Here is a 57092-nt window from a genome sequence, read left to right on the forward strand (position 1 = left end):
CACGACGAGAAATATGGCAGCCCGGGTCAACCTTGCCACGACTGGCTGTGACAGGACGGCGGGTACGCTTGAGTCCATCATCGATCCGTTCAAGGCCATTTATTCAAACCCCAGCGGATCACAGAATCCGCGGAAAAGAGAGTTGAACCGTCACCAGCTTCTTCAGATTGATGTAGAGATCGTATCCTTGCGTCGATCAACTCTCCCAGGTTGAAAACCGTCGCCGCAGCCGCCGTGGTTCGCGGCGCTTCTGGCAACGCGATGGCCGTGTTTCACCAAGGCGACAGGCGCCTCCACCGCGCTATGTCGCCATTTCAACAATGGTCGAGGCAGCCGATGCGACTGCCTCGAGAGGCATCAGAGATCCACCGGCCGCCTGGAGTTTTCCTCCTCCAGGGTCACAGCGATATCCGCATTCGCGGAGAGGCGAACCTTGTTCCCCTCGACGCCAGCCACGAAGCCGGCCTCGATGTAATGATGATGGCCCTCATGCTTCCCGTAGCTGTCGCTCATCTTGAGCTTGATGCGGCCACCCTCGATGCGATCGACCGTCCCGACATGCACACCGTCGGCCCCGATGACCTCCATGTTCTCCTTGACGCTGTCTTTCATCGCGAGCTTCTCCTTGCTGAGTTTTGGTCGATCATGAAGCCGCACCGGACATGCGTAGCCGCGGGGGGAAACGCGTCGATCGGCGCGAGCAAGACTGTAACCCCCAGCCGGTCAGGCCAGTTCCAACTCATCTTTGTCGGCGATCTCGGGCTTCTTTCCGTTGAAGGTCAAACCGTGCGTGCCAGCCGAGATCTTCACGGTCGAACCGTCGCGCACATCGCCTGCAAGGACCATCCCGGCCAATGCTCTTCGGCTGGGCGCGATGAGGCGCACCATCGGGCGCGAGCTATTGGCGCCTCTAGGAAACCACCCGACCCGATGTGGGATGTCTATCGCTGTCGTTTCAGGCATGGCTTGGAAAGGGGGCTCCGATCCGTCAGGTCGGGACCCGCTCAGCGACTGCATGCGGCCAGCCTGGGATGGCGTTGTTTCACGCGATCTTGCTGGGCGAGCCGGAACGAAAACGGCCCCGCATCACTGCGGAGCCGCCTTCCATCGGGAACTATGGGTGGACAGCGAGGCCGGAACGCGTCTGGGCAAGAACACTATCAGTTCGGTCGCATCAGGCATCCAAGTGGGAAGGCGACCTCTCCCGCCCGTCGCTCATAGTCCCGGCAAGAAGGCACAAGGCCATCCAGCCCGGGGCCGGGAGATGCGCGTCGCCGACGTCATGCCCCTTCCCATCCGTTGCTGTGTTGGCGCTCGGCGCTGATTGGATCGCGCGCGGCTGCCCAGGCCAGCTGGAGACACTGGGCGCCTCGCCGAACGCCGAATGTTGTGCCTGGTCAGCTGGTTGCGCCTTGCTGGTCGCGTGTCGGGCCATCGACATCGATTTGGCTTTCATGAGTCCAGGCGCCTGAGTGCGGAGATGTTCTTCAGGATGATCGAGCGACGATGCGCGGGCAGTTCGATGTAGCGAGCCCGTTCCAATTGCGTCAGCGAGCGTGAGACCGTCTCAATCGTCAGGCCGAGATGGTCTGCAATATCGATGCGCGACATCGGTAAGTCGACACACCCAAGTCCCGAGAGCCGATCCGAAATGCCGAGGAGGAAGGTCGCCAGTTTTTCAACGGCGCTCTTGCGCCCCAGGAGCATGATATGAGCCTGCGCGCGCTCCAGTGACTGCAGCATCGCCCCCATAACCTGTTGGACGAATTCAGGATCATCAGTTGCGAGTTCGGCCAGCTGCTGATTGCGATACTGCAACAATGTGACGGGCTCGACGGCATCGGCGCTCATGCTCCGCACCCCACCCGTTTCAATTCCGAAGATGTCGCCAGGCACGTGGAAGGCGTCGATCTGGCGGCGACCATCGCTGAGGACGCGGTAAGTTCGGACCGTCCCCGCCATGACGCGATAGTAGGACTGCGCTTGGTCACCCTGGGCAAAGATGCCCGCTTCCTTCGCGAAGCTGCGCCGAGCCTCGTTCGGCGTCGATGCAGGGCGGGTGTCGGATTGCCGCGTAGCGCCTCGAGCCATCCACGCCGGAAATTGTATGACATGGGGTGCGGAAATTGTTTGCATGGCGCCCTCTGCAGATGGTTGTGTCTTGCAGAAGAGCTACCGTTTCGCGCTTTCCGGCGAAATTCAGATGCTGTCCTAAGGGATATTCCTGAGGGCCTGCTGCTTGGAGGCAAGGACAGTGCGGATGGTCTCGACGAGAGAATCATCCTGCAGAGGCTTTTCAATCACTTGATTGAAGCCAGCCTTACCCGCCTTTCGGCGAATGTGATCCGAAATACGGCCTGTCATCAGGATTGCAGGCAGGTCGACATGGCGAGTGCGTAGGTGCTCGACGAGCTCAATGCCATTCATCCCGGGCATGTTGTAGTCGACAATCAGGCAGCCCCGGGTTGGCATGTTCGGCTCGGCGAGAAGCTGGGCGCCGTCGCAATAGGCGCGCACCTGCAAGCCCTCGATCTCGAGAACGAATATCAGTGACTGCCGAACCGCATCGTCGTCGTCGACGACGATGATCGGCCCTGTGTCGGTTGACATCGTTTGGCCCCACCCAATGCCATCGGACACAGCACGTGCCAGATAGTCATGCCGGATTGGACCAGAAGCACCGGGATTTCCAATTCAGGGAAACCCCTTATGGTCTCGTGGTTGTATCGCCCCCGCTTTCGACCAATAGGGCGAACCGCACCAATTCGGACAAGCTGCCCGCGCGCATCTTCGTCATGACATTGGCACGATAGATCTCGACCGTGCGTGGGCTGATGTCGAGTTCGAAGGCGATGACCTTGTTGGCCTTGCCGGCAACAAGTCGATCGAGAACCTGCTTCTCCCGTTCGGATAGGGCTTTGAGCCGCCCCGCAATCTCGGCCGATTGAGCTTGATGTTGCGTTTCGCGCTGGTGCCTATCAAGGCCGATGCGCACCGCCGCCAGCAACAGATCGTCATCGAAGGGCTTCTCGATGAAGTCGATAGCACCTTGTTTCATTGCCTCGACAGCAAGTGGCACATCTGCGTGCCCCGTCATGACGATCACGGGCATTGTGAAGCCACGGGCTTTCAGCCGGCGCAGGAACTCGATCCCATCGATGCCCGGCATCCGAACGTCGGTCAGGATACAACCGGTCAATCCATCTTCGACCGTGTCGAGAAACGCGGAGGCCGATTGATGAAGTCTGACGGGCAATCCATCCGATGCGAGAAGGAACGACAGGGACTGCCGTACGGCCAGATCGTCATCGACGACATGGATGATCGCCTCATTTCCCATCGGCCATTTCCTCGGGATCTACAGATCGCAGGGTGAAACTGAACGTCGTGCCCGTTCCCGGATTGGATGTGACCCAGATGCGGCCGCCATGCGACTCGACAATGGTCCGGCAGATCGAGAGGCCAACTCCCATACCCTGCTTCTTTGTCGTTACGAAGGGCTGAAACAGCTGGTCGGCGATATCGGGAGAAATGCCGGCTCCAGTATCAGATACGGAAACCTCGACGAGTTTCTCTGAAAGATCGGCTCGTGTTGCCACAGCGAGTTCCCGGCGCGATCTGTCCTGCATCGATTCAATGGCGTTGCGGATCAAATTCAGGAGAACCTGCTGGATCTGGATTCGGTCGACGAGCACGAAGGGCGCGTTCTCGTCGAAGCGATATATGATCCGAACGCCCTTCTCCTTGGCCCCGACCAGGGCGAGCGCGCTGGCTTCCTCGATCAGCTTGGGAAGTGCCTCGACATGCCTTTCGCTTTCGCCCCGCGCCACGAATTCCCGCAAGTGCCGGATGATTTGACCAGCCCGAAGAGCCTGATCGGCGGCCTGGTTGACGCCATCGCGCAGGAGCGCAACCTGGTCTCCTTCCATGCGCTGCAGGATGCGGTGGCACCCCTTCAGGTAGTTTGCGATCGCGGTGAGCGGCTGGTTGATTTCGTGGGCAAGCGTCGATGCCATCTCACCCAGCGCCGTGAAGCGGGACACATGAACGAGTTCGGCCTGAAGCTCCTGGAGGCGCGTCTCGGTCTGCTGTCGTTCCGTCAGATCCCGAATGAAACCGGTGAAGTAGCGGCTGCCGCCTGAGTGCATTTCGCCGACCGACAACTCCATCGGAAAGGTCGAACCGTCCTTGCGCTGGCCGACGACGACGCGGCCTGTACCGATGATCCTGCGCTCACCTGTGGTCAGATAGCGATGCAGGTATCCATCATGCTGCTCACGATAAGGTCCCGGCATCAAAATCTTGATGTTCTTCCCCACGACGTCTGCCGGCTCGTAACTGAACTGACGAACCGCTGCCGTGCTGAAGGACTGGATGATGCCCTGTTCGTCGATGACGATCATGGCGTCAGGGATAGTCTCCAGAATGGAACGCAGGTGGGCTTCGCGCGCTTTGAGCCGGCCCTCGGCAGCCATCTGCTCGGTGATGTCGCGCATCACCTTGGCGAAGCCGTAAATGGCGCCGGAACGGTCGCGCAATGGCGTGATGGTCACATGCGCGGGAAAGTGCGATCCGTCTTTGCGGACACGCAGGCCATATTCCTCGGTCCGCCCGGATTGCCTCGCCTTTCCGAGCTCGGCCTCAGGCTTGCCTGCCGAGATATCATCGGGCGTAAAAAAGGCCGAGAAATGCTGGCCAAGCATTTCATTTTCGCGCCATCCGCTGATCCGTTCCGCGCCCGCGTTCCAGCTTGCAACCAGGCCGTCCGCATCGATCATGAGCAAACCGATATCGGAGACCGCCTCTACCAGAAGCTCTGCGGGAGACGTGAGCGTCTGAGCTTCGGATCCCGCCTCGGTATCGCTGGCCAAACAAATCTCCAATGCCCGGAGTAAAACTGTGTCCGACTGAACACGGATGCCCTAGTGGAATCCGTCAGCCGACATCCGTCAAGCATTGGCCTGTTCCCCGGCAAGATCCAAGCTCGGTACGCTGACAAAGTGCATTCCGATGCCCGGGGCAGCTTTGAGCCCGCCGATGCGGATGGCGACGCCGCATCGGCGCCAGAGGTCGTTATGGACCATGGGGCGGATGTGATGAGGTCAAAATGGCGGAGATGGGAGGAGCATTGTGCAGGCGATACCCTCGGTATCGGCAAGCGATGCGACGCTGCAGCCCCGTCGTTTTCACCTCACCCGCAGGGCGCGGCGCTTTTGCGCGACTGCGGCGTCGTTCTTCCTGGCAAACCGAAAGGTTTGCGTCCTTGAACTCTTTGCGTCCTCGAACTCATTGCGTTCTCGAACTCCTGGCATTCGCGCAAAAGCGCCAGCGTCAAATCGACCTCGTGGCTCATAACAGCCTCTAGAGTGCTTTCGAGCGAAGTGGACACCGGTTCGCGTGAAGAAAACGCGTTAAAACAAGGATCTAGAGCATTTTCGCGCTTCGGAGAAACGCGGAAATGCTCTAGACTGCTGACGAGTGCCGGGACACCTGAGAGGTGAAGCGCTGATCGAACGCCGTACTGATCACCCTGACGAGATTTCGGGATGCGGGCGCGACATGAATCCTGGCGCCGTCACGTATCGCAAGGCCATCCCGGATCATCGGCTGTAGTCGCCCCAGATCGTCATCAAGCTCGCCGACCTCAAAGCCATGCTGCTGGCAAAGCGCCGCAAGATCGACGCTGAAGTCGCATGTCAACCGCTCGATGATGCTAGCGCGCAAATTGTCCTGCGGCGTCAGCGGGACACCGCGCACTGTTGCAAGACCGTCGCTCGACAGAGCCGAACGGTAAGGCGCAACGGTCGCGGCATTCTGCGCATAGCCTTGAGGCAACCGAGAAATCGCAGAGCTGCCGAGGCCGATGAGAACCTTTGCGTCATCTGTCGTGTAGCCCTGGAAATTGCGCCTGAGCTCGCCTGCTCTCGCGCTCCGGCACAGGGCATCGTCCGGCTTGGCGAAGTGGTCAAGCCCAAGCCGGACATAGCCCGCCGCAAGGATGCGAGCCGTGGCAGCCTCGAACTGAGCCGAGCGTTCCTCGCTATCGGGCAATGCGGCTTCCGGCAGCAGGGCCTGGTGCCGCTTCATCCACGGCACATGGGCGTAGCCGAACAGCGCGATCCGGTCGGGATCGAGCGACAGGGCTTGATGCACCGTGCTCAGCACATTCGCGACGTTCTGGTGTGGAAGACCATACATCAGGTCGAGATTGAGCCCCTCGACACCGGCGAAGCGGAACCACTCCGCAACGCGCAACGTCTGCTCAAAGGATTGCAGTCGCCGGATCGTCTTCTGGACAAGCGGATCGAAACTCTGCACGCCGAGGCTGACGCGGTTGATCCCTGTCTCAACCAGCGTGGCCGCATGGGCTGGCGATATCGTGCGCGGATCGACCTCGATCGCGAGCTCGGCGTCGATGTCGATATCGAATCCCGTACGGATCGCCGCCATCAACCGCCGAAAGTCGGACGGGGCAAGGATCGTTGGCGTGCCACCGCCGAAATGAAGATGGTTGAGCCGCATTCGTCCTGGCAGGGCTTGGCCGACCAGTCCCAGCTCGCGCAACAGCAAATCGAGATAAGCCAGGACCGGCGCGGGGCTGCGTGCCACCGTGGTCTGGCAGCCGCAATAGAGGCAGAGCTCGGCACAGAACGGCACATGGACATAGACCGAGACCGGCTCGTCGCCGTCGAGTTCGGAGAGCCAGCTCCGGTAGAGCGCGGCATCGACCTCACCGGTGAAATGCGGCGCGGTTGGGTAGCTGGTGTAGCGCGGCACCTGGCGCGCGGCATAGGAAGAGGCTTGGCTGGTCATTGCGGCACTCTGCGCATGCCAGCCGGAGCACGCCTTGATGTGACGCAAATCTCAAAGCTTGCTCGGCACCCCTCTGGGCGCCCGCGCCTTGCCGCGCATCTGAACGCGGTCGACCGCGAAGCCGCGCTGCTCCAGGGCATGCCGGTCCTGGCTCCAGATGTCGGAAGGCTGCATGTCGATCGAGATCGACGGCAGCCCCAGCTCCGCAGCCAGATCACGGGCGAAGCTGATGAGAGATTTGACCAGCACCGTGCCAGGCAGGCGCAGCAAAGCGAGTTCCGTCACCTGCAGCGTAGCGTCCCGCCCCAGCGCCTGGACAACGCGAAAGGCGAAGAGGGCGTGGATGCAGCCCTTGCGATCACGCAAACCGACTATGCCGTCATCCTTGCGCCCGGCTCGTATCGCCCCACGCAGGAACCGCCTCCAATCGTCGAAACTCACTTTGGGATGCGACATCGCAACGAGGCTATAGGCGCTGCGCGCCTGGGCCGGAGTGACCCGGACCGCCTCGAAGATGTCGTGATCAACCACCGCACTGCTCCCGAGCAATCCGGTACAGACTGGCTGCCCGGCAGCGCGCCCCGCATTGATCTGGATCAAAACCGCGCGCCCGCGGATCACTTAGGCTTCTGCCGATAGTTGAACCGTAGTAATACTCATGCGTGGTCTCGGGGGTACGCGATCGTGGATTGTCAGCCATCTGCCTGCAGTACCGCGCCTCTCGTCGAGAACGGTTGCATGGCGTGCACGGTTCGCCTTGTCAGCGTGTGCGCATCACTGTCGGTCGATGAACTGCAGTTGCTCGACGCGCTGGCTCATGAAACCGTCTTTCCCGCCAAGGAAACGCTGTTCACGCAGGGTCAGCCGGCACATTCCGTCTACAACATCACGGCGGGCGTGGCGCGGCTCTACAAGCTGCTGCCGGATGGGCGTCGTCAGATCGTCGGCTTCGCTTTGCCCGGGGATTTCCTCGGGCTTGCCATGCGCGACGCCTTTGGTTTTTCGGCCGACGCGATCGACACCGTCACCGCCTGTGCCTTCTCGCGTTCAGCCTATTCGGCGCTGGTCGAGGAGAAACCCCATCTGCTGCGGCGCCTACATCAATTCGCGACGCATGAGCTGACCCTCGCGCAGGAGCAGATGATGCTGCTCGGCCGCCGCACCGCCGAGGAGAAGCTGACCTGCTTCCTGCTCGCCATGCAGGAACGCTGGGCCAAGCTCGGCAAACCCTCCGTGACCGTGCCCCTGCCGATGAGCCGCCAGGACATCGCCGATTTTCTGGGCCTGACGATCGAAACCGTGAGCCGGACCTTCACCAAGCTCGCCAAGGACAAGACGATCCTGATCGTGCCCGATGGCGTGCGGCTGATGAACCTCGATCACATGGCGCACGTCGCCGCCTGAACGTCGCCGACCGCACGCGGCCCGCTCTCCTGCTCGCTTGACTTGAATCAACGTTCGCTCGCCGCAACCCGGCTAAGCCTCTCATCGAACGGCGCAGTGATGCGCTGACCATGACATGGGGGCAACGTATGTCAGCGACAGAATACTCAATCAGGCGCGCGACGACCGGTGAAATCGCCGGCATGCTGATTGCCGCAGCCGCCGTCATGCCCTTCCTGATGGTCGCGGCGCTAACCGACCATAGCGGTTATGCCTTCCATGCCACGCTGGCGACGCTGGCGTCGTTCGCCTCGGTCTTCCTGATCGGCAATCGCTGCTTCCGACCGGGCCAGGTGCCGGCGCCACAGGAGATCAACGGCAAGCCGAACTACAATATGGGTCCGGTGAAGTTCGCCACCGTGGCCTCGATGTTCTGGGGCATCGCCGGCTTCACGGTCGGCCTGATCATCGCTCTGCAACTCGCCTTCCCCGCGCTGAACCTCGACTTGCCATGGACGAGTTTCGGCCGTCTGCGCCCGCTGCACACCTCGGCCGTGGTCTTCGCCTTCGGCGGCAATGTCCTGATCGCGACCTCGTTCTATGTGGTGCAGCGCACTTCGCGCGCTCGGCTCGCCGGCGATCTCTCGCCCTGGTTCGTGGTGCTCGGCTACAACTTCTTCATCGTCATCGCAGGCACCGGCTACCTGCTCGGCATCACCCAGGGCAAGGAATACGCCGAGCCGGAATGGTATGCCGATCTCTGGCTGACCATTGTCTGGGTTACCTATCTGCTGGTCTTCCTGATGACGCTCGCCAAGCGCAAGGAGCCGCACATCTATGTCGCCAACTGGTTCTATCTCGCCTTCATCCTGACCATCGCCGTCCTGCATCTCGGCAACAATCTGGCGATCCCGGTCTCGGTGCTCTCGCCGAAATCCTATATCGTCTGGTCGGGCGTGCAGGATGCGATGTTCCAGTGGTGGTACGGCCACAACGCGGTCGGCTTCTTCCTCACCGCCGGCTTCCTCGCGATCATGTATTACTTCGTGCCCAAGCGCGCGAACCGACCGGTCTACAGCTACCGGCTCTCGATCATCCATTTTTGGGCGCTGATTTTTCTCTATATCTGGGCCGGCCCCCACCATCTGCACTACACCGCCCTGCCCGACTGGGCCCAGACGCTCGGCATGACCTTCTCGATCATGCTCTGGATGCCCTCCTGGGGCGGCATGATCAACGGGCTGATGACGCTGTCTGGCGCCTGGGACAAGCTGCGCACCGACCCCGTGCTGCGCATGATGGTGGTCTCGCTCGCCTTCTACGGCATGTCGACCTTCGAGGGTCCGCTGATGTCGATCAAGGCGGTGAACTCGCTTTCGCACTACACGGACTGGACTATCGGGCATGTCCATTCCGGCGCACTCGGCTGGGTCGCCTACATCTCCTTCGGCGCGATCTACTGCCTCGTGCCCTGGCTGTGGAACCGCAAGGAGCTCTATTCGCTCAGGCTGGTGAGCTGGCACTTCTGGATCTCGACGCTCGGCATCGTCTTCTACATCTCGGCGATGTGGGTCTCGGGCATCCTCCAGGGCCTGATGTGGCGCGCCTACACCTCGCTCGGCTTCCTCGAATACTCCTTCATCGAGACGGTCGATGCGATGCACCCCTTCTACGTCATCCGCGCGCTCGGCGGCGCACTCTTCCTCATCGGGGCGCTGATCATGGTCTTCAACCTCTGGATGACGGTGAAGAGCGGGACGGTTGACGTGCCGCAGGCCGATTACGACCACGGCCTCGTCCCCCAACTCGCCCCCGCCCAGTGAGGACATCAGCCATGTCGAGCATTGACGCCCGCGCGCCCCTGCCGCGCCAGTCCCGCTGGTCGAAGCACAAGATCTTCGAGACGAACTCGATCATCCTGATCATCGGCGTGCTGCTGGTGATCTCGATCGGTGGTCTCGTCGAGATCGCACCGCTGTTCTACCTCAAGAACACCATCGAGAAGGTCGAGGGCATGCGGCCCTACACGCCGCTCGAACTTGCCGGCCGCGGCATTTACGTCCGCGAGGGCTGCTACCTCTGCCACAGCCAGATGATCCGGCCGCTGCGTGACGAGATCGAGCGCTACGGGCACTACTCGCTCGCCGCCGAGAGCATGTATGACAAGCCCTTCCAATGGGGCTCCAAGCGCACCGGGCCCGATCTCGCCCGTGTCGGTGGCAAATATTCCGACGAATGGCATTCCGGGCACCTTGCCGATCCCCGTTCGCTGGTGCCGCAATCGATCATGCCGGGCTACCCGTTCCTGGCCAGGACCGAGCTGGCCTATGACGACATCGCTGCCGAGCTGCGCGCCAATCGCGTCGGCGGCGTGCCCTATACCGACGAGATGATCGCCCAGGCGATGACAGACCTGAAGGCGCAGGCAACTCCGGACCACCCCGGGCAGAGCGCGCTCGAAGCGCGTTATCCCAAGGTCCAGGCCCGCGATTTCGACGGCAATCCGGGCCGCATCAGCGAAGCCGATGCCCTGATCGCCTATCTCCAGGTGCTCGGAACGCTCGTCGACTTCAAGCTCTACAACGACAAAGCCAACATTCGCTGAACGAGGCCATCATGGACACGACCTATCAATGGCTCGCGAGCTTCGCCCAATCGGTCGGGCTGCTCTACTTCGTCGGCATCTTCGTCAGTGTCTGCGCCTACGCTTTCTGGCCCAAAAACCGGGCCCGCTTCGAGCAGGCGGCGTTCACCCCGCTGCAGGAGGATTGAGCAATGGATCAGACTCACAAGGGCGACCATGAGGTCGATCATGTCACCGGCACCGCGACGACCGGGCATGAATGGGATGGCATCCGCGAGCTCAACACACCGCTGCCGCGTTGGTGGCTCAACATCTTCTACGCCACCATCATCTGGTCCTTCGGCTACTGGATCGTCTATCCGGCCTGGCCGCTGATCAGCACGACGACCAAGGGCGTCATCGGCTATGCGACGCGACTGGATGTCGAGACCGACCTGTCCGCGCTGCGGGCGTTTCGCGCCACCCAGACGCAAGGGCTCGCCGAGGCGTCCCTGGAGCAGATCAAGGCCGATCCGTCGCTGTTTCGTATCGCCATGGCCCAGGGCAAGGCCGCCTTCGGCGACAATTGCGCTGCCTGCCACGGCGTCGGCGGCGCAGGTTCGAAGGGCTATCCCAACCTGAACGACGATGACTGGCTCTGGGGCGGCTCGCTCGCCGCGATCCAGACGACGTTGCAGCACGGTATCCGCGTCGCGACCGATAGCGAGACGCGCGTCAGTCCGATGCCAGCCTTCGGTCGCGACGGCATCCTCAAGCGCGATGAGATCAACGCGGTCGCCAACCATGTCCGCGTGCTGGCGGGCCTGCCGACGGAGCCGAAGGCCGATCTCGCCAAGGGTCGGGCGCTCTTTGAGCAGAACTGTGCCGCCTGCCATGGCCCCGCCGGCAAGGGTAATCAGGAAGTCGGCGCGCCGAACCTGACCGATGCGATCACGCTCTATGGCATGGACATGGCCTCGCTGACCGAGACCATCACCAACAGCCGCGGCGGCGTGATGCCGGCCTGGGGTGCGCGTCTCGACGCCACGACGATCAAGGCGCTGACGGTCTATGTCCACTCGCTCGGCGGAGGACAGTGAGATGAATGTCGCCGAGGCCGATGGGCTGCCGCTCTTCGCAGCCTCGAAGAAGGTCTATCCGCAAAGCGTGTCGGGCCCATTCCGCCGCGCCAAGTGGACGATCCTCATCCTCTGCCTCGGCATCTACTACCTCCTGCCCTTCCTGCGCTGGGATCGCGGGGCGCACCTGCCCAACCAGGCCGTCCTGGCCGACATCGCTCATAACCGCTTCTATTTCTTCTTCATCGAGATCTGGCCGCAGGAAGTCTATTACTTCACCGGCCTGCTGATCCTGGCAGCCTTCATCCTGTTCCTGATGAACGCCATCGCGGGCCGGCTATGGTGCGGCTATCTCTGCCCTCAGACGGTCTGGACTGACCTTTTCCTCGCTGTCGAACGCGCCTTCGAGGGGGATCGGCGCGAGCGCATGAAGCGCGACGAAGCGCCCTGGACCACCGGGACGCTGCTGCGCAAGACGGGCAAGCATGTCGTCTGGCTCACAATCGCCTGGTGGACGGGCGGCGCATGGGTGCTCTATTTTGCCGACGCACCAACGCTCGTGCACCAGCTCGCTACCTTTACGGCGCCACTCTCGGCCTATGTCTGGATTGCGATCCTGACCTTCACGACCTATGCGCTCGCCGGCGTCATGCGCGAGCAGGTCTGCAAGTTCATGTGTCCCTGGCCGCGCATCCAGGCGGCCCTAACCGACGATGACGCGCTCAACGTCACCTATCGATACGACCGTGGCGAACCACGCGTCTCGGTGAAACAGGCACAGCGGCTGCGGGATCAGGGCGCACCGGCCGGCGACTGCATTGACTGCCACCAATGCGTCGCCGTTTGTCCCACGGGAATCGACATCCGCGACGGTGCCCAGCTCGACTGCATCCAATGCGGCCTGTGCATCGACGCCTGCGACAACGTGATGGCGAAGATCGGCCGACCCGATCGGCTCATTGGCTATGACACCGAGGACAACGTCCAGCGCAGATTGGCCGGCGAGAAGACCATCTATCGCCCGATACGGGCGCGGACGCTGATCTATACCACGCTGATCATGCTGGTCGGCGGCGCGATGCTCTATCAGCTTGCGACCCGGCGCACGGCCGAGATTTCCGTTCTGCACGATCGCGCACCCCTCTTCGTCAAGCTCAGCGATGGCTCGATCCGCAACGCCTACGCCGTGCGCCTGCTCAACAAGCGTCCGGAGGCGCGGCCCTTCGCCCTGACGGTCGCCGGCATTCCCGGCATCCGAATTGAGGCCATCGGCGCGCAGGCGACGGCCGATCTACGCCCGATCGTGACGGTCGAGGCTGATACATCGCGCGAGGTCCGGGTGCTCGTCACGGTGCCGCCCGATGCTCATCTCGACGCCTCGCAGAGCATCACCTTCACAGCCTCGGACCTGTTCGTCGGCGAGATCGTGCGCGCCCAGGATCACTTCATCGCACCTTAGGGGACGCCATGTCCTGTTGCGGAGCTTTCGCCATGCCGATCGATCTTCCAGCCCAGCCGACGCCACAACGCCGCCCCTTCGAGCTCAGCGGCCGCACGGTGCTGGCCAGCCTGCTCGGCTTCTTCGTGGTGGTCGCCTCCGTCAACGCGATCATGATGACGGCGGCGATCCGGACCATGCCCGGGGTTGACGTCAAGAGCGCCTATGAGACCAGCCAGCGCTTCAATGGCGAGATCGCGCGCATGCACGCCCAGGCCGAGCGCGGCTGGCAGGCGCAGGCTCAGATCAGCCGCGACGGCAGCGGCGCGACGGTGACCCTGAATCTGCACGACCATTCCGGCATCGCCCTCACCGGCCTCGTTGTCGAGGCGAAACTGCAGCACCCAGCTTCCCGCCAGGAGGACCACGAGGCGCGCCTCGTCGAGACCGCACCCGGCCTCTACTCGGCAACGATACCGGCAATCCATCGCGGCGGCTGGACGCTCGCGGTGGAGGCGAGCCGTGACAACGAGACGCTCTTCGTCTCGCGCAGCCGCATCCAGCTGGCGGAGTGAGACCATGGCCGCGCAACAGGATCTCTCCGTCTTCGTCCGCCATCACGACGGGATCGACGGCATGGAGCTGGCCATCGACGGTATCCGCTGCGCCGGCTGCATGCATGCGATCGAGAAGGGGCTGAAGCGGGACTCAGGCATCCTCAGCGCGCGCGTCAATCTCGCGCTGAAGCGCGTCACGGTGGAATGGCGCGAGGGTGTGCTGCGGCCCGAAGCGGTGATCGAGCGGCTCGCGCGCCTCGGCTTCAAAGCCTATCCCTTCCTGCCCTCCGAGCAGCAGGACAGCGTCACGCGCGAGGAAGCGCGGCTGCTGCGCTATCTCGGCGTCGCCGGCTTCGCCGCCATGAACATCATGCTGCTCTCTGTCTCGGTCTGGTCCGGCAATGCCAGCGACATCAATCCGGTGACGCGTGATCTCTTTCACTGGCTCTCGGCCCTGATCGCCTTGCCGACCGCGGCCTATGCCGGCCGCCCCTTCTTCGAAAGTGCGTTGCGGGCGCTGAAGGCGGGCGCGGTCAACATGGACGTGCCGATCACGCTCGGAGTCGTGCTCGCGCTCGGCATGTCGGTGGTCGAGACCTGGAATCACGCCGAGCACGCCTATTTCGACGGCGCGGTGATGCTGCTCTTCTTCCTGCTGATCGGACGCTATCTCGATCAGATGATGCGCCGCCGCACTCGCGATCTCGCCGGCAATCTCGCTGCCCTCAAGGCCGAGACGGCAACCCGCCTCGAGCGCGACGGTACGACGATCGTGGTTCCGATCGCGGCGGTCTCGCCCGGCGATCTCGTCCTGGTCCAGCCGGGAGAGCGCGTCGCCATCGATGGCCTCGTCGAGACCGGCCAGTCCGAGATCGACCAGAGCCTGGTCACGGGCGAGACGATGCCGATGCTGGTCGCGCCGGGTGGACGCGTCCATGCTGGCACGACGAATCTCTCAGGCGCCTTGACCGTACGCGTCGAGGCAGCGGGCAGCGGCACATTGCTCGACGAGATCGACCGGCTGATGGCCCAGGCTGTCGAGAGCCGCTCGCGCTATGTTCATCTATCCGACCGCGCGGCCCGGCTCTACGCGCCGCTGGTGCACGCCACCGCTCTTGCCACGCTTCTCGGCTGGATCGCCTTCGGCCTGCCTTGGCAGCAGGCATTGATCATCGCCATCACCGTGCTGATCATCACCTGCCCCTGCGCACTCGGGCTCGCGATTCCCGCTGTCCAGGTCGTCGCGGCCTCGGCGCTATTCCGTCGCAAGGTCATGCTGAAGGAGGGCGACGCGCTTGAGAGGCTGGCCGAAGCCGACATGGTCGTCTTCGACAAGACCGGCACGCTGACCTTGCCCGAACCCGAACTGCTCAACGCAGACAGCCTCGATGTCAGCATCGTGCGACAGGCGGCGGCGCTGGCGGCGGCGAGCCGTCACCCGCTGGCGCAGGCGATCAGCCGCGCCGCAGGCAATCCCGCGCCCGTTCGCAATGTGCATGAACATCAGGGGCTCGGCCTTGTCGCCTTGGTTGACGGCAGCGAGATGCGCCTGGGCAGCGTCTCCTTCTGCGAGGCACAGGCGGAAGCGGACCTTGTCGCCGCGACCTTCCCCACCACCTCGCTGATCGCATGGCGCCATGGCGATGCCTGCGCTGTCTTCGCAATTGGTCAGCGCCTGCGTCCGGACGCTCGCGCCTGCATTGCTGCGCTGCGCCAGCTCGGGCTTGGCGTGATGATCCTGTCGGGCGACCGGGAGGCTGCCGTCGCCTCTGTCGCGCAGGAGCTCGGCATTGCGACATACCGCGCCGCCATGCGCCCAGACGAGAAGCTCCTCGCGCTCGCCGACCTCGCGGCCGGAGGCTGCAAGATCCTGATGGTCGGGGATGGGCTCAATGACGCCCCAGCGCTGGCAAAGGCGCATGTCTCGATCTCACCTGTCAGCGCAGCGCATCTGGCGCAGGCCGCCGCCGACATCGTCTTCCTCGGCGACAGTCTGGCTCCCGTCGCCTCCAGCATCCTCATCGCCCGCAAAGCGCGTCGGCTGATGATACAAAACCTCTGGTTCGCCGTGCTCTACAATGCAGTAGCGGTCCCGATCGCGATCGCGGGCCTCGCGACGCCACTGGTCGCGGCCGCAGCAATGTCGGGTTCTTCGTTGATCGTCACGCTCAACGCCCTGCGCGCCGGACGCACCGCAGCTTCCGCGGCGGAGAGGACACCCTCATGAACATCATCGTCATTCTCTTTCCCCTGGCGCTGGGGCTCGGCCTGGCAGGCCTGGCCGGCTTCTTCTGGTGCATGCGCACGGGTCAGTACAATGACCTGGAAGGATCAGGCTGGCGCGTCCTGCAGGATGACGATCTGGCCGACGATCAGTCGCCGCACGCAAATGCGACGCGACAGCCAGAGCGAGCACTCTGAGAAGGCGCGAGGCGCAGGCCTGACATCATCTCGACCCGCAGCCCTTGATCGGCTCCCCGTCTCACACGCCCGGCGCGACCTGATCCTCGGGCTAGAGCGTTTTCGAGCGAAGCGGACACCGGTTCGCGTAAAGAAAATGCGGTAAAACAAAGAGTTAGAGAATTCTCGCGATTCGGAGAAACGCGAAATTGCTCTAGAAACTGCCCGTCACCTCAGCTCTCGCTTGCCGCATAAGGGGACACCGTTGTCGGTGAAATCCTTGTCTCGGCCGGGCCATGAGTGGAAACATCCGTAGAGGGCGTTCCTGCCTCGATAGAAAGCGTCACTCGCTTGGTGTCGGAATCGGGTCCGCCTGGCTCCGCCACGAAACCCAGTTCTCCAGCCATGCGCAACATCGCGGCATTTTCACTCAGGACATCGCCATAAACGGTCCTGTACCCCGCTTGTCGGGCGTAGCCGACGATCTCGGACAGGAGCTGGAATCCCAACCCCCTGCCCTTCATGTCCGAGCGGACGAGGATCGCGAACTCGGCAGAGCTGCGCTCCGGATCGCCTATGACGCGCACGACGCCATAGATCGGTCCCTCACCGAAGCCCGAGCCCGGCTCGATGGCGACGAAGGCCATCTCCCGGTCGTAATCGATCTGCGAGAGTCGAGCGGCCAGGTCGTGCTCGAAACGCTTCACTGAACCGAAGAAACGCATCCGCAGATCCTTGGCCGAGCATTGCTCGACCATGGCAGTGATTGCGACCTCGTCTTCCGGCCGGATCGGGCGCAACTCGAGAGGCGTGCCGTCTGTAAGGACGACCGCTCGCTCCAGCGTCCGCGGATAGGGCGTGATCGTATGGCCGCCGGCCGATACCGGCTCTGCAGCGATCGCAATCCGCGCATCCAGGGCGATCACGCCGCCCGCGTCGGCCAGCAGCGGATTGATGTCGAGCTCCAGCACATCTGGGAGGTGCACTGTGATCTCCGAGAGGCGCAGCAGCACGTCCTCGATGGCGCCCGAACGGACCGGCGGCACGTTCCGGAAACCGCGGAGCAACCGGGCGACGCGCGTATGCGCCACCATGTCACCGGCGAGGACGGAATTCAGCGGCGGTAGTCCGATGCTGCGATCGGACATGACCTCGGCCGCCGTGCCGCCCTGTCCGAACAGGATGACCGGGCCGAAGGTGACGTCGTGCGCGATACCGACGATCAATTCCTGCGCATGCGGGCGCGAGATCATGGCCTGGACGGTGAAGCGCAACGCCCGCGCCTCGGGGCGGGTCCGGCGCACGCGCCCAAGCATCGCCTCAGCCTCTCGCAACACCTCGGCGCCGGACGCCAGGCCGAGCGCGACGCCACCGACATCGGATTTATGCGTGATGTCCGGAGACAGAATCTTCAGGGCCACAGGACCGCCGATCTCGTCCGCTATGCGCCCAGCCTCGGCCGGCGTCCCGGCGATGCGGGTCTCGACCGTCGGAATGCCCAGCAGAGCAAGCAGACGTTTCGCTTCCTGCTCGTTGAGCAGGAGCCTGCCATCGTGCCGAACCGCGGCGATCAGTTCGCCGGCGGCGGCAACGGCCGCCGGCGCCAGCATCACCCCAGCTGAAGGCGTCTCCAGGAGCAGGGTCTGGTTGCGTCGGAATTCGACGAGATGGCCGAAGGCGCGTACGGCCTGCTCGGGACTGTCGAAGCTCGGCACCCGCCCTTCACGCAGGGCGTGGCGCGACTCCGCTGAGGCTTCGCTGCCGAGCCAGTTGGCCAGAACCGGGACGCTATGCCCGGCCACCGCAGCAGTCGCAACGGCACGCGCCGCTTCCGCGCCATCCGCCAGAGCCGTTGGGCAATTGATCGCCAGAATGGCGTCGCTCGCCGGCTCCCGCATCAGGATCGCCAAGGCCGCGCCGTATCGCTCAGCTGTCGCATCGCCAAGGATGTCGACCGGATTGCCATGCGACCAGCTGTGCGGCAGCACCAGATCGAGTGCCGAGCGGCTTTCGGCACTGAGTTCCGCGACCTGCAAGCCACGCTCCGCCAGTGCATCGACCGCCAGCACGCCGGCGCCACCACCATTGGTCAGGATCATCAGGCGATCACCGGAGACCCGGACGCCGCTCGCCAGGATCGCGGCGGCGGCGAACAGCTCGTCGAGCTCGTGGACCCGCAAGAGACCAGCCCGGCGAAAGGCTGCATCATAGACCGCGTCCGAGCCCGCGAGTGCACCGGTATGCGATAGGGCGGCCTTTGCTCCGGCGCTGCTGCGCCCCGACTTGACGACGAGAACCGGCTTCGTGCGCGCCGCGGCACGCGCCGCCGACATGAACTTGCGCGCATGGGTGATGTTTTCGACATAGAGCAGGATCGCTCGCGTCGCGGCATCCGAGGCGAGATAGTCAAGCACATCGCCGAAATCGACGTCGCTCATGTCGCCAAGCGACATGACATGGGAGAAGCCGATCTGCCGCTGCTGCGCCCAGCCCAGCATAGCGGTGATGATGGCGCCGGACTGGCTGATGAGGGCAATGCCGCCCGGCCGCGGCGTGAGCTGGGCGAAGCTCGCATTGATCGCCCGCGGGGTCGAGATCAGGCCGAGGCAATTGGGACCGACGATGCGCATCAGGTGCGGGCGCGCCGCGTCCAGCAGCCGCTGGCGCAGTTCGCCCTCGGCGCCCTTGCTTTCAAAGCCAGCGCTGACGACCACGGCCGCCCGGCAGCCGCGCTGGCCGAGCTCAGCAACAATGCCGGGAACGCTCGCTGCGGGCGTCGCGATCACCGCCAGATCGGGCACCACGGGCAGCTCTGCGATGGAATGATAGGTGTAGGTCGAGGCCACCGCACGCGCATGGGGATTGACGCACAGGATCGCCCCTTCGAAGCCGGCACCAAGCAGATTGGCAGCGATGACCTGACCGACAGAACCCGGGGTATTGCTGGCCCCGATCAGCGCGATCGACTTTGGGCTGAAAAGCGCGTCGAAATTGCGGATGCTCATGGCAGTGATGCCCCTCCGGGCCCCGTGCCCGCGGCGAGATTGCCGATCCCTGCTCCAGCAACCTTGCTCTGGATCAAATCATCGGCCGCCATTCGGTGAAATGATCAGCAAATGAACGCTTCACTCGGGACTATTGCCATGCTTCAGCGGATTACACTCCATCTTGCGCGGACCCCTTCTCACCCGGAGGGCGACAGCCGGGACGGCTATGAGATTGCCGCTCCGTTGACCGAGGACGGCCGGCTCGACGCCGAGCAATGGCGCCTCGAGCGCGAGCGCTGCCGTGTCCGGCGGTTCCGGCCCGGCGAACCCGATCGCCATGGCTGGCTGCTCCACCGCGCCGGCGGTGACGGCGGCGCGACTTGGCTGATCGACTACGACGATACGACGCGCGACGACGACGAGGGTACCTTCAAGCTCGACCGGCATCGCATCGCGGTCGGCGAATACATCTCGGTACGTGGCGATGACGATGACTTCGTCCCCTTCAGGGTGGCGTCTATCCGCAGGATGGGCACCGTCTCGCTGGCGCTGTCGGGCCGGCCCTAATCCTGACCGCAGGTCCCCGGAGGCTGCAGTGTTCGCGCTCCGCGCAAACACCGCCCCAGACAAGAGAGACATCATGACGGAACGGAAAGGGACGGTCGGCTTTTCCTCCTATGCAAGCCTGATGGTGCCGGTCCATCTCGGCGGAAACGCAGAAGGGCCGATCAAACTGGCCGCCTCGCTCGCCGACCGTTTCGCAAGTCGGCTGATCGGGGTCGCCGCGGCCGAGATCGTGGTGCCCTACTACGGCGACAGTATATCCGCCGCCGACGCCCTGCTGCTCCAAAACGCCGAGCAGACTGCCGGTGAGGAGGTCGCTAGAGCCGAGGCGCTGTTCCGGCGGACAGTCGGCTGCAGCTCCGCCATCGAATGGCGCTCCAGCCTCTCCGAGCCGCGCGGCTTCATCCTGTCCCAATCACGCGCGGCGGATCTGCTGGTGCTCGGCCGGCAAGGAGTCGACGACCAGGGCCGGATGGCGGTCGCAGCGAACGACCTCGTCATGGATCTTGGGCGGCCAATCCTGCTGGTTCCGCCACAGGTCGAGTCTCTTTCGGCCAAGCATGTCGTGGTAGCCTGGAAGGATACACGCGAAGCGAGGCGTGCCGTATGGGACGCATTGCCCTTCCTGGTGCGAGCCGAACTGGTCTATGTCGCTTCGGTCGGCCCAGAGGCGAACGAGCAGGGCATTGCCGATGTCTGCAGCCACTTGTCGCAACACCATGTTGCGGCGCGCCCCATATCGCGCAGCGGCGACATCGCATCCGAAACCCACGAAATCATCGACATCGCACAACAGCAAGGCGCCGATCTGATCGTCGCTGGCGCCTATGGACATAGCCGCATGCGCGAATGGCTGTTCGGCGGAATGAGCCGGGATTTGCTGGACACGGTACCGCTATGCTGCCTGATGTCCCACTGAGCCAGGCAAGCGGGCGGAATGGGGCGACATTGCCCCAGGACAAGCCCGGCGACCGGCAAGCCCTGTACCAAGCAGGAATGTCCTGACCATGGACGACGGCGCTGCAACACTGACGACAGACGCTTCAAGCGACGAGCTATCGCCACCGCCACCGAGCTTCTTCCAAACCCTCGGCCCTGGGCTCGTGACGGGTGCAGCCGATGACGATCCCAGCGGGATCGCGACTTACAGTCAGGTCGGCGCGCAGTTCGGCTATGGACTGGCCTGGACGATGCTGTTCAGCTTTCCGTTGATGGCCGCCATCCAGGCGATCAGCGCAAGGATCGGCTCCGTCACCGGGCGCGGCATCGCCAGCAATCTGCGGCGACACTACTCCCCCTGGCTTCTGCGCGCTGTCCTGCTGCTTCTCATCGTCGCCAACGTCTTCAACCTCGGCGCGGATCTGGGTGCGATGGGCGCCGCGCTTAAACTATTGCTCGGCGGATCGCAGCGTCTGTACACCGTAGCCGTCGGTATCATCTCCGTGCTGATGCAGACCTATATGAGCTATGAGCGCTATGCTGCCGCTCTAAAATGGGCGACGCTGTCATTGTTCTCCTATGTTGCGGTCGTGTTCGCCGCTCAGGTGCCCCTGGGAGCGGCGCTTCACGGCGCATTGGTTCCACAGCTGACCTTGGACAGCGCGCATGCGATGGCGCTGGTCGCGGTCCTGGGAACCACGATCAGCCCCTATCTCTTTTTCTGGCAGGCAGGTCAGGAGGTCGAGGAGCTGCACCGGCGTCATCTCAAGCCGTTGTTTGTGGCGCCAAAGACAGCAAGCGGAGAACTTGCGCGCATCCGCCTCGACACGATCGTCGGCATGGGCTTCTCCAACCTGATCGCGCTCTTCATCATCCTGGCGACAGCCGCGACGCTCAACGCCCATGGCGTCACGGACATCCAGACCTCGAGCCAGGCGGCGGAAGCGCTGCGTCCCATTGCCGGCCCCTACACCTTCGCGCTCTTCACGATCGGCATTGTCGCCACGGGCATGCTCGCCATCCCTGTCCTCGCGGGCTCCGTCGCCTATGCGGTGAGCGAGACCTTCAGGTGGCCTGAGGGACTTGATCACCGCCCTCACGAGGCTAAGGCCTTCTATGCGGCAATCGCAGTGGCGACGCTTGCGGGGCTGGCGCTCAACTTCGTCGGCATCGACGAGATCAAGGCGCTGTATTGGAGCGCTGTGCTCAACGGCGTCCTTGCGGCACCGCTGATGGTGGTGATCATGCTGGTCGCCACGAACCGGCGCGTGATGGGTCGGTTGCGCCTGCCCCGGTCACTGGCGGTTGTGGGGTGGCTCGCAACCGCGGTGATGGCCGCTGCGACAGCAGGCTTCTTTCTGCTGTAAGGACGCCACTCAGCCGAACACGAACGGCCCTGGAGCCGCTCCGAGCGCATGCAACCCGGATCGATCGTCGCGCGCCGGTGGCATGGTCCGGGCACCCGAATGCTGCGCCAGCCACTCGAACCAGTGAGGCCACCAGGAGCCCTCATGATAGGCTGCGCTCTGCAGCCAGCGATCGGGGTCGAGATGGCGTTCCCGTGGCTTTGCGGTGGCGATGCGGACATGACGGTCGGCCCGGCCGGGCGGGGAGACGATGCCTTGGTTGTGGCCGCCATTGGTGAGGGCGAAGGTCACCTCGGATTCCGTCAGGTTGTGGAGCTTGAAGACCGAGCGCCACGGCGCGACGTGATCCCATTCGGTGCCGACAGCGAAGATCGGGCGGCGGATATCGTGCAGCGACACCCGCTGTCCGTCGATCACGAAGCGCCCCTCGGCGAGATCGTTGTTCAGGTAGAGCTTGCGGAGATACTCGCTGTGCATTGCGGCCGGCATGCGGGTCGCATCGGTCGACCAGGCTGCGATATCACCGAGCGGCTCCCGCTGGCCGAGCAGGTAGTTGCGGATCATGCGTGACCAGATCAGGTCGTTCGACCGCAGGAGATGAAACGTCCCCGCCATGCGGGAGGCCTCCAGCACGCCCCGCTCGGCCATCATGTCGTCGAGGATCGCGAGTTCGCTCTCGTCGACGAACAGACCGAGTTCGCCCGCTTCGCGGAAATCCGTCTGCGCCGCCAGGAAGGTCAGGGTCTGAATCCGTTCGTCAAGATCGCGCGCCATGGCAGCCGCCGTCAGCGCCAGCAACGTCCCGCCAATGCAGTAGCCCACCGCATGGGCCTTGCGCGCCCCCGAAGCCTCCAGCGTGGCCGCGAGCGCCGGCAAAACTCCGAGCGTGCGATAGTCGTCCATGCCGAGATCGCGATCGCTCTCGTCCGGATTCTTCCAGGAGATCATGAACACCGTGAAACCCTGGTCGACGAGATGCTTCACTAGCGAGTTTTCGGGCCGCAGGTCGAGAATGTAGTATTTCATGATCCAGGCGGGCACGATGAGTACCGGCTCCGGGTGGACGACAGCGGTGGTCGGCTCGTATTGGATGACCTCGGCGAGCCGGTTGCGATGAACGATCCGCCCCTTCGTCACAGCGACCGTCTCCCCGGGCGTGAAGACGTCGGCGCCGGCAGGCCGCTTTTTCTCCAGGATCCTCTGCCAGTCGTCGAGCGCGAAAGCCGCGCCGGTCAAGAGGTTGTGCCCCCCACTCTTCAAAGTCGCATCGAGGACCTCGGGGTTGGTCAGCGGGCTGTTCGACGGCGCTACGCAGTCAAGCGCCTGGCGGCCGACGAAACGCAGCATGGCGAGATGGTGCGGGGTCGCGCCATGGATCTTGCTTGTAGCCGCGTCGAGCGTCCGCTCCAGCGCAAGCAGCGTCTCCGCATAGAGGGCGAAGGGCCATTGCCGCCAGCTCGGATGGCGAAAGCGCTTGTCCTGAGGCAGTGCGCGCTCGCATGGGATGCATTCACCGCCATGGACCAGCATGCTCAGATTGAGTTCAGCCAAACGGCTCGCCTCTGTCGCGCACGACATTGCGATTTCGGCAGAACGCGCGGGCGAAACGGCCAGATGCGCGGCCCAATCGAACCACGCCTCGGCCAACCCCATTGGCGAAAAACCTGCCGACATCGTGCCGATCGCAGCGTGCAGCAGGCGGTCAATCGGCTCCTCCCCGCTAAAATCGTCCGCCGCATCAGGCTTCGCTGGCGCGATGGGATCCGAGCGGTTGATCGGAGCTTGCAGTGGGGCACGCGGCGCGGTGATCTTGGCTTGGACCGTCATGTGAACACTCTCGCAGCCCGTTCTCGATCGAAACACCTTTACCCACATCGACCAGCACCGCCTTTGATGCGGATCAAGGCGGCATCCTCAGGATCGTCGATGCTGCCTCCTTCGGAGGCCGCGCAGGGTGCGCGGCTAGGCAGGAGGCAAGCCATGACGAACCCACGCAGCCCTCAGGGCCACAACGGGGCGAGCCCAAGCGGCATGCAGCCATTTGGTTCCTTTGAGGACCTATCCAAGTCGATGCAGGGGCAGTTCGCAGCGATTTCGGCTATCCCGCACGCCATGCTCGAAGCCCAACTGGCGATGGGGTCGGAGCTCTTCGGCTTCATGGGGCGGCGGATGAAGGCCCAGGCCGAACTCTGTCACGAACTCAGCCAATGTCGCGAACTCGCGGACGCCGTCCAGGCACAGCGTCGATTCAGCGAACGCGTCTCCAGCGACTATTCCGAGGAATTCGGCCAGATCACGACGATGCTGCGCAACGAGCTCACAAGTGTCGCGGACGCGGCGAGCGAGGCTGTCACCGAGGCCAGCAAAGCGGCCAAGCTCGCAGCCTGAGTTCGGGGTTTCGAACGTGAAACGGACAGCACGATGGCCTTCGTCCGCGTGGTCAAGCGAAGCATCGTCGCCTGCCCGTTGGCTGGCCTGCTGATCGGCTTCGGCCTCCATCAGCTCGGTGAGAATGAACTCGCCCGATCGACCTGGGCATGGGCAACCTTGCCCGTGCTGGTCGTGCTGTGCATCGAGATTGTCATCACACTTCGCCGCGGCGAGTTCGGCCTGGACATTGTCGCAGCCTTGTCGATGTCGGCGGCGCTCGTCTTCGGTGAGCCTCTCGCCGCCGTCGTCGTCGCTTTGATGTATGCCGGGGGCCAGCATCTCGAGGACTTCGCCGAGCGTCGCGCCCGCAGGGACATGACCGCCCTGCTGGGTCGCGCGCCACGCTCGGTGATGCGGTACGAGAACGGCCATCTGCGCAAGGTCGCGACCGAACTCGTCCTTCCCGGCGACGCCCTGCTGATCCGTAGCGGCGATATCATTCCCGTGGATGGTCGCGTCGCGCGCGGCGCGGCGGTTCTGGATATGTCCGCACTGACCGGAGAAGCACTTCCGCAACGAATGGAAGAAGGGACCGTCATCGCCAGCGGCGCGCTCAATCGCGGCGACGCCTTCGATCTGACCGCGCTCAGGCTCGCTCGCGACAGCGTCTACGCCGGCATTGTACGCCTCGTCGACGCTGCCCAGAAGAGCAAGGCGCCGATGGCGCGTCTGGCCGACCAATACGCCCTCGCCTTCCTGGTCGTCACGCTTGTCATGGCCGGCGGCGCCTGGTGGTTATCCGGCGATGCCAGCCGCGCAGTCGCCGTGCTCGTCGTCGCAACGCCCTGCCCCCTGCTGTTGGCTGTTCCGATCGCCCTGGTCGCCGGCATGTCGCGGGCCGCCAAGGCTGGAATCCTGATCAAGAGCGGCGCTGCACTGGAGAAACTGGCGCTCCTGCGTGCGATCGTCTTCGACAAGACCGGCACACTGACATCGGGATCGGCCCAGGTCGTCGAAATCATACCGACGACCGGCCATTCGGTCGATGAGCTCCTTTGCGCTGCCGCATCGCTCGGCCAAATATCAAACCACATCGTTTCACATCAACTCGTCTCTGAAGCCCGGCGGCGCGGGATCGAGCTGGTTATCCCGACAGACGTCTCCGAAGCAGCCGGCGAAGGCGTGATGGGCTTCGTCGCCGGCAAGCGAACGATCATCGGCAAACCCAGCTTCGTGCTGAATCAACTCGACCCGGGACAGCGCGACAGCGGGGTGCCATCGGGAGCGCTCCAGATCGCAATCGCAATCGAGCAAGGCTACGCTGGCCATATCGTCATGTCCGATCGGCTTCGCCAGGGCACGCCAGACCTGCTGCGGGCGCTGCGCGACAGCGGCATCGCCCGCATCGTGCTCGCAACGGGGGACCACCGCGAGGTCGCGGAAGCACTCGCCGCAAACCTCGACCTCGATGCCATCGAAGCCGATCTCACGCCGGCGCAGAAGATCGCTACCGTCAGCGCGGCACGGCGCTATGGCCCTGTCATGATGGTCGGTGACGGGATCAACGACGCGCCCGCACTCGCGGCGGCGGATGTCGGCGTCGCCATGGGTTTAAGCGGCTCGGCGGCCTCGATCGAGACTGCGGACGTGATTTTGCTCGTCGATCAGCTCGATCGTCTTGTCACCGCTCTGCGGATCGCCAAGCGATCGCGCGCTATCGCGATACAGAGCGTGGTGGTTGGCATCGGCCTGTCGACGCTCGGCATGATTGCCGCGGCCTTCGGAGGGCTATCCCCGGTGGAGGGCGCCCTGCTGCAAGAGGCCATTGATGTCGCAGTCATTCTCAATGCGCTACGCGCACTCGGCGACCAGCATTTCCTCGGCCGCCCGCTTCGTCCTCAAACGGATGCCGTAGGCTAGGCGATCGTCTGCGGCGGCGAAGGCCCTACGCAGCGGCTCTGGCCAGTTCCCGCTAATCTCCCCGTCACTGGCTGATGAGACACGGGATCGAAAGCTCGATCATGGCGTCCATTTCGGCGGCCAGGTCGGAATACAGCAGCTGATGATGCGTATAGCCACCGCCGACGATCAAATCCGTCCCTTCATCCGAGGCGAAGACCCGAAGCCGCTCCATCGTCGGCATTCCCATCTGTTTCAAGGCAACCGCTCGTGCAGCAATGCCGTGGCATTGCAGAAACGCGGCGACGTCCAAGGTTCCCGATACAGACTGCGAAGCGCCATTCTCCTGGTCGAATAGCTGAACCACGACCACCTGCTTCATCAACCGCAATACAGGCAAAGCGTCACGGACAACGCGCCTGCTGGCACGATCATCACGCCAGAGCACAATGGCATTCCGACGTAAAAACGGTTGCCCCGCAGAATGAGCCACGAACAGGAGCGGCCGCCCGCTGTTGAGCAGTAATGTGTCGAGATCGGAGCCTCCGCTCCCTCCGTCAAAGACAGAATCCTTCCCAACGACCAGGATATCCGACGCGCGGCCGTGCCGGATCAAGGCGGGCAAGTGCTGCGCGCATTCTGCGATCCACTCGCCTCGACACCGTTGCCGTCCGGCCAGGGCGATGAACCGCCGCCCGGCCTCATCGAGTTGATGCTGTGTCGCGATCCTCTGTTCCCGTATCAGGTCGCGGACCATTCCAATCGTGTCATGCGGCGAAACCTCGGGCATAGCCGCCTCCTGCGCCATCAAACCCACGAGGCGGGCATCCAAATGCTGGGCTAGCCAGATGGCATGGTCGATCCGCCCAGCTCCGGGCTGGTCGTCGGAAACGTCGACCAAAATGCTGGCATAGGACATCGCGCGCTCCTTGAGGCCACCGATGCGGCAATGAAGAGCAACTCGCTTCTGGATCCTTTGATGTCGATCAATGCCCGCGATCCTGGCGTCCCTAACCTCGCAACAGAAATGAGACCGAAGGTTGGGTCATGGGCAATCAGACGGAGGCCATCTCGTTCCTGTCCTCTGCAGATGGGTTGGCAGGCAACAGCCAAGACCACCGGACCGTCACGACCCATATCTCGACGGTGCTCCTACTTGGCGACAAGGCCATCAAACTCAAGAAGGCGGTCCAGTTTCCCTATTTGGACTTTTCGACACCCGAACGTCGCCTGGCCGCGTGCTATGACGAATTGCGACTGAACCGGCGCACCGCCCCGGCCATCTATCGGGCCGTGCATCGCATTACCCGCGAAGACAACGGCCGGCTCGCGCTGAACGGGCCCGGCAAGCTGGTCGACGCCGCGATCGAAATGGCGCGCTTCGATGACGACCAACTCTTCGACAGGCTGGCGCGCGCCGACCGCCTGACGGTCGATCAGATGGACCAGTTGGCGGCCCAGATCGCCCAGCTTCACGAAACTGCCGAGGTCGTCTTGGGCGAAGGCGCAGAGCGGTTCGAGCGCATCATTCGCGGCAACGAGCGCGCCCTGGCGGATTGCCCGATCTTCCTGCCTTCGGAGGTCGCCGATGTGACCGGCGCCTGCCAGCTCCATTTTCAAGAGGAGGCAGCACTCCTCGATCAGCGGGCTCGCGCCGGTCGCGTGAGGCACTGTCATGGCGATCTGCACCTGCGCAACATTTGCATGATCGACGGACAACCAACACTATTCGATTGCCTGGAGTTCAACGAAGAGCTTGCCACGACGGATGTCCTCTACGATCTCGCCTTCGTGCTGATGGATCTCTGGCATCGCAAGCTGCCCCTTCACGCCAACATCCTGTTCAATCGCTACCTCGACCTGACGGGCGACGAGGGGGGCGTGGCGCTGTTGCCGCTGTTTATGGCCGTGCGCGCCGTCATTCGCGCGCATGTCACGGCCATGGAAGTCGCGGAGACCGATCTGGCCTGCGCCTGGAAGGAGGCCGAGGCGAGATCCTATCTCGATCTGGCACGGGATTTCCTTGCCGAGAGTCCGGCCGTTCTGGTGGCTGTGGGAGGCTATTCCGGTTCGGGCAAATCGACCGTTGCGACCCGGATCGCGCCAGAGATCGGACCTGCGCCTGGCGCGCGCATACTCTCCAGCGACCGCATCAGGAAGAGACTGTTCGGCGTCGCGCCGCAAACCCGGCTCGGCCCGACGGGCTATGCTGACGAGATCTCGGAACAGGTCTACGCGACCATCACCGACCGGGCGGGCGTGCTCGTGTCGGCCGGCCACGGCGTGGTGGCCGACGCCGTGTTCGATCTCCCCTCCCGACGCGACCGGCTGGCTGCGGTTGCCGCACGCTGCAATGTGCCGTTTCGCGGACTGTGGCTCGATGCACCGGCGGACATGCTGATGCGCCGCGTCGCTGCTCGCAAGAACGATCCTTCCGATGCGACCCCCGCCGTGGTGATGGATCAGCTTGTCCGTCAGTCGGAGCCGATCGACTGGCTCATGCTAGACGCGGCCGGAGATATTGAGGTCGTCAGCAATGCGGCGCGTCTCGCCGTGCGCCCGCAATCGGCAATCGAACGTCACGCGCCGGCTTGCTCGGGAATACGCGTCGCGTCCGCCTCGCCGGAGCCTCGCCGGTCACTCGACCAGGCAGCTCTCCTCTCGCGCAACCCGCCTGGCCCGATTTGCACCCCTTCGGCTGCCAGCGTCCCACCAGGCCCTCAAACCATCATCGCATGGAGGAAACCATGAACCAGATCGCAATGAGGTCTTCGACCACCGGTATTGCCAAGCCGATTCCGCAGGCCGGCTACAAGGATGTGATGGTCCACCTCGACGGCAGCGTCGAGGACGAGATTCGCATCGCCCATGCCGAAGTGATCGCCGCCCAGTTCGAGGCCCATCTGACTGGCCTCTATACAAATGCGCTCCCCGATGCCGCCCTCTATGCCGGGGAATTCGGAACTGCAGCCATCGTCGACGCCTGCGACACCGCGCGCAGGGCTGGAGATGCAAACCATGCTCGGCTGACGCAACGTTTCGCCCGTCTGGGTGTCGCAAACGAGGTGCGGCGTTTGGAGAGCTTCCCCGGCCTGTTGGAGAAGGACGTAGCCACCGAAACGCGCTGGGCTGACCTCATCGTAGGCTCCTGCCCGCATGGAACATTCGATTGCGAGCGCTGGAGCAATCTGATCGAAACGATCATGTTCAACAGCGGGCACGGGCTCTATCTCGTGCCGCCTGGCTTCAGGCCTCGACAGGCGATCCGCACCGTGCTGGTCGGCTGGGTCGATACGCGCGAGGCCGCCCGCGCCGTCTCCGAGGCTCTGCCCCTGCTCGGACTGGCGACGCAGGTCCATCTCGCGAGCGTCCAGGAGGCCGGCAAAGGTAAGCTCGGCGGCGCCGAGGCACTGGCGGACATCGCGAGCCATCTCGACCGGCATGGCATCGCGACGACGGTAAGCCTGCTGCCGGACAACGATGCGCCAGCTGCCATGCTCCTCGCCGAGGCCCATCGGGTTTCGGCCGACCTGATCGTCGCGGGAGCCTACGGCCATACGCGGCTGCGCGAATGGATCCTCGGCGGGGCGACCTATGATCTGCTCCAGAGTTCCGACCTTCCGATCCTGATGGCGCACTAAGCTCCATCCCTCGCGCTGCAGCAGCACGGAAGGCCTTCAGGCGCTCGTGAGGTCTTCGAGACGGTCGAGTAGCAGTGCTTGCGCAGGCAGTATCTTCTCGCGCGCGATCGGCAAGGCAAACCAGCCGAGACGGTCGATTTCCGGAAAGGACTGCACGCGCCCGCTGTCCGGCGGCCACTCGATTTCGACCACGGCGCAGCGGAGCTGATCGATGTCGAAATCGCCTTCCAGGGCGAAGGCCTCGACGACCTTTCCGCCGCGCTGGCGTATGGTGCCGAGCGGACGCAGAACCCCGCTCGGCGAAAAGCCCGTCTCCTCCGCAAATTCCCGGCGCGCCGCCGCCTCGGCCTGCTCGCCCGCCTCGATCTCACCCTTGGGGATCGACCATGCTCCAACGTCCTTCCTGCGCCAGAATGGACCACCGGGATGGGCGAGAAGAACCAGAAGCTCTCCGTTCGCACGTCGATGCATCAGGATGCCGGCGCTTCTCTTTGGCAGCCCAGCCTTACGTTGAACGCGACCGGCCATTCCTAATCCCAATCTGGCTAATCAGGCCCGCACCCGACTGCCGCCGCCCGTCGCAACGGCCAGCGCAATTGACCGGCGGACTGCGGCTGACCCTGTCGAGCTGGGTTTCCTGGCGGTAATGTTCCCCGTCGGCATTGCAACCGCGCATCTCACATTCGGGCGGCGGGCCAGCAGGCTCATGTCCTGCCGGCTTAGAGGTTCGGTAAGGTCCGTCTCCCGGATCTGACTGGCATTCCCGACCTGGTCTGGCTTATCGGCCTGACCGCAACAGCCATCGCCCGCTTCGTCTTCATCAAGCGCCACGCGGTTCCGTCACATCTGCGGCGGAGCCCGAGATGGCGGCGATGTTCACGGACAAGGACGTGGCCATCTGCATTCGCCGGCTCCGTCACGTTACTGCTCGAGTTGACAACATTGCCAAGCTCTGCGGCCTCGGGGAGCATCATCGACAGGTCGCGACCGTCGCTGAGGCAGGATTGTCTGGTGAAGGCGGGTTTGCAAAGTCGGGCAGTGCAGCCTTCGCCGCCGAGGCCAGGAGAACATCCCTCAAGGCGTGATCGCGACCTTCAGAACACCGTCACGCTGGGCGGCGAAGAGCTCATAGGCCTCGACGATCCGCTCCAGCGGAAACCGGTGAGTTACGAGCCCGCCGAGATCGACCCGTTCCGAGGCAACCACGTCCATCAGGCGCCGCATCCGCTCCTTGCCGCCTGGACACAGGGTCGTGACGATCCGGTGATCGCCGAGGCCGGCCGCAAAAGCTCCGAGAGGAATGGTAAGATCGGTCGAATAGACGCCGAGCGAAGACAGGGTCCCGCCCGGGCGCAGCACGCGCAAGGCGGCCTCGAACGTCTCCTGCCGCCCGAGCGCCTCGATCGCGACATCGACGCCTCGCCCACCGGTCAGGCGCATGATCTCGGCGACGGGATCGCCTTTAGAAAAGTCGACGACCTCGTCGGCGCCGAGGCGGCGCGCCATATCCTGCCGCGCGCGGATACTTTCAACCGCGATGATGCGCGTCGCCCCCATCAGTCGCGCGCCCGCAGTTGCGCAGAGTCCGATCGGCCCCTGCGCGAACACGGCGACGCAGTCGCCGATCCTGACGCCGCCTTTCTCCGCCCCCGAGAAGCCTGTCGACATGATGTCGGGACACATCAGAACCTGTTCGTCGCTCAAGCCCGAAGGTACTGGCGCGAGATTGGTCATCGCATCGGGAACGAGCAGAAAATCGGCCTGCGCGCCGTCGATCGTATTGCCAAAGCGCCAACCGCCCATGGCCTTGAAGCCGTGCCGCTCGCCGGGCCCGTCCTGCGAATGGCAACCGCACAGGCAGGCCGTGCTGTAGCCAGAGGGCGTGATCGCGCCTGCAATGACGCGCTGCCCCTCCTTGAAGCCCCGCACGGCGGAGCCGAGCTTCTCGATGACGCCGACCGGCTCATGGCCGATCGTCAGGCCCCGCGCGACCGGATATTCGCCCTTGAGGATATGAACGTCCGTGCCGCAGATCGTCGTCGTTGTGATACGCAGCAGGGCGTCGAAGGGGCCGATGTCGGGCACCGGCTTGTCTTCGAGGACAATCCTGCCAGGTTCAATGAAGACGGCGGCGCGCATTTTCGCTGGCCGGGGCCGAGATCGTGTTTCAATCGGGAATTGGGTTGTTCGAGGATAGACTGCGATGTGGCTCATATCTACGCCTCGTGTCGGAACGGGAGTATTGCAGCACATCATCTTTGCTCGAAACCGGTTTCATTCCTTGATCTGACGCAATCGGGCGCAACGTTAAGAACGAAATCCGCCTAGTCTTTCTTCTTCGTGGCGAGGCGGCTTTTTCTAGCTTGTCCGCTTTCCGCGAATACGATCTCGCGGAGCAGAGCGAGCCCAGCACGAAACCTGAGCCAGGCGACAATGGGTGGATGCTCGTCCAAATCGTCATGGATCAATGGGCTGCCTTGGCAGGGACCACGGCGCGCTCTGAAAAGACCGCGCACCCGAGCACCCAATCCCAGTACTGATTTGAGGGTCATTGCATCACCGCATGGCCAGTTTCCAGCTGATTTTGCGAATTTTACTGAGAATGAACCAATCGGTATTGACCTGGATCAATCAAGAACATTCCCAAAGCGTCGCTATAGGTTGCCGAGTCGAGTACGTCTCAGTCCGCGCAGGCTATTGCCCAGGAACCAGCGCTCCGCGCGAGCGAGATCATCAAGCACGAGTTGTCGCTCAATGGCTTCACCGCTTCCGATCAGGCTCTGGCGTAACACGCCCGGCAGGACGCCATCGCTCAGCGGCGGCGTCAGCAGGATCCCGCCCCGCTCGACGAAGATGGTGCTGCGCGCCGATTCCGTCACGAAACCGGCTCGGTTCAGGAAGATTGCCTCATCGGCTCCCTGCATGACCGCCGCCGCATAGGCGGTCTCATAGAGCCGGCGGCGGGTCGTCTTGTGCTGAAGGAATGGATCGGCGGCATCCGTCCTGTCCGCTGCGACGATGACGCCGAGACGTCGCTCCGGCTCCTCCGCCAGCATCGGTGCGGCGAGATCGAGCGCCCCATCGCGGCGCAGTTCGAGGCGGATGCGCCGGTCGTCTCGCGTGTCGAAAGTTGCCGCCAGGCTGTCGAGTCTGGCTTCCGCGTCGCGGCGGTCGAAACTGAAGCCAAGCGCGCTCGCCGAGCGGTCGAGGCGGTCGAGATGCAATTGCCGGCGCACGAAGCCCGCTTCCGATGACCACCGCAATGTTTCGATCAGGCCGTAATCTTCGGCGAGATCAGTCAGGACACGGGCCTTGAGCAAGGCTTCGGCGTATTCGCTCGCGGCCTCTGAATCCGCGACGATGCCACCGCCGACACCATAGCGCCCTGCCCCATCGGGAAAGATCGTCGCGGTGCGAATGGCGACGTTGAAACGCAGATCGCCGTTCGGAGCGATTGCGCCGATCGCTCCGGTATAGGCATCCCGCGGCCCGTCCTCGATTTCACGGATAATCTGCATCGCCCGCAGCTTGGGCGCACCGGTGATCGAGCCACACGGGAAGACCGCTCGCATGAGCTCTTCGAGCGAAAGACCGGGCTGCAAATTGGAAGTCACGGTCGATGTCAGCGTGTGGAACGTCGGGTAGGTCTCGACTTTGAACAGGCTCGGCACCTCGACCGAGCCCTGCACGCTGATCCGCCCCAGATCGTTGCGCAACAGGTCGACGATCATGAGATTTTCGGCGCGTTGCTTCGGGTCGGCCTGCAGCGCCGCCATGGCCGCCCGATCGGCTTCGGGATCGCCGAGACGCGGCGCGGTTCCCTTCATCGGGCGCGTCGTCGCCCGACCGGATTCGACTTCGAGGAAGAGCTCCGGCGAGACCGACAGGATCGTGGCGTCTTCGAAGGCGATAATCCCGCCATGCGACACCGGCTGGCTGGCCCGTAATGCGGCATAGAGCGCGAGCCGGTCGCCCTCGTAGCGGAAGTCGACCGGGAAGGTCAGGTTGATCTGATAGGCGTCACCGGCTTGCAGATATTCGAGCACGCGCCCGACATTGGCGGCATGCGCGGAAGCATCGAGCCGCGGCTGAACCAGATCGAGCGGCCGCGGCGGAGCCAGGACCGCAAAGTGCCGGTCGAGTTCAACCGGCGCGGCCTCTAACGGCTCCTGGAACAACCCGAACCACAGCAGGGGTAATGCACGGTTCAAGGGCATCGCCGCCACGAGCCGGGGCTCGAAGACATAGCCCAGCTCGTAACCCAGGAAACCGGCAGCATGCAGCCCCCGCGCGAGGCCGTCCTCGATCTTGCGCAGCGCAGCCGGAACATCGTCGCCATGAACACAGGAGACGATCTCGACCGGATCGCAATAGAGCCGCGCTGGGGCCGATCCAGCAAGGCGATCCTCCAGCAGCACGAATGGCTGCCGCGAGCTCAGCATGGTCTGGATCGAAAGCGGCATCTGCAGTGTAGCTTCTGACTGGATGGGCGGCGCAACGCTCGAATCGGCCCGGCGCGTTCCAGATAGAAGGCCATGCGCGACATGCCGAGGGTCATCTGTGTCTGGGCCATCTCCCTGTCCGACAATCCGATGTCGCGGCCGTGACGTCGGCTTCATACGAGATTGCCCCGATCAGGTCTCACCAGCCTTGCGGAGCAGATAGGTATCCATGATCCAGCCCTTGTCCTCGCGGGCTTGCTGTCGAATCCGTTCGATCTCGCCCTTCACCTCAGAGAGCTTTCCGGCCACCAGGATCTCGTCCTCGGTGCCGAGATAGGCGCCCCAGTAGATATCGAGATCATCTGCATCGATGCGCTTGAAAGCCTGGTCGCCATCGAGCATGACGACGACGCTGTCGAGGTTGTCGGGAAATCCCTCAGCGAGTTTGCGCCCGGTCGTGATCAGCACCGGCTGTCCGATACGATTGAGCGCGACGCGATGCCGGGCCGCCAGTGCCTGCACGCTGCTGACGCCCGGGATGATATCGTATTCCAGCGCACATCCCTTGGCCCGGATCTGGTCGATGATCCGCAATGTGCTGTCATAGAGCGTCGGGTCGCCCCAGACGAGGAAGCCCCCGCATTCACCATCCCCGAGCTCCTCCATGATGAGGCTCTCATAGGCATCCGCCAGCTGCGCGTGCCACTGATCGACACTGCCGCGGTAATCTTGTCCTGCAGCGGCACGCGTAGGAATCGGCACCGGGATCATGCGATAATTCGAGCCCTCGATGAAGCGCTCACAGATGTCCTTGCGCAGTCGCTGCAGCGCCGTCTTGTCCACTCCTTTGTCGGGGATGAAGAAGACATCGACCTGGTTGAGCGCCTTGATCGCCTGGACCGTGACATAGTCGGGATTGCCAGCCCCGATCCCGATGATCAGAATTTCACGCATGCGGCCCTCGTGATCCAAGCTCGCATCTCAAGCCAGGCTCTCAGGCATAGCATGTGAGGGGCCTTCGATCACCGACAAGGACACGATGCCGCGCGGCTTCCTTGGGCTGAACGCCGCTTCCTGCGAGCGGTACATGCACTTCATCGCCAACCACCGCTGCGCCCAGCTTGGCGTCAGCTATCCGCCAAGCTGGCCGATGCGGGCGAGCGCCGCAGCAAAACCGTTGAGCGAGATGTTGAAGGCGACAGGATCGCCGCTGGAGAGGTTCAGCGCGGCGGCGGTCAAGGTCTTGGCGGTCTTCATCGCCTCGGTGGCGACGGTCGGAAACGACACCGGAAGCAGGCAGCCTGCGGGAATGCAGGTCGAGAAGCGCAGACCCTGACCGAGATCCTTGTCGTCGAGCCGCAGGATCGCGCCGTTTTCGAGCTTCAATCCGAACGGCATCAGGATCGTGCCGTCGGCACGGCCGTCCTTCGGCGTACGAAGCTCGATCGCGAAGAGGCGCTGATTATTCTGACTATTGCCCTGTGATTGGGCGAGCACGCAGAGCTTCTGGCCTTCAGTGACGCGGCAATCGACCGTCCAGTCGCCATAGCTCTCATTGATCGCGCTGGCGCCGTTGGGAAGTGTCGCCGGCCCGGACGCGGGCTGGCTTACGGAAGGCGCCTGCGATTGAGCCTGGGCTTGCGTTGCTGCCGGCGCCGGGCGCGCTGGCGGCCTGACCGCAACCGGCTTGGGAGCGGGTTTCGGCGGCGCCGCTCGCCTGGCGGCCTCGGGCCTGACCGCAGGGGCTGCCTCCGTGACGTCGCCGACGGGAACATCCTGTGCGGATGCCCATTGGGGCAGGGAAACGCAGATCGCGATGGCGGCGAGGCCGACAAAAAGGAGAAGCGGAAGGCGGCGGCGTTCGCGGGACATGGTCTGGCTCTTCAAAATGGGCGTTGGGTGGATTCAGCAGAGGAAGGCGATCGGACGAGCTGTCTGGGGATGAGGCATCACGGCCATGCGCACACCGTCGGCTTCTGGCGGGCAAGGATCTTGAGCAATGTCGATTTGCCCTAGCCGTTATGGCCGATCAGCCCCGACCACGCGCCGCGCCGGCAGGTTAAGCCTCAACGGCTCCAACAGCACTCGCCCGGGAATCGAGAAGGAGACTGCATCGAGTGCAAACAGGTCCTCCTCGCCGGCGAGGGCCTGCCATGACCCTGCGCGATCCGACGAGGCGGTCTCGGCAAGGCTGGAGGCGGTCTTGAACAACGGCTTCATCGACTGAACCTGATCGGAACGGTGGGCGAGATCGCGCTGGTCCCGCTACGCTCGCCGAGGCAGCGGGATAACGATCTCGCGCACCTGGCACGAGGAGAGTCCGCATCGCTTAGACAATGCGGAATTCTCTCACAACAACAATGATTTAGATAGATTCTAGAGAAGGCGAGTTCGTGCGGTCGATTCCGGATATTTCAATCTCTAACCACCGCCGGCTTCTCAACCTCAGCCAGCCGCCGCCAATAGGCCATGCAGAGGTCGCTGCCACCGCATATTAGGATTTCCGTGACTATCTGGCTCGCGCGAGACGGCCACCGATGCCCCCAAACGGCTGTATGGGATATCGGCTGGCGGGGCGCTGAGGTTAGGACGATGGCGTAATGGCATACACTGACGAACTCGAGCCGCTCCTGGCCCTCGAGCAGGAGCTCCGGCGAAAGATCGCTCTGCGGATCGCCGAGGAAGCGGGCGAGCAGCCTGGTGGCGATCCATCTGAGAATCAGATCGCGGTTGCCGATGAGGTGATCGCGAACTGGACCGAGGCGGGGGAGGAAGACCAGGACATGCGCGCCTTCCGGCCGATAGGTCCCCTCCAGCAGTTGCTCGCCGATCACTCGCTGATCTGCGAGCGCATCCTCGATATTCGCGATCGGCGGCTGTCGTGACGTCGCCCGCAACCGTCGACCTGCTCCAGACTGATTAGCGCTCTTCGGAGCGCCTGCGGCGGACGCGGTCCGGGCATTTTCGTTGGAAGGACTGCCTGTCGTATAGCTGCCTCCGCCGAATCGCACCGGGAAGACGTCCATGCCAAAGCTCTGCAAGTTCACATCGCCCACCGACGGAAAGCCCGTCTACGTCAACCCTGCGCAGGTCAGCGTCGTCTACACCTTCAAGGGCGAACCGCCTGACACGATCATCGGCTTTCGCAAGGACTTCATGCTGGGCGTGAGGGAAAGCCTGGAGGAAACCGTCAGCATTCTCGATAAGGCGATGGCCGAGGCGGCGGCTCGCGGCTAAAGCCGCGGCGGGCCCGGTATCGCCTTCGTGTTGATAGGGTTGATCGGTCTCACTGCGCTTGCCGCATCAGCCATCGAGCCGGCGGCGTTGCACATCAGCGATGACACACGCTGAAACGCCGGCAGGCTCGGCCTCGCATATGACGAGGCACAGATCGATCATTGTCTCGCCCTGATTTTGAGAAAGACACCGCACTCTTTGAGTATAGTCCCGACCGTAGTTCGTAGATACTTCAATTTAGTATAATTATAATCTACAGACTTAATATTGCACCGCACGCGCACTGCGATTAACACGCAGCTGAACTGGCGCCCGCGCCGGAAATTCTGCTGCGAGTATCACGATGACCGGTCTGCGCCGCCCCTTCCTTGCGATCACCTCGCTTGCCTGCGTCTGGCCTCTGGCTGCAGGCGCACAGACGCAGGCTGCGGCCGACACCGTCGTGCTCGACGAGATCAGGGTCCAGGGCGAGAGCGCCGCGCGCGGCTACCAGCCGCTGCGTTCCTCGATCGCGGGCGGCGCAGAGAAGCCGCTCGTCGATATCCCGCAATCCGTGACGGTGGTGTCGCCACAGGTGCTGCGCGATCAGGCGGCGCGCAGCCTCGACGACGCGCTCGCCAATGTCGCTGGCGTCGTCCAGGCCAATACGCTTGGCGGCACGCAGGACGCCTTCGCCAAGCGCGGCTTCGGCGATAATCGCGACGGCTCGATCATGCGCGACGGTCTGCGCGTCGCCTCCCCGCGCGCTTTCGACGCCACGGCCGAGCGCGTCGAGGTACTGAAAGGCCCCGCGACGCTGCTCTTTGGCATCATCGACCCCGGCGGCATGGTCAACATCATCACCAAGAAGCCTGAGCTGACCGCACGCAACACCATCGAGACGCGGATGAGCAGCTTCGGCGGCGGCAAGAATGGCGGCGGCACGACCATCGACATGACCGGGCCCATCGGCCAGAGCGGCTTCGCCTACCGCCTGATCGGCGATGTCCAGACCAGCGACTATTGGCGCGAATACGGCATGAACCGCACGCGCATGCTGGCGCCCTCGCTGACCTATTTCGGGCCCGACACGACGATCCGCGTCTATGCGCAATATTCGCAGTACAAGGTGCCGTTCGACCGCGGCACGATCTTCGATCCCGCTACGGGGCGGGCGGTGCGCGTTTCGTCCCGACACCGCTTCGACGAGCGCTACAACGTCACCGAGGGCGAGAACCAGCTCGCCGGAATCGAGATCGACCACCGCTTCAACGCGAACTGGTCGCTGAAGGCGCATTACGCCTACAGCCACAACTGGTACAACGACAATCAGGCGCGGGTGATCGCCTATAATTCCGCGACGGGCGCCGTGACCCGCCGCGCCGACGCGACCCAGGACTCCAATTTCGATGTCCACGCCCTGCGCATCGACCTGACCGGGCGCGAGACGCTGTTCGGCTTCACCAATGAATTCCTGATCGGCGCCTCCTACGACTACAGCAAGGTCATTCGTACCGACCTGATCCGCAGCGCCAACGCGACCGGGTTCAACATCTACCGGCCCGTGCACGGGCTGCTACCGTCCAGCCGCACCATCGTCGCCTCGGACAGCGACCAGACCGAGCGCCTGGAGACGGCCTCGGCCTATATTCAGGACACGCTCTGGCTGACCGATCAGCTCAGCCTCGTCGGCGGCGCGCGCATCCAGGCCTTCGACCAATATGCCGGGCGCGGCCGGCCGTTCTCGGTCAATACCGACATCAGCGGCAACAAGATGATCCCGCGCGCCGGCATCCTCTACAAGCTCACCCCGGCTGTCTCGGTCTATGCGAGCTACACCGAATCCTTCAAGCCGAACTCCTCGATCTCGCAGGCGATCGGCGCATTGCCGCCCGAGGAGGGCAAGTCCTATGAAGTCGGCGCCAAGGCGGAGCTACCCTTCGGCCTGACCGCCACGGCCGCAATCTTCGACATCGACAAGCGCAACGTGCTCTACACCGAGACGGTGGGCGGCACGACGATCGCACGGACCGCCGGGCGGGTGCGCTCGCGCGGCGCCGAGTTCGAGCTCGCCGGCAATCTGACCGAGCAGCTCTCGATCGCGGCCAACTACGCCTATACGGACCTCAAGGTCTCGGATGATCCGACGCTGGCGCCGGGCTCCAGCCTGCCGAATGTGGCGCGCAACAGCGGCGCCCTGTTCCTGACCTATGATTTCGGCCAGATCGGACCGGGGCGGCTGCGCGCCGGCGCCGGTGCGCGCTATGTCGGCCGGCGCCCGGGCGACGCGGCAAACTCGTTCTACCTGCCGGAATACACGGTCGCCGATCTCTTTGTGTCCTATGAGACCAAGCTCAACGGCCACCCGCTCGACCTGCAGCTCAACGTCAAGAACCTGTTCGACAAGGTCTACTACCCCTCTGCGGTCAATAATCTCAATGTGGCGGTCGGCGAGCCTTTCCAGGCCGTATTGACGGCAAGGCTCGGCTTCTGATGCGCAGGCTTGTCCTCGGGGCGCTGCTCGCCGGGCTGTCAGCGGGATTGGCCATTGCTCAGCCCGTCGCTTTCGAGGATCTCGCCGGCCGATCGGTCTCGCTGAGCGCCCCGGCTTCGCGCATCATCGCCTTGCCGATCCCGGCCGCGCCGACCCTGATGGCGCTGGACCGTTCGCCCGCGCGGCTGCTCGGCATGCATCCGATCGTGCGCTCGATCGCACGCGAGAGCCTGCTTGCGCGCATCTTCCCCGGCATCGCCCAGGTCGAGACCAACTTCGTCATGCCCGGCGCGACGGCCTTCATGCCGAATGTCGAGGCCATCGCGGCAACCCGGCCGGACCTCGTCCTGCAACGGGGCGAGCGCGGTGCCGACATCATCGGCCCGCTGATCAATGCCGGCCTGACCACCGCATTGGTGATCTATGGCGACGAGGAGATCAGCCGCCGCAACATCGCGATGCTGGGCGCCGCGATCGGAGCCGACGCGCGCGCAGAAGCCATCATCGGCTGGCGCAAGGCCGTGGCGGAGCGGCTCGCGCCCTTGCGGACGCCAGAACTCCGCGCAAAGGCGCCGCGCATCCTCTTTCTCTCCCGCTCGGCCGGGCGCTTCGTCGCCACGGGCGAGGAGAGCATCATGGGGTATGCGATCTCGCTCGCGGGCGGGCGCAATGCTGCCGATGGGCTGACAGGCTCCAAGACGGCTTCAGCCGAGCAGATGATGATCTGGGACCCCGACGTCATCCTGCTCAACAGCGCCATCCCCGATCTGACGCCGCAGACCGTCCTCGACGATCCGATCCTGTCGGGCACGCGGGCGGCAAAAGACCGGCGCGTCTACAAGATCCCGACCGGCGCCTATCGCTGGGAGCCGCCGACGCAGGAGAATCCCTTCCTCTGGCTCTGGCTGGCGGCCCTTTTGCCCGAGACCGCTCCGGCCATCGATCTGCGCCACGAATTGCGCGAGGGGTTTCGCGATCTCTATGGTTTCATCGCCTCGGAAAGCGATCTCGACCAAGTCCTGCGGCTCGATGTGAACGGCTCGTCCCGGGCCTATTCGCGCTTCGCCCGGCCATGACCAGCGCGGCCGATAGATCGGCGTCGTATGACCGTGGTGCGCCCCTCGTCATGGTCGCCCTGGCGGTCGGGCTCGGCCTGGTCATGGTAGCCGCCCTCTGCGCCGGCCGACTCGCGCTGCCGCCCGGCACGGTGCTCGGCATCATCGTCTCCCGCATCGTTCCCGTCGATCCAAGCTGGAGCGAATTGCAGGAGCGCATCGTGCTGCTGGTCAGACTGCCGCGCGTCCTGCTCACCGCCATCTGCGGCGCCGCTCTTGCAGCCGCCGGCGCCGCCATGCAGGGCGTGCTGCGCAACCCCCTGGTCTCGCCGCATATCCTCGGCGTCTCCTCCGGCGCCTCCTTCGGCGGCGCGGTCGCGATCCTGCTCGGCCTGTCCGGCTGGTTCCTGATCGGCTCGGCTTTTCTTGCAGGGTCCGCCGCCTTGCTGCTGGTCGGCGCCATCGCCCGCGTCGATGCTCGCTCGGGCACGGTCACCGTCGTGCTGACCGGCGTCATCGTCGCGGCGCTGTTCAGCGCGCTGGTCAGCCTGACGCAATTCGTCGCCGAGCCAGACAGCTCGCTGCCGGCGATCGTGTTCTGGCTGATGGGCAGCTTCGCCACCGCGAGCTGGCGCCAGCTCGCAGCCGCCACTCCCGCGCTCGCGCTTGCCCTCATGCTCGTGCTCGGCCTGCGCTTCCGCATCAATGTGCTCTCGCTCGGCGAGGATGATGCGCGCGCACTCGGCCTGCCGGTCGAGCGCGACCGTTGGCTCGTCTTCCTGGCTGTGGCGTTGATGGAGGCAACCGTCGTCGCCTTCGCCGGCGTCATCGGCTGGGTCGGGCTCGTGGTGCCGCATGCCGCGCGCATGGTCGCCGGCGAGGATCATCGCCTGCTGATCCCGGCATCGGCCCTGCTCGGCGCATCCTATCTGGTGCTGGTCGACACCATCGCCCGCACGGCGGTGGCCGCCGAGATCCCGCTCGGCGTTCTGACCGCGATCGTTGGTGCCCCGGTTTTTGCGCTGCTGCTGCGCCAGCGTCAGCGCCGGGAACTGGCGGCATGATCGCGTTGAAAGGCGCGGGCATCCGCCGCGGCGAGCGCTGGATCTTCCGCGGGCTCGATCTGTCGCTGGCGCCGGGGCGCTGCGTTGCCGTGCTCGGCCCGAACGGGCGCGGCAAGACCACGCTGATCAAGGCCGTCACGGGGCTCGACAAGCTCGATGAGGGCACGCGCGAGGCGCCGCCGCTCGTCGCCTATGTGCCGCAGGTGATCGCGCCCCTGCCCTATCGTGCGCTCGATGTCGTGGTGATGGCGCGCGCCCGGTCGCTCGGCCTGTTCGGCACGCCGCGCCGCGCCGACTACGACATCGCCCGCGCAGCGCTGGCGCGCATCGGCGCCGAGGCTTTCGCCGAGCAGCGGCTCGACCGGCTCTCGGGCGGCGAGCGCCAGCTCGTGCTGCTGGCGCGCGCCTTGGCGACGCAATCGCCCGTCTTAGTGCTCGACGAACCGGCTTCGGCGCTCGATCTCGCCAATCAGAGCCGCCTCGTCGCCGTGCTGCGCGACCTGCGCACGGCCGGCGAGCACGCGATTCTGTTCAGCACGCATCTGCCGACCCATGCGCTTGAGGTCGCTGACGAAGCCCTGCTGCTGATGGGACCGGAGGATCAGCGCCAGGGGCCTGTCGACACGGTGATGAGCGAGAGCAATCTGAGCGCCCTCTACGGCACGCCACTGCGCCGCCGCCAGGTCGCGATCGAAGGCCATGGCCTGGTCGAGACGATCATCCCGCTGCATTGACGGGACCGGTCCGGCCCAGGGCCTCGACTGTCCATGTCATGGAGCGCCCAAGATCGTGTGAGCCAACCCGCACGGGTGGAGCTTATCAGGTTCATTATAGCATTATTGCTATTATTTTCAACCCGCCTGGCCGTCGAATGATCCCGGACCCTGGGCGATCTGACAGCTAGTCGCCGAATAGCCCGCGGCGCGCTCGGCCGTCATACGAGCGAGCACCGGCACGTCTCGGTCGACTGGAGGCTCCGTCGTCGGTCCTACCGATCAGGCCATTTCTGCGTCATTGTCGCGTCCGATCCTGCTCATGCGCTCGATGAATTTCGGCTTTCTCTGGTGCGCTGTCCGGAGCGAGGCTAGGCGGCGGTTGAATTCGTCCCGCCCTCCCGCCTCCGTGGCCAGCACCTGAAGGTCGGAGAGCAGAGCTGCCGCCCGGTCATACCCAGAGGCGTTGCGGCGCTCGATTTCTTTGTCGATCTCCCGCCAGACATCGGCGCCGCGCTGCCCGAGGGCGTTGAGCCGCGTACGCCGCGTCCTTTCGGCCTCTTCAGCTTGACGTCGCCGCTCCGCCTCGCGACGTTCGGCGTCCGCCCGCTCGCGTGCCTCGGCGATCTCCCGCGCCCGAATTCGCAGCTCGCCAGCGCTGCGGTGTATCGTGGACGCCGGGTCGGCCTCGCGTGCTTTGTTCTTGAGCTCGGCAGCCACGTGGGGATCGCCATCGACGATGCGCAGCAGCAACTTCGTCTTCTCATCATCGGAGATGGCTGCGAGGGTTTCCCGCAGATCATCCTTCGAAGGGATCGCGACCTCGCCATCCTGCTCGGCCGCTGCCAGCATGAGGTCCGGGTCCACACCGAAAAAGGCTGCGAAAGCTTCGAGCGAGCTGGTCACCGGACCAATGCCGGGCAACGGCTCGGCGTCGTCGTCTGCAACCAATTCTTGCTGCACGGCCATCAGCCACAACAGGTAGAACAGCCTGAGATCGCCCGAGAGCACGTCACCGCGCAGCGGCGCAAGATCGGCGAGCCAACCGGACCCGTCGTCCCAGTCGTCCTGCGCCTCGGTCTCGTCTGGGAAAATATCGACTATGAGGCTGTCGCCGGACGCCCACACCTTGACCCAGTCCGCCTCGGACAGAAATGGCGCGAGCCTCGCACGTTTCAGAAGGCGCTTGGGCAACCGCATCATCAGCCGTCGCGAGCCCCAATTCGTGAGATAGAGATGCAGGTCGAACCACTGTTCCACGAATTTGCGCGGATCGCCCTTGAGGTCGCCCCACTCGTAGTGATTGGTGAAGCTCGTCGCAGTGATCCGCGCCCGAGACGAAATCGATCGCAATTCCTTTTGGGCAGCGCGATCGAGGGAGCGATCGATCGCCTGAAATTCGTAATATTGATACTCGCTCATGGAAGGAGGCCTTCGTCGATCGCGGGAAGGTCAAGGGCGGAGCGCAGGCGGCCGGCGTCCCGCCGATACAGCATGGCGTGGGCTGCTGGCGCCAGAAGGTCGGCGCGCGGTTTGAACTCCGCGATGCGCTTGTTGAAGGGTGTTTCGCCGCAGCCAGGGACAAGGCAGTCGCGCTTTCCCTTGGGGCACTGATTGAAGGAGCAAAGCCGCCCGAGATAGCGGTCGCTTGCAGGCTCGATCAGGAACACGTCCAGCTCATGACCGACGACGCTCATGCCGGCGCCGGCCTCATATGCTTGCCGCAGCGCGCGGACGCCAGCCTGTCGCAATTCACCGAGGCGGCGCTGTGACTCGATCCAAACAGCGAGATCGAGATCGCCACATTCATGCCAGACCTCGACGCCCTCGCGGCGGAACTCCCTGAAGCGGGGAACCTCTTTCCATAGCGGCTTGGCCACCGAGCCGATCACCGCGATCGCCCAGACCTCCGGGAAAGCCATCCAGGCGTCGGCAACGATATCGGCCGCCAAGCGGAACTGGCGCTGGCGCTCCAGAAGGTACCGGTTTTGTTTCTCGATCTCGGCGCGCCGCATGTCCTATCCCAGGCGCCTCGTCAGGCTGCGTCTGTGGACGAAACGGGCGCGAAGATCTGCGTTGGTCATAGTGGCAAGAGCCGCTCGTCACTCGCGATCAAGCGCAGGGCCTCGTCGAGTGTGACCAAAGCGTGGAGTCGGAACCATTGGCCGGTATGGCGATACCACATGACATGGAATCGGAGGTCGCTCAGGTGCTCTTCCGCATGGTCGAGCCGACTGAAGCTCAAGTCAAATTCCTCCCCGAGGTTCTCTGGGAAGCCGGAGCGATAGCGCGTGATGAAGCTGTACTTGGATCCGCGCCACTTGCCGACGATGTCGATCGGGTAGTTGAAGGTCGTCGGGCGGACTTCGGGAAGGAACCGGGGCTTCAAGGTTTCGGCGATGAAGCGCTCGCAGGATGCGGCGATAACGGACCGCTCCTGCCTCGTGAGCGCCTTCACCCTCACCCATTTGCGTTCGGATCCCGCCATTGAGCCCCTCTTGGCACCCGCAGTCGACCGGCAGCCAGGCTGCCGCCTTCCCCATCCGCGAATTCACCCAACTTTCGCGGCTCTGTCGAGCGCCTTGTCCCACACTCTGATTGTCACGCTGCGCAGGGGACAGAGGCCCTTCGGCGTCGAACGTGTCCCGGCTGGGCTTGGTGTCGGTTGTTGCTGGGCGGCCACTCCGGCCGATAGCGGCTTTCCGACCTTCCGGCACTCCGTCTTCGGCATGCATGTCTGCCTGACCGTCGGATTGCCCGACGAGGTCGCTCACACCGCTGTCGGGCATTCCTTCGAAGGGCAACATATGGGCGTCAGCGCGGAATGCACCATTGTGCGCCAGGCCGACCATGGCTGGTGGCATGTCGCCGGAGCGCTCGGGCTCATCAAGCCGGAAACGATGGCCGGCCTCGCCGCGAATCTGACCGCCAGGAAGCCCACGCTCTGATGCCGCTAGACGCGCAGCCTCGGCTTTACGCGGTCAGCTCATCCATGTCCTGATCGACATAGCGCGCCATCTGCCCGTCGCAGATCTCCATGAACAGCGCCTCGGCGCTCGTCACGGGCGCGTCGAGCCGGCGCACCATGCCGAGTTCGAGCCTGACCAGCGGCTCGAAGCGACGGGAGATGCCGCCAAGCCGCTCATGATGCGCGGCCGTGATCGCGTCGACGATCGCGACGCCGGCGCCTTCAAGCACAAGCAGCGAAGCAAGCGGCAGCAGCGGCGTTTCGACCGGCATCGCAGGGGAAACGCCATGCCGGTCGAGCAACGCCTGGACCTGTGTGTCCATCAGCGTGCGCCGCGAGGCGCTGACCAGGCTTTCGCCCTCTAGATCACCGGGGCCGAGAACCTCCTTCCCCGCCAGCCGATGACCGGGCGGCAGGATACAGCGGCAGGGCAATGAATAGCGCCGCACTGTCTGCAGATTGGCGAGCGGCACCGAGATGCTGATGAAGCCGATATCGTATTGGCCGGTCATGACCTGCTGGGTCACCGTCTGCGACCCCGCCGAGTCGAGCCGCACCGCGACACCGGGCGCCCGCCGCAGGAATTCCCCGACCATCTTCGGCAACAGCGAGCTCGCCAGGATAGGCAGCGAGGAAATCGACAGCGTGCCGCGCCGTCCTTTGCGGATTTCTCCGACGGCCGAGGCGATCCGATCGAGCCCGACGAAGGAGCGCTGCACTTCGTCGAGCAGCAGTCCAGCCTCGGCGGTTGGCACCAGCCTGCCCTTGGTCCGGTCGAACAGGCGCAGGCCCGTATCGAGCTCCAGCTCCTTGAGAAGGCGGCTGACGGCCGGCTGCGACAGGTTCATCGTCGCCGCCGTCGCGGAGACGCTGCCGGTCAGCATCATCACGCGGAAGGCCTGCAGGCCGCGATGGCTCAACCGGCGAGGCATGGTAGGGCTATCAGCTTTTCGCATACGAGGTGACGGGAATTCTATTTGAGCGCATGTGGTGGGAGATGCAACCGTAGCACCCACGCGCAAACACCTCCCTTAAATGCTTCAGGAGCCGATATCGGAGCCATAAGGAAAGGGAATGCAGACGCCGTTCATCAGCAGGGAACCGACGGTCTCATGTACAGGGTTGGTTTTGACGTTGGCGGCACCTTCACCGACTTCACCATTCACGACGGAGCCAGCGGCGCGATACGCCACTTCAAGGTCGCCTCGACCCCGTCCGACCCGTCCGAGGCGATCGAGAGTGGGCTGTCGGCGCTGATCACCGAGCTCGGCATCGCAGCCCACGACATCGGCTTCGTCGGCCATGGCACCACGGTCGCGACCAATATGGTGATCGAGCGGCGCGGCGTGCGCACCGGGCTGATCACCACCAAGGGCTTCCGCGACGTGCTCGAGATCGGCCGCCAGGTCAGGCCGCATCTGTTCGACTACTCCGTCGGCAAACCCGAGCCGCTGGTGCCGCGCCAGCGTCGCTTCGAGGTCGCTGGCCGGATCGATGTCGAGGGCAACACGCTGACGGCGCTTGACGAGGCCGCAATCCGCAGCGCTGCCGAGACGCTGCTTGCAGCGCGCGTCGAGGCGATCGCGATCTGCTTCCTGCACAGCTATCTCAGAGGCGAGCATGAGCGGCGCGCGGCCGAGATCGTACGTGAGGTCGCACCCGATCTTTATGTCTCGACCTCCTCCGATGTGCTGCCCGAGTTCCGCGAATATGAGCGCTTCTCGACGACGGCGATCAACAGCTATGTCGGCCCGAAGATGGGCCGCTATCTCAACCGGTTCCTCGGCCGGCTGATGAATCTCGGCATCGTGGCGCAGCCTTATACGATCCATTCCAATGGCGGACTGATGTCGGTCGAGACGGTTCGCGCCTATCCGGTGCGTACCTGCCTTTCGGGACCGGCGGCAGGCGTCGTCGGTGCAGCCGAGGTCGGCAAGGAAGCAGGCTTTCCCGATCTCATCACCTTCGATGTCGGCGGCACTTCGACCGACGTCTCGCTTGTGGAGGCGGGCGCCCCAGCCTTCGCCGCCAGCCGCATGGTCGCCGACCACCCGGTGCGCACGCCGATGGTCGACATCCATGTCATCGGCGCGGGCGGCGGCTCGATCGCCTGGATCGACGACGCCGGCGCACTCAAGGTCGGCCCCCACAGCGCCGGCGCCGATCCAGGCCCCGTCGCCTATGGCCGCGGCGGCACCGAACCGACCCTGACCGACGCCAACATCATCCTGCACCGGCTCAATCCGGTGACGCTGCTCGGCGGCCGGATGAAGGTCGATGAGGAAGCGGCGCGCCGGGCCGTCGAGGAACACATCGCCAGGCCGCTGGGCCTCACGGTCGAGGAGGCCGCGCTCGGCATCATCCGCATCGCGGTGGCGAATATGAGTCGGGCGATCCGGGCCGTCTCGACCGAGAAAGGCTACGACCTCGCGAATTTCGCGCTCTTTCCCTATGGCGGGGCCGGGCCGCTCCACGCGGTCGCGGTCGCCGAGGAATGCGACCTCAAGCGCGTTCTGGTGCCGCAGGAGCCGGGCACGATGTGCGCGCGCGGCATCCTGATGTCCGATCTCAGCCTCGATTTCGTGAAGAGCGAGATCATCGTCGCCAATGACGAGAGCTGGCCGCGCATCGCCGCGCAGTTCGACGGCATGCAGGAGCGCGGTCTCGCCTGGCTCGACAAGGAGGCGGTAGAGCCGCGGCGTCGCAGCTTTCTGCGCGTGGTCGAGGCCCGCTACAAGGGCCAGAACCATGAGGTCCAGGTCCGCCTCGACAAGGTGCCGTCCAGGGTCGCCTTCGCCGAGTTCGTTGCCGGCTTTAGCGAGGCGCATCGCCGCGAATATGGCTATGATGTCGAGGATCTCGCGATCGAGGTGGTGAATTGCCGTCTCAAGGTCGTCGGCGCGATCGACCGTCCCAGGACGAAACCGCCCAGTGCACAGGCCGCATCCCCGCTGGCGCGCGAACATCGCCTTGTCCACTTCTCCGATGGCTGGGTCGATACGCCGGTCCATGACCGCGCCGGCCTCGGTGCGGGCGCCTGGCTCGAAGGCCCGGCCGTGATCGAGGAAATGAGCTCCACCACCGTCGTCGGGCCGGGCCAGCATGTCCATGTCGACGCCATCGGCAACCTGATCGTGGAGCTGTAACCATGACCGCCACCCTCCAGACCAGCCTTGCCGCGCTGCGCAGCGATGACGAAGGCCGCCTCGCCGATCCAATCGCGATGGAGGTCTTCTCCAACCGGCTGCTCTCGATCACCGAGGACATGGGCAACACGCTCGTCCGCTCCTCCTTCTCGACCAATATCAAGGAGCGCAAGGACTGCTCGGTCGCACTCTTCGACGGTGCGGGCCGGCTCGTCTGCCAGGCCTCACATGTGCCGCTGCATCTGGGCTCGCTGATGGGCAGCGTCACCGCAGTGCTGAAGGCCTGCCCGGTGGCGCGCATGCGCGATGGCGACGCCTTCATCTGCAACGATCCCTACCTCGCCGGCGGCACCCATATGCCGGACATCTCGATCGTCACGCCGGTGTTCATCGACGGGGCGTTACGTTTCTTCGCGGCGAATATCGGCCATCATTCCGATGTCGGCGGCTCGGTTCCGGGCTCGATCTCGGGCACGGCGCGCTCGATCTTCGAGGAGGGCCTGCGCATCCCGGTGATCCGGATCGTGCGCGCCGGCGAGCTCGACGAGGATCTGCTCAATCTCGTCTCGCAGAATTCGCGCGAGGCCGAGGAACGCTCGCTCGATCTCAAGGTCCAGATCGCCACGAACGAACGCGGCAAGCGCCTGTTGCTGGCTCTCTCGCTCCAGATGGGGCTCACCGCAATGACGGGCGCGATCGACGACCTGCTCGCCTATACGGCGCGACGCCTGCGCAACCGCATCCGCGACATGCAGGACGGCCAGGCGAGTTGCGTCGCCTGGCTCGACGATGACGGGCTCGGCGGCGATCCCGTGCCGATCCAGGCCAATGTCACCGTGCAAGGCGAAAGACTGATCCTCGATTTCGCCGGCAGCGCCCCCCAGGCGCGCGGCGCGATGAACGTCGCCGAAAGCGCGTTGCTGGCGACCTGCTATTACGCGGTCAAGACGCTGCTCGACCCCGAGCTCCTGCCCAATAGCGGCATGTTCGCCTGCGTCGAGGTTTCCGCTCCGACGGGCAGCATCGTCAACCCCGCCTACCCGGCTCCGGTCGGGGCGCGCTCGATCACCTGCAACAAGGTCGCGCGCGCCTTGTTCGGCGCCTTCGCCCAATTGCTGCCGGCGGAACGGGCGATGGCCTCTTCGCAGGATGTCGTGCCGGTCATCATCTTTTCCGGCCAACGCCGGCGCGACGACGGCACCTTCGTCTATCTGGAATCGATGGGCGGTGGCGTCGGCGCGCGCCATGATGGCGACGGCATGGACGGCGTCCATGTCCATATCACCAACACCTCGAACCTGCCGGCCGAGGCGCTGGAGAACGAATACGCGCTGCTGGTCGATGAATACGCGCTGGTCGAGGATTCCGGCGGCGCAGGGCGCCATCGCGGCGGGCTTGGCATCGCTCGCCAGATCTCGGCGACGCGCGACGGCATCGTTTTCTCCGCCCGCTCGGACGGCCACCGCGCCGGCGCTCCCGGCCTGTTCGGCGGGTGTGACGGCCGCACCGCCCGGCTGCTGCGCAATCCCGGTACGGCGCATGAGGACGAGCTCTCCTCGAAGATCTCTAATCTCGTGCTCAAGGCGGGCGATTCGGTGCGATTGGAGACACCGGGCGGTGGCGGCTTCGGCTCGCCGGCCGAACGCGAGCTCAAGGCCCTGGCTCAGGATATCCGTTCCGGCAAATGCTCACGGAACGCCGCCGAGCGCGACTATGGCGCTGAGCGCGTGACGCAGGCGCTGGCCCTGGCGGACTGATCGTCAAGAACACGGTGCACGCGGCTGGGCCTTGCGCCCTTCCCGGCTCCGAACACGACAAAGGAGCGGGATGATGAACGAAACGACGATGCAGCCGAGCCGTCGGGCTTTCCTGGCAGGCGCAGCGGCCTTCGCCGGCAACCTTGCCGGGCCGGGCGCAATCAGGGCGGCGCGCGCGCAGGGCAAGGACATGCTGCGCTTTGCCCTGTCGAGCTATCCGTCGAGCTTGCGTCCATTCCAGCACGCCGGCACCAGCGCCGGCGCCGTTAAGCTGATGATCCATCGCGGTCTCGTCGGCTACGACGCCACCGGCAAGCTGCGTGGCGAGATTGCCGAAAGCTTTCGCGCCGATGGCGAGCGCGCCTATGTCTTCGAGCTGCGCGAGAACGCCAGATTCCACAATGGCGATCGCGTCACCGGCGAGGATGTGAAGTTCACGATCGAGCAGATCGCCGGCGCGAAATCGACCGCCTATCTCAAGGCCGCCTACGAGATCGTCGAGCAGGTCGAGGTCAAGGGACGCAGCGTCCGCATCCTGCTGAAAGCCCCCTCCGCCACATTCCCCTTCCACCTCGCCAGCTTCAACGCACCGATCATCTCGGCGAAATCGAGCGATGCGGAGGCGATCGGCTGCGGCCCCTACCGCATCACCGAGATCGAGCGTGGCACCCGGATGGATCTCGCCGCCTTCGACGGCTATTTCCGCCCCGGCTTTCCGAAGACGCCCAAGCTGCGCTGCATCGCCTATGCCGACGAGAACCTGCGCGTCGCGGCGCTCCAGGCCGGCGATGTCGATCTGATCGAGTATGTGCCCTGGCAGAGCATGGAAGCGATCGGCGCCAATCCGGCTTTGAAGCTCGATGCGACGGATGGCCCCTTCATGGGCCTCGTCTTCAACACCAGGCAGGGCCCCTTCGCCAATCCCAAATTGCGCCAGGCCGTGGCCTATGCGGTCGACCGCGCCGATGTGGTCAAGGCTGCCTTCTTCGGCCATGGCACGCCGATGGAAGGGCTGCCGATCGTCCCGAATTCGCCCTTCTACGATGCGGCGCGCGAAGCGCATTGGAAACAGGACATCGCCAGGGCCAAGCAGCTCCTGGCCGAGGCCGGAATGCCGGACGGCTTCCAGACCACCCTGCTCTCCTCAGCGCAATACGGCATGCACAAGGACACTGCCGAGGTCGTGCAGCAGAGCCTCGCGGCGGTCGGGATCCGCGCCACGCTACAATTACCCGACTATGCGACGCGCCTTCAGCTCGGCAATCGCGGCCAGTACGAGCTCGCCGTCGTCGGCTATGCGCTCGACTATGAGGACCCCGACGCGATGTCGAGCTTCCTCGCCGGCAGCTCGCCCTCCTATCAGCGTTCCTTCGGCTTCGAGAATAAGGCGATCACCGAGCTGCTCGCCAAGGGGCGCGCCGAGCTCGATCTCGCCGCGCGCAAGACGACCTATGACGAGATGATCCGGCTCGCACTCGCGGAAGCACCGATGGTCGGGCTTGCCTGGCGCTCGCAGGGCTATGCCTTCCGGCGGGAGCTCACGGGCTTTCACAGCCTGCCCGGTTCGCTCTCATTCTATTCGCCGGTCACCATCGAGGAGGCGAGCCTGGTTTGAGTCGAGCGTGCAGAATGTCCGGATCTGTGTCCAGGCGGCGTGAAACCTCATTGCGGCGAGCAAGGCGACAACGCAATCTAGGCCGACTCGCGCTGCGGCCTTGGATTGCTTCGTCCCCCGCCATGGCGGGACCGCTTGTCGGGGCAACGCGCTAAGGATCGACCATGGACAGCTCAGCGCTTGACCGACATCGCCAGCGTTGGCTGCCGATCCGCTATGTGCGGGCGAGGCCGCGCCTGTTTCTCTGCGCAGTCCTGGGCGTTCTGGTCAGCTTGGTTCTGCCCGAGGTCTGGCGCCCGACAACGCGTGCTCTGGTGGCTTGGAATGCGGCAACGATCGCGTTCCTCGTCAGCATCATCGCGATGATGCTGCGCGCGACGCATCACACGATACGCCGTAACGCGGCTCTACAGGATGAAGGTCAGTTCCTGATCCTGTCGCTGGCGATCCTGGCGGCTATTGCCAGCATCGGCGCCATCGTGGCTGAGCTCGGCTCGGTCAAGGATGCAGTCGGGGTCGTGAAAGGGCTCCATCTCGGCCTGGCTTTCCTGACGATCGTCTCGGCCTGGGGGTTCGTCCATGTGATGTTCGCGCTGCATTATGCGCATGAGTATTTCGACGAATGGCGGTCCCATCCGGAAGCAAAGCCGGAAATGCGCGGCGGTCTCGACATTCCAGGCAATGAAGATTGCCCCGACTATTGGGACTTTCTCTATTTTTCTTTCGTGATCGGCGTCGCCTCGGCAACGGCCGACATCAACATCGCCTCCCGTTCGATCCGCCGGGTGGCGCTGGTCCATTGCGTCCTGGCCTTCTTCTTCAACCTGGCCATTCTCGGCCTGACCATCAACATCGCCGCCAGCCTGATCTGAGATCGGCCCGGCAGGCTATGCGGCCGCAACCTCCCGCGCGCCCTCTTCAACCGGCAGCGCGCGATATCCACCACCGTCTAGCTCGTCGATCTGCCGTTGCACCTGGGCGATGACCTGCCGGGAGAACGGGCCGAGATGCAGATAAAGCGCCACCATCATCATCACATAGGGCAAGGCCTGGCGATTATGCGCGAGGCAATCGATCACCGTCTTCCAGAACTCGCCGCGCACGCCTCCCTTTGTCGTCGTCATGCGCCAGAACAGGCGCCATGACGATTTCAGCTCCTGCAACTCCATCGATTTCGGCAGTTCCAACCGACGATTGGTGCAGTCGAGCGCGCGGCCGACACGCCTGACGCGGCCAAAGAAGGCGCTCGGCTTGTAGACCGCCTCCAGGACCGTTTTGTAGTCCGCGAGAATGGCGCGGCGCGGGCGGCTGGTTTGGAAATTGAGACCGGCGGTGCATTGATCGCCCTGCCCTTGCGAGTGGTCGGCTTCTTCCGGGATGCCGAGCCTGCCCTCGCGCTCCAGCCGCTTGGTGAGCTGGGTGTTGGGCAGGGCATAGAGCAGCCCGACCATGCAGACCGGGATCGCCATGTCCTCGATACAATCGATCATGCCGCGCGCGACGCTGCCCTTCTCGCTGTCGAAGCCGAGGATGAAACCAGCGTTCACGAACAGCCCGGCCTGATAGATCTTGTGCACGCTCTCCTGCAGGCTGCGGCGGGTGTTCTGCTTCTTCTGCATCGAAATCAGCGTGTCGGTATCAGGACTCTCGATCCCGACGAAGATCGTGAAGAAGTTGGCCTCGCTCATCGACCGCATCAGGCCCTCGTCGTCGGCGAGGTTGATCGATGCCTCGGTGGAGAACTCGAAGGGGAAGTTCTTCTCGGTGATCCAGCGCTTGAGGTCGGGCAGGAAGCGCTTGAGCGCCTTCTTGTTGCCGATGAGATTGTCATCGACGAAATCGACATGGCCGCGATAGCCGAGCCCATAAAGCGTATCCAGCTCGGTCAAGATCTGGGCGTTGGTCTTGGTGCGTGGCACACGCCCATAGAGCTCGATGATATCGCAGAACTCGCAATTGAACGGGCAACCGCGCGAGAACTGGACGCCAACATGCAGATAGTGCTCGAATTTCAGAAGGTCGAAACGCGGCGTCGGACTCTTGGCGACATCGGTCTTGCCCATCTCGGACTGGAAGACGCCGGTCCGCGCGCCCGCCAGCCAGGCCGCCACGAAATCGGCCATGATCTCCTCGGCCTCGCCGAGTACCCGGAAATCCGCGGCCGCATAGAGATGCGGCGTCGAGGTTGCATCAGGCCCGCCGACCACGACGGGTTTGCCTCGCGAGCGGCACAGTTCGATCACCGCCAGCGAGCCGTCCTGCTGCGGCAGCATGCCTCCGGTCATCACGAGATCGGCCCAGGCGAGCTCCTGTTCGTCGAGTTCCTCCGTGTTCAGATCGACGAGGCGAATCTCCCAATCCGCAGGCAGCAGGGCCGCAACCGTGATCAAGCCGAGTGGCGCGGCCGGGTGGCGCGCTCCGGCGAGTTCGCATGTCGCCTTGTAGTTCCAGAAGGAGCCCGCATTGAAGCGCGGATAGATCATCAAGACCTTGTTGCGATCGGAGTGCATGCCATCTCCTTCTTCGCGCGGGGCGCGACGCGGTGCGGTGTGCATGGCTGGCGAGCCCCCCAGACAACGGAACCGCCAGCGCAGTGCCGGAACCTTGTTGCCTGAGAATAATGTCAAGAAATCGTCCCAGCCGGCGCCGATCGACTGCGGTCCCAAAACAGAGTTTGTCGACCTCAAGGCGCAAGCGCCCTCGAACCCATCGCGACGGAGCGCAAATACAAAAGTATCGGATCTAGAAAGATTGCATGACGTATGTCGATACAGCAGAAATTTCATGCCGGTCTGGAACGAAAACGTTCAAATCGAAATCGGAAGCTTGAAACGCGCTCCAAAATATGGAGCTTCCTCGATCTACGCCGTCGCTCGGGGCGCTCGCAGCCGGCCAAGCTCGTACAGCAGCACAGCCCCGGGGCGCAGCCCGCTATAGAAGCAGTCAAGCGTCAGGCTGTTCGGCTCGTCGGGGTTCGCATAGAGCGTGACGAAAGCCGGAATGCCGAGAATCTTGGTGAAGACATAGCCCGACAGGCTGCCGAAGCCCGCCGAGGTCGTGCAGCCCGGCTCCGCGCCGACCGCATGGCGCGTGGGGTCCGGTCATGTCAGAACGTGGCGTAGACAGGGAGAATCTGAGCGGATGTACGACGTGATCGTGGTGGGCGCCGGTTCGGCCGGAGCGCCGCTGGCCGCCCGGCTTTCGGAGGATCCGAACCGCCGCGTGCTGCTGCTGGAGGCCGGGCGCGACTGGCGCGCCGCCGAGGCGCCGCATGCGCTGCGCAGCGCCAACATCATCCCGTTCATGCACGATCCGGCGCATCAGGCGCAGTGGCAGTGGCCCGAGCTGATGACCCGCCGGACCGCGGCGCAGGAGCCGCGCTTCTACTGGCGCGGCCGAGCGCTCGGCGGCTCCTCCACGGTGAACGCCCAGATCGCCATTCGCGGCGTCGCGGAAGCCTTCGACACCTGGGCCGAGTACGGCTGCGAAGGCTGGTCCTCGGAGGACGTGCTGCCGGTCTTCGACGCCATTGAGGGCGATCCGCAGGCCGGCACCGCCGGCCCCTTGCCGGTGTATCGCGCGCCGGAAAGCAGCTGGGGCCATGTCGACCTCGCCTTCCGTGATGCGGCTCTGGCTGCCGGCTATCCCTGGCTCGGCAACCTCAACGCGCTGCAGGGCGAAGGGATTGCGACCAACCCGATCAACTCCCGTGACGGCGCGCGCATCTCCACCAACGACGCCTATCTGGAACCGGTGCGGGGACGCGCGAATCTGGAGATCCGTGGCGGCGCCATGGTCGACAAGATCCTGTTCGACGGCCATCGCGCCCGTGCGGTGCGGGTGCGCTTTGCCGGTGAGGAGTGGACGGAGATCGAGGGCCGCGAGATCGTGCTCTGCGCCGGCGCGATCCACAGCCCCACCATCCTGATGCGCTCGGGGCTAGGCCCGGCCGTGCAATTGGCGGCGCTGGGAATTCCCGTGCTGCGCGACCAGCCTTTTGTAGGGCGCAACCTGATGGACCATCCGGTGCTGCGCCTCAGCCTGGCCCTCAAGCCCGGCTTCGTCGCGCATGACCCCGATTCCCGCCACACCAATTGCTGCCTGACCTATAGCAGCGGCCTCGGCGGCGGCGGCCGGCGCGACATGATCATGGTCGCCTATAACCATCGCGGCTTCGTGGGCGCCATGCCCGGGCCGGGCGGAGGGGTGGGCGTATCGCTCTACGATGCGTTCTCGCGTGGCGAATTGCGCCTGAGCTCGGCCGATCCCGATGCCAATCCGATCGTGGACGAGAACATGCTGGCCGACCCGCGCGACCGGCTACGCATGCGCGACGCGGTACGGCGGCTGGCCGCACTCGCCGAGCAGCCAGCCCTGCGCGCGGTCTGCGACGATATCCGCTTCTGCGAAACCCCGCTCAGCCCGGCCGAGGCGGCCGCCTTGCCGGAGGCCGAGCTCGATGCGCTGATGCTGCAGGAGGCGAGCGACATCCAGCACGCCGCCGGAACCTGCCACATGACCGCCTATCACGATCCGCGCGGCGTGGTGGATCCGGATCTGCGGGTGCGCGGCGTCGCGGGGCTAAGGGTCGCCGACGCCTCGATCATGCCGACCGATTGCCG

The 57092-nt window shown here is 64.3% G+C and carries 51 protein-coding genes (2 of these 51 cut by a window edge); 29 read left to right on the forward strand and 22 right to left on the reverse strand.

What is annotated here, in order from left to right; genetic code table 11:
- The 9 genes from BMZ97_RS05010 to BMZ97_RS05050 form a co-directional block, all read right to left on the reverse strand.
- Positions 1 to 78, reverse strand: the 5' end (the start) of a protein-coding gene (locus tag BMZ97_RS05010) for a Dyp-type peroxidase (RefSeq protein ID WP_092166645.1). Its footprint begins 996 nt before the window's first position; the window shows 78 of its 1074 coding nt (coding positions 1-78); the start codon lies at positions 76 to 78; its stop codon lies off the left edge, out of view.
- Between the two features lie 279 nt (positions 79 to 357).
- Positions 358 to 612, reverse strand: coding sequence for a DUF2171 domain-containing protein (locus BMZ97_RS05015; RefSeq protein WP_092166071.1), 255 nt, complete (start codon positions 610 to 612; stop codon positions 358 to 360).
- A gap of 111 nt (positions 613 to 723) precedes the next feature.
- Positions 724 to 888 (reverse strand): hypothetical protein, encoded by a 165-nt coding sequence (locus BMZ97_RS31160; RefSeq protein WP_175525428.1) that lies wholly within the window; start codon positions 886 to 888, stop codon positions 724 to 726.
- A 564-nt stretch (positions 889 to 1452) separates the two neighbouring features.
- The gene (locus BMZ97_RS05025) at positions 1453 to 2136 is read right to left on the reverse strand and encodes a helix-turn-helix domain-containing protein (RefSeq protein WP_244546235.1); all 684 of its coding nucleotides are present in this window, start codon (positions 2134 to 2136) and stop codon (positions 1453 to 1455) included.
- Between the two features lie 75 nt (positions 2137 to 2211).
- Positions 2212 to 2610, reverse strand: a complete 399-nt coding sequence (locus BMZ97_RS05030; protein WP_092166648.1) for a response regulator transcription factor — start codon at positions 2608 to 2610, stop codon at positions 2212 to 2214.
- A 97-nt stretch (positions 2611 to 2707) separates the two neighbouring features.
- On the reverse strand, positions 2708 to 3340 hold the full coding sequence (fixJ, locus tag BMZ97_RS05035; protein ID WP_092166075.1) for a response regulator FixJ: 633 nt from the start codon (positions 3338 to 3340) through the stop codon (positions 2708 to 2710).
- Positions 3330 to 4871, reverse strand: coding sequence for a PAS domain-containing sensor histidine kinase (locus BMZ97_RS05040; RefSeq protein WP_280141714.1), 1542 nt, complete (start codon positions 4869 to 4871; stop codon positions 3330 to 3332). Before BMZ97_RS05040 ends, fixJ begins: the two co-directional genes overlap by 11 nt.
- A 592-nt stretch (positions 4872 to 5463) precedes the next feature.
- Positions 5464 to 6813 (reverse strand): oxygen-independent coproporphyrinogen III oxidase, encoded by a 1350-nt coding sequence (hemN, locus tag BMZ97_RS05045; protein WP_092166079.1) that lies wholly within the window; start codon positions 6811 to 6813, stop codon positions 5464 to 5466.
- Positions 6814 to 6864: 51 nt separating this feature from the next.
- Entirely contained in the window at positions 6865 to 7344 is a 480-nt protein-coding gene (locus tag BMZ97_RS05050) for a hypothetical protein (protein WP_092166080.1), read from the reverse strand.
- A gap of 207 nt (positions 7345 to 7551) precedes the next feature.
- Here BMZ97_RS05050 and BMZ97_RS05055 point away from each other — a divergent pair, with 207 nt between their 5' ends.
- From BMZ97_RS05055 to ccoS, 9 genes are all read left to right on the forward strand, one after another.
- Positions 7552 to 8217 (forward strand): cyclic nucleotide-binding domain-containing protein, encoded by a 666-nt coding sequence (locus tag BMZ97_RS05055; protein WP_092166081.1) that lies wholly within the window; start codon positions 7552 to 7554, stop codon positions 8215 to 8217.
- Between the two features lie 206 nt (positions 8218 to 8423).
- Positions 8424 to 10019 carry a cytochrome-c oxidase, cbb3-type subunit I gene (gene ccoN / locus BMZ97_RS05060; protein ID WP_244546268.1) on the forward strand — a complete coding sequence of 532 codons (1596 nt, stop codon included), beginning with the start codon at positions 8424 to 8426 and terminating at the stop codon, positions 10017 to 10019.
- A gap of 11 nt (positions 10020 to 10030) precedes the next feature.
- Positions 10031 to 10801 (forward strand): cytochrome-c oxidase, cbb3-type subunit II, encoded by a 771-nt coding sequence (ccoO, locus tag BMZ97_RS05065; protein WP_092166082.1) that lies wholly within the window; start codon positions 10031 to 10033, stop codon positions 10799 to 10801.
- An 11-nt stretch (positions 10802 to 10812) separates the two neighbouring features.
- Positions 10813 to 10968: a cbb3-type cytochrome c oxidase subunit 3 gene (locus BMZ97_RS05070; RefSeq protein ID WP_092166083.1), complete on the forward strand. Its 156-nt coding sequence runs from the start codon at positions 10813 to 10815 to the stop codon at positions 10966 to 10968.
- Positions 10969 to 10971: 3 nt separating this feature from the next.
- A complete protein-coding gene (gene ccoP, locus BMZ97_RS05075; protein ID WP_092166084.1) occupies positions 10972 to 11859 on the forward strand; it encodes a cytochrome-c oxidase, cbb3-type subunit III in 888 nt (295 codons plus the stop codon).
- 1 nt (position 11860) lies between these two features.
- Positions 11861 to 13297 carry a cytochrome c oxidase accessory protein CcoG gene (gene ccoG / locus BMZ97_RS05080; RefSeq protein ID WP_092166085.1) on the forward strand — a complete coding sequence of 479 codons (1437 nt, stop codon included), beginning with the start codon at positions 11861 to 11863 and terminating at the stop codon, positions 13295 to 13297.
- A gap of 32 nt (positions 13298 to 13329) precedes the next feature.
- Positions 13330 to 13851, forward strand: a complete 522-nt coding sequence (locus tag BMZ97_RS05085; protein ID WP_175525430.1) for a FixH family protein — start codon at positions 13330 to 13332, stop codon at positions 13849 to 13851.
- A gap of 4 nt (positions 13852 to 13855) precedes the next feature.
- Complete coding sequence (locus BMZ97_RS05090) at positions 13856 to 16060, forward strand: heavy metal translocating P-type ATPase (RefSeq protein WP_092166088.1); 2205 nt, start codon at positions 13856 to 13858, stop codon at positions 16058 to 16060.
- A complete protein-coding gene (gene ccoS, locus BMZ97_RS05095) occupies positions 16057 to 16254 on the forward strand; it encodes a cbb3-type cytochrome oxidase assembly protein CcoS (RefSeq protein ID WP_092166090.1) in 198 nt (65 codons plus the stop codon). The genes BMZ97_RS05090 and ccoS overlap by 4 nt, the downstream gene beginning before the upstream one ends.
- A 212-nt stretch (positions 16255 to 16466) precedes the next feature.
- Here ccoS and BMZ97_RS05100 read toward each other — a convergent pair whose 3' ends face one another.
- Positions 16467 to 19238, reverse strand: coding sequence for a bifunctional acetate--CoA ligase family protein/GNAT family N-acetyltransferase (locus BMZ97_RS05100; RefSeq protein WP_092166091.1), 2772 nt, complete (start codon positions 19236 to 19238; stop codon positions 16467 to 16469).
- A gap of 138 nt (positions 19239 to 19376) precedes the next feature.
- Here BMZ97_RS05100 and BMZ97_RS05105 point away from each other — a divergent pair, with 138 nt between their 5' ends.
- The 3 genes from BMZ97_RS05105 to BMZ97_RS05115 all read left to right on the forward strand — a co-directional run bounded on the left by BMZ97_RS05105 (position 19377) and on the right by BMZ97_RS05115 (position 22090).
- The gene (locus tag BMZ97_RS05105; protein ID WP_092166092.1) at positions 19377 to 19787 is read left to right on the forward strand and encodes a hypothetical protein; all 411 of its coding nucleotides are present in this window, start codon (positions 19377 to 19379) and stop codon (positions 19785 to 19787) included.
- A gap of 28 nt (positions 19788 to 19815) precedes the next feature.
- Positions 19816 to 20703, forward strand: coding sequence for a universal stress protein (locus BMZ97_RS05110; protein ID WP_244546236.1), 888 nt, complete (start codon positions 19816 to 19818; stop codon positions 20701 to 20703).
- Positions 20704 to 20791: 88 nt separating this feature from the next.
- Positions 20792 to 22090 (forward strand): NRAMP family divalent metal transporter, encoded by a 1299-nt coding sequence (locus tag BMZ97_RS05115; protein ID WP_092166096.1) that lies wholly within the window; start codon positions 20792 to 20794, stop codon positions 22088 to 22090.
- A gap of 9 nt (positions 22091 to 22099) precedes the next feature.
- Here the strand turns inward: BMZ97_RS05115 and BMZ97_RS05120 are convergent, their stop codons facing one another.
- Positions 22100 to 23641, reverse strand: a complete 1542-nt coding sequence (locus BMZ97_RS05120; RefSeq protein ID WP_244546237.1) for a PHA/PHB synthase family protein — start codon at positions 23639 to 23641, stop codon at positions 22100 to 22102.
- 375 nt (positions 23642 to 24016) lie between these two features.
- Here BMZ97_RS05120 and BMZ97_RS05125 point away from each other — a divergent pair, with 375 nt between their 5' ends.
- Positions 24017 to 24478 carry a phasin family protein gene (locus BMZ97_RS05125; RefSeq protein WP_139221155.1) on the forward strand — a complete coding sequence of 154 codons (462 nt, stop codon included), beginning with the start codon at positions 24017 to 24019 and terminating at the stop codon, positions 24476 to 24478.
- Positions 24479 to 24511: 33 nt separating this feature from the next.
- Entirely contained in the window at positions 24512 to 26380 is a 1869-nt protein-coding gene (locus BMZ97_RS05130; protein WP_092166100.1) for a heavy metal translocating P-type ATPase, read from the forward strand.
- 64 nt (positions 26381 to 26444) lie between these two features.
- Here BMZ97_RS05130 and BMZ97_RS05135 read toward each other — a convergent pair whose 3' ends face one another.
- Positions 26445 to 27278, reverse strand: coding sequence for a hypothetical protein (locus BMZ97_RS05135; RefSeq protein WP_092166101.1), 834 nt, complete (start codon positions 27276 to 27278; stop codon positions 26445 to 26447).
- Between the two features lie 128 nt (positions 27279 to 27406).
- Here BMZ97_RS05135 and BMZ97_RS05140 point away from each other — a divergent pair, with 128 nt between their 5' ends.
- Together BMZ97_RS05140 and BMZ97_RS05145 are read left to right on the forward strand one after the other, a co-directional pair.
- A complete protein-coding gene (locus BMZ97_RS05140) occupies positions 27407 to 29110 on the forward strand; it encodes a bifunctional aminoglycoside phosphotransferase/ATP-binding protein (protein WP_092166102.1) in 1704 nt (567 codons plus the stop codon).
- On the forward strand, positions 29107 to 30000 hold the full coding sequence (locus tag BMZ97_RS05145) for a universal stress protein (RefSeq protein ID WP_175525432.1): 894 nt from the start codon (positions 29107 to 29109) through the stop codon (positions 29998 to 30000). Before BMZ97_RS05140 ends, BMZ97_RS05145 begins: the two co-directional genes overlap by 4 nt.
- A gap of 36 nt (positions 30001 to 30036) precedes the next feature.
- Here the strand turns inward: BMZ97_RS05145 and BMZ97_RS05150 are convergent, their stop codons facing one another.
- A complete protein-coding gene (locus BMZ97_RS05150) occupies positions 30037 to 30498 on the reverse strand; it encodes an NUDIX hydrolase (RefSeq protein WP_092166652.1) in 462 nt (153 codons plus the stop codon).
- A 365-nt stretch (positions 30499 to 30863) separates the two neighbouring features.
- Here BMZ97_RS05150 and BMZ97_RS05155 point away from each other — a divergent pair, with 365 nt between their 5' ends.
- Positions 30864 to 31085, forward strand: a complete 222-nt coding sequence (locus BMZ97_RS05155) for a hypothetical protein (protein ID WP_092166104.1) — start codon at positions 30864 to 30866, stop codon at positions 31083 to 31085.
- Here BMZ97_RS05155 and BMZ97_RS05160 read toward each other — a convergent pair.
- The 4 genes from BMZ97_RS05160 to BMZ97_RS05175 all read right to left on the reverse strand — a co-directional run bounded on the left by BMZ97_RS05160 (position 31075) and on the right by BMZ97_RS05175 (position 36314).
- Positions 31075 to 32139, reverse strand: a complete 1065-nt coding sequence (locus BMZ97_RS05160; RefSeq protein WP_210188209.1) for an NAD(P)-dependent alcohol dehydrogenase — start codon at positions 32137 to 32139, stop codon at positions 31075 to 31077. The genes BMZ97_RS05155 and BMZ97_RS05160 overlap by 11 nt on opposite strands.
- Before the next feature lie 515 nt (positions 32140 to 32654).
- The gene (pabB, locus tag BMZ97_RS05165) at positions 32655 to 34463 is read right to left on the reverse strand and encodes an aminodeoxychorismate synthase component I (RefSeq protein WP_175525433.1); all 1809 of its coding nucleotides are present in this window, start codon (positions 34461 to 34463) and stop codon (positions 32655 to 32657) included.
- A gap of 171 nt (positions 34464 to 34634) precedes the next feature.
- A complete protein-coding gene (gene cobF / locus BMZ97_RS05170) occupies positions 34635 to 35396 on the reverse strand; it encodes a precorrin-6A synthase (deacetylating) (protein WP_092166654.1) in 762 nt (253 codons plus the stop codon).
- 177 nt (positions 35397 to 35573) lie between these two features.
- Positions 35574 to 36314 (reverse strand): invasion associated locus B family protein, encoded by a 741-nt coding sequence (locus tag BMZ97_RS05175; protein ID WP_092166118.1) that lies wholly within the window; start codon positions 36312 to 36314, stop codon positions 35574 to 35576.
- A 728-nt stretch (positions 36315 to 37042) separates the two neighbouring features.
- Here BMZ97_RS05175 and BMZ97_RS05180 point away from each other — a divergent pair.
- The 6 genes from BMZ97_RS05180 to BMZ97_RS05205 all read left to right on the forward strand — a co-directional run bounded on the left by BMZ97_RS05180 (position 37043) and on the right by BMZ97_RS05205 (position 43005).
- Entirely contained in the window at positions 37043 to 37327 is a 285-nt protein-coding gene (locus BMZ97_RS05180; RefSeq protein ID WP_092166120.1) for a hypothetical protein, read from the forward strand.
- Positions 37328 to 37466: 139 nt separating this feature from the next.
- On the forward strand, positions 37467 to 37679 hold the full coding sequence (locus tag BMZ97_RS05185) for a hypothetical protein (RefSeq protein WP_092166122.1): 213 nt from the start codon (positions 37467 to 37469) through the stop codon (positions 37677 to 37679).
- A gap of 343 nt (positions 37680 to 38022) precedes the next feature.
- On the forward strand, positions 38023 to 40152 hold the full coding sequence (locus tag BMZ97_RS05190; RefSeq protein WP_092166124.1) for a TonB-dependent siderophore receptor: 2130 nt from the start codon (positions 38023 to 38025) through the stop codon (positions 40150 to 40152).
- Positions 40152 to 41228, forward strand: a complete 1077-nt coding sequence (locus BMZ97_RS05195; RefSeq protein ID WP_092166126.1) for an ABC transporter substrate-binding protein — start codon at positions 40152 to 40154, stop codon at positions 41226 to 41228. Before BMZ97_RS05190 ends, BMZ97_RS05195 begins: the two co-directional genes overlap by 1 nt.
- Before the next feature lie 50 nt (positions 41229 to 41278).
- The gene (locus BMZ97_RS05200; RefSeq protein ID WP_244546238.1) at positions 41279 to 42271 is read left to right on the forward strand and encodes a FecCD family ABC transporter permease; all 993 of its coding nucleotides are present in this window, start codon (positions 41279 to 41281) and stop codon (positions 42269 to 42271) included.
- The gene (locus tag BMZ97_RS05205; protein WP_092166130.1) at positions 42268 to 43005 is read left to right on the forward strand and encodes an ABC transporter ATP-binding protein; all 738 of its coding nucleotides are present in this window, start codon (positions 42268 to 42270) and stop codon (positions 43003 to 43005) included. The genes BMZ97_RS05200 and BMZ97_RS05205 overlap by 4 nt, the downstream gene beginning before the upstream one ends.
- Before the next feature lie 261 nt (positions 43006 to 43266).
- Here the strand turns inward: BMZ97_RS05205 and BMZ97_RS05210 are convergent, their stop codons facing one another.
- From BMZ97_RS05210 to BMZ97_RS05220, 3 genes are all read right to left on the reverse strand, one after another.
- Positions 43267 to 44406: a hypothetical protein gene (locus BMZ97_RS05210; protein ID WP_092166132.1), complete on the reverse strand. Its 1140-nt coding sequence runs from the start codon at positions 44404 to 44406 to the stop codon at positions 43267 to 43269.
- Entirely contained in the window at positions 44403 to 44999 is a 597-nt protein-coding gene (locus BMZ97_RS05215) for a hypothetical protein (protein WP_092166134.1), read from the reverse strand. The genes BMZ97_RS05210 and BMZ97_RS05215 overlap by 4 nt, the downstream gene beginning before the upstream one ends.
- 65 nt (positions 45000 to 45064) lie before the next feature.
- Positions 45065 to 45472 (reverse strand): DUF3024 domain-containing protein, encoded by a 408-nt coding sequence (locus BMZ97_RS05220; RefSeq protein ID WP_092166136.1) that lies wholly within the window; start codon positions 45470 to 45472, stop codon positions 45065 to 45067.
- A 94-nt stretch (positions 45473 to 45566) separates the two neighbouring features.
- On the opposite strand from BMZ97_RS05220, the gene BMZ97_RS30615 reads away from it, so the two are divergent.
- Positions 45567 to 45932 carry a hypothetical protein gene (locus BMZ97_RS30615; RefSeq protein ID WP_139221156.1) on the forward strand — a complete coding sequence of 122 codons (366 nt, stop codon included), beginning with the start codon at positions 45567 to 45569 and terminating at the stop codon, positions 45930 to 45932.
- A 25-nt stretch (positions 45933 to 45957) separates the two neighbouring features.
- Here the strand turns inward: BMZ97_RS30615 and BMZ97_RS05230 are convergent, their stop codons facing one another.
- On the reverse strand, positions 45958 to 46884 hold the full coding sequence (locus BMZ97_RS05230; protein WP_175525434.1) for a LysR substrate-binding domain-containing protein: 927 nt from the start codon (positions 46882 to 46884) through the stop codon (positions 45958 to 45960).
- A gap of 180 nt (positions 46885 to 47064) precedes the next feature.
- Between BMZ97_RS05230 and BMZ97_RS05235 the strand changes: the two genes are divergently transcribed.
- The 4 genes from BMZ97_RS05235 to BMZ97_RS05250 all read left to right on the forward strand — a co-directional run bounded on the left by BMZ97_RS05235 (position 47065) and on the right by BMZ97_RS05250 (position 53342).
- Positions 47065 to 49098 carry a hydantoinase/oxoprolinase family protein gene (locus BMZ97_RS05235; RefSeq protein WP_092166141.1) on the forward strand — a complete coding sequence of 678 codons (2034 nt, stop codon included), beginning with the start codon at positions 47065 to 47067 and terminating at the stop codon, positions 49096 to 49098.
- A 2-nt stretch (positions 49099 to 49100) separates the two neighbouring features.
- Positions 49101 to 50855, forward strand: coding sequence for a hydantoinase B/oxoprolinase family protein (locus BMZ97_RS05240; RefSeq protein WP_092166142.1), 1755 nt, complete (start codon positions 49101 to 49103; stop codon positions 50853 to 50855).
- A gap of 73 nt (positions 50856 to 50928) precedes the next feature.
- Positions 50929 to 52470, forward strand: a complete 1542-nt coding sequence (locus BMZ97_RS05245) for an ABC transporter substrate-binding protein (RefSeq protein WP_210188210.1) — start codon at positions 50929 to 50931, stop codon at positions 52468 to 52470.
- Between the two features lie 164 nt (positions 52471 to 52634).
- Positions 52635 to 53342 carry a DUF1345 domain-containing protein gene (locus BMZ97_RS05250; protein ID WP_092166143.1) on the forward strand — a complete coding sequence of 236 codons (708 nt, stop codon included), beginning with the start codon at positions 52635 to 52637 and terminating at the stop codon, positions 53340 to 53342.
- A 15-nt stretch (positions 53343 to 53357) separates the two neighbouring features.
- On the opposite strand, the gene BMZ97_RS05255 is transcribed toward BMZ97_RS05250, so the two are convergent.
- A complete protein-coding gene (locus BMZ97_RS05255; RefSeq protein WP_092166144.1) occupies positions 53358 to 54980 on the reverse strand; it encodes a B12-binding domain-containing radical SAM protein in 1623 nt (540 codons plus the stop codon).
- A 631-nt stretch (positions 54981 to 55611) separates the two neighbouring features.
- Here BMZ97_RS05255 and BMZ97_RS05260 point away from each other — a divergent pair.
- On the forward strand, positions 55612 to 57092 hold the 5' portion of the coding sequence (locus BMZ97_RS05260) for a GMC family oxidoreductase (protein ID WP_092166145.1). The gene runs 64 nt beyond the window's last position; only the first 1481 of its 1545 coding nucleotides appear in the window; it begins with the start codon at positions 55612 to 55614; the stop codon falls past the right edge of the window.

Source organism: Allobosea sp. OK403, assembly GCF_900113835.1.
GTDB lineage: Bacteria > Pseudomonadota > Alphaproteobacteria > Rhizobiales > Beijerinckiaceae > Allobosea.

What these genes read in the sequence shown, in the direction of transcription:
- BMZ97_RS05105 (WP_092166092.1), top strand. Translation starts at nt 19,377, where the DNA reads ATGCTTCAGCGGATTACACTCCATCTTGCGCGGACCCCTTCTCACCCG.
- BMZ97_RS05215 (WP_092166134.1), bottom strand. Translation starts at nt 44,999, where the DNA reads ATGCGGCGCGCCGAGATCGAGAAACAAAACCGGTACCTTCTGGAGCGC.
- ccoG (WP_092166085.1), top strand. Translation starts at nt 11,861, where the DNA reads ATGAATGTCGCCGAGGCCGATGGGCTGCCGCTCTTCGCAGCCTCGAAG.
- BMZ97_RS05115 (WP_092166096.1), top strand. Translation starts at nt 20,792, where the DNA reads ATGGACGACGGCGCTGCAACACTGACGACAGACGCTTCAAGCGACGAG.
- BMZ97_RS05160 (WP_210188209.1), bottom strand. Translation starts at nt 32,139, where the DNA reads ATGCGCGCCGCCGTCTTCATTGAACCTGGCAGGATTGTCCTCGAAGAC.
- ccoS (WP_092166090.1), top strand. Translation starts at nt 16,057, where the DNA reads ATGAACATCATCGTCATTCTCTTTCCCCTGGCGCTGGGGCTCGGCCTG.
- BMZ97_RS05240 (WP_092166142.1), top strand. Translation starts at nt 49,101, where the DNA reads ATGACCGCCACCCTCCAGACCAGCCTTGCCGCGCTGCGCAGCGATGAC.
- hemN (WP_092166079.1), bottom strand. Translation starts at nt 6,813, where the DNA reads ATGACCAGCCAAGCCTCTTCCTATGCCGCGCGCCAGGTGCCGCGCTAC.
- BMZ97_RS05250 (WP_092166143.1), top strand. Translation starts at nt 52,635, where the DNA reads ATGGACAGCTCAGCGCTTGACCGACATCGCCAGCGTTGGCTGCCGATC.
- BMZ97_RS05220 (WP_092166136.1), bottom strand. Translation starts at nt 45,472, where the DNA reads ATGGCGGGATCCGAACGCAAATGGGTGAGGGTGAAGGCGCTCACGAGG.
- BMZ97_RS05015 (WP_092166071.1), bottom strand. Translation starts at nt 612, where the DNA reads ATGAAAGACAGCGTCAAGGAGAACATGGAGGTCATCGGGGCCGACGGT.
- BMZ97_RS05155 (WP_092166104.1), top strand. Translation starts at nt 30,864, where the DNA reads ATGGCGGCGATGTTCACGGACAAGGACGTGGCCATCTGCATTCGCCGG.
- BMZ97_RS05055 (WP_092166081.1), top strand. Translation starts at nt 7,552, where the DNA reads ATGGCGTGCACGGTTCGCCTTGTCAGCGTGTGCGCATCACTGTCGGTC.
- BMZ97_RS05230 (WP_175525434.1), bottom strand. Translation starts at nt 46,884, where the DNA reads ATGCCTCGCCGGTTGAGCCATCGCGGCCTGCAGGCCTTCCGCGTGATG.
- BMZ97_RS05140 (WP_092166102.1), top strand. Translation starts at nt 27,407, where the DNA reads ATGGGCAATCAGACGGAGGCCATCTCGTTCCTGTCCTCTGCAGATGGG.
- BMZ97_RS05025 (WP_244546235.1), bottom strand. Translation starts at nt 2,136, where the DNA reads ATGCAAACAATTTCCGCACCCCATGTCATACAATTTCCGGCGTGGATG.
- cobF (WP_092166654.1), bottom strand. Translation starts at nt 35,396, where the DNA reads ATGCGTGAAATTCTGATCATCGGGATCGGGGCTGGCAATCCCGACTAT.
- BMZ97_RS05200 (WP_244546238.1), top strand. Translation starts at nt 41,279, where the DNA reads ATGGTCGCCCTGGCGGTCGGGCTCGGCCTGGTCATGGTAGCCGCCCTC.
- BMZ97_RS05195 (WP_092166126.1), top strand. Translation starts at nt 40,152, where the DNA reads ATGCGCAGGCTTGTCCTCGGGGCGCTGCTCGCCGGGCTGTCAGCGGGA.
- BMZ97_RS05090 (WP_092166088.1), top strand. Translation starts at nt 13,856, where the DNA reads ATGGCCGCGCAACAGGATCTCTCCGTCTTCGTCCGCCATCACGACGGG.
- pabB (WP_175525433.1), bottom strand. Translation starts at nt 34,463, where the DNA reads ATGCCGCTTTCGATCCAGACCATGCTGAGCTCGCGGCAGCCATTCGTG.
- BMZ97_RS05235 (WP_092166141.1), top strand. Translation starts at nt 47,065, where the DNA reads ATGTACAGGGTTGGTTTTGACGTTGGCGGCACCTTCACCGACTTCACC.
- ccoP (WP_092166084.1), top strand. Translation starts at nt 10,972, where the DNA reads ATGGATCAGACTCACAAGGGCGACCATGAGGTCGATCATGTCACCGGC.
- BMZ97_RS05180 (WP_092166120.1), top strand. Translation starts at nt 37,043, where the DNA reads ATGGCATACACTGACGAACTCGAGCCGCTCCTGGCCCTCGAGCAGGAG.
- BMZ97_RS05145 (WP_175525432.1), top strand. Translation starts at nt 29,107, where the DNA reads ATGAACCAGATCGCAATGAGGTCTTCGACCACCGGTATTGCCAAGCCG.
- BMZ97_RS05245 (WP_210188210.1), top strand. Translation starts at nt 50,929, where the DNA reads ATGAACGAAACGACGATGCAGCCGAGCCGTCGGGCTTTCCTGGCAGGC.
- BMZ97_RS05085 (WP_175525430.1), top strand. Translation starts at nt 13,330, where the DNA reads ATGCCGATCGATCTTCCAGCCCAGCCGACGCCACAACGCCGCCCCTTC.
- BMZ97_RS05255 (WP_092166144.1), bottom strand. Translation starts at nt 54,980, where the DNA reads ATGCACTCCGATCGCAACAAGGTCTTGATGATCTATCCGCGCTTCAAT.
- BMZ97_RS31160 (WP_175525428.1), bottom strand. Translation starts at nt 888, where the DNA reads ATGGTGCGCCTCATCGCGCCCAGCCGAAGAGCATTGGCCGGGATGGTC.
- BMZ97_RS05175 (WP_092166118.1), bottom strand. Translation starts at nt 36,314, where the DNA reads ATGTCCCGCGAACGCCGCCGCCTTCCGCTTCTCCTTTTTGTCGGCCTC.
- BMZ97_RS05125 (WP_139221155.1), top strand. Translation starts at nt 24,017, where the DNA reads ATGCTGCCTCCTTCGGAGGCCGCGCAGGGTGCGCGGCTAGGCAGGAGG.
- BMZ97_RS05030 (WP_092166648.1), bottom strand. Translation starts at nt 2,610, where the DNA reads ATGTCAACCGACACAGGGCCGATCATCGTCGTCGACGACGACGATGCG.
- ccoO (WP_092166082.1), top strand. Translation starts at nt 10,031, where the DNA reads ATGTCGAGCATTGACGCCCGCGCGCCCCTGCCGCGCCAGTCCCGCTGG.
- BMZ97_RS05100 (WP_092166091.1), bottom strand. Translation starts at nt 19,238, where the DNA reads ATGAGCATCCGCAATTTCGACGCGCTTTTCAGCCCAAAGTCGATCGCG.
- BMZ97_RS05190 (WP_092166124.1), top strand. Translation starts at nt 38,023, where the DNA reads ATGACCGGTCTGCGCCGCCCCTTCCTTGCGATCACCTCGCTTGCCTGC.
- BMZ97_RS05135 (WP_092166101.1), bottom strand. Translation starts at nt 27,278, where the DNA reads ATGTCCTATGCCAGCATTTTGGTCGACGTTTCCGACGACCAGCCCGGA.
- BMZ97_RS05210 (WP_092166132.1), bottom strand. Translation starts at nt 44,406, where the DNA reads ATGAGCGAGTATCAATATTACGAATTTCAGGCGATCGATCGCTCCCTC.
- BMZ97_RS05185 (WP_092166122.1), top strand. Translation starts at nt 37,467, where the DNA reads ATGCCAAAGCTCTGCAAGTTCACATCGCCCACCGACGGAAAGCCCGTC.
- fixJ (WP_092166075.1), bottom strand. Translation starts at nt 3,340, where the DNA reads ATGGGAAATGAGGCGATCATCCATGTCGTCGATGACGATCTGGCCGTA.
- BMZ97_RS05130 (WP_092166100.1), top strand. Translation starts at nt 24,512, where the DNA reads ATGGCCTTCGTCCGCGTGGTCAAGCGAAGCATCGTCGCCTGCCCGTTG.
- BMZ97_RS05205 (WP_092166130.1), top strand. Translation starts at nt 42,268, where the DNA reads ATGATCGCGTTGAAAGGCGCGGGCATCCGCCGCGGCGAGCGCTGGATC.
- ccoN (WP_244546268.1), top strand. Translation starts at nt 8,424, where the DNA reads ATGCCCTTCCTGATGGTCGCGGCGCTAACCGACCATAGCGGTTATGCC.
- BMZ97_RS05070 (WP_092166083.1), top strand. Translation starts at nt 10,813, where the DNA reads ATGGACACGACCTATCAATGGCTCGCGAGCTTCGCCCAATCGGTCGGG.